The 57,671-nt window shown below is 49.0% G+C and carries 48 protein-coding genes, 1 tRNA gene and 3 pseudogenes; 21 read left to right on the top strand and 31 right to left on the bottom strand.

Going from position 1 to position 57,671, the window contains the following annotated elements; genetic code table 11:
• Positions 1 to 38: 38 nt before the first annotated feature.
• The 16 genes and pseudogenes from carB to purL all read right to left on the bottom strand — a co-directional run bounded on the left by carB (position 39) and on the right by purL (position 18,775).
• Positions 39 to 3,284: a carbamoyl-phosphate synthase large subunit gene (gene carB / locus IPL17_RS13975; RefSeq protein ID WP_345307693.1), complete on the bottom strand. Its 3,246-nt coding sequence runs from the start codon at positions 3,282 to 3,284 to the stop codon at positions 39 to 41.
• A 202-nt stretch (positions 3,285 to 3,486) separates the two neighbouring features.
• Positions 3,487 to 4,569 carry a glutamine-hydrolyzing carbamoyl-phosphate synthase small subunit gene (carA, locus tag IPL17_RS13970; RefSeq protein WP_345307692.1) on the bottom strand — a complete coding sequence of 361 codons (1,083 nt, stop codon included), beginning with the start codon at positions 4,567 to 4,569 and terminating at the stop codon, positions 3,487 to 3,489.
• On the bottom strand, positions 4,566 to 5,921 hold the full coding sequence (purB, locus tag IPL17_RS13965; RefSeq protein ID WP_345307691.1) for an adenylosuccinate lyase: 1,356 nt from the start codon (positions 5,919 to 5,921) through the stop codon (positions 4,566 to 4,568). Before purB ends, carA begins: the two co-directional genes overlap by 4 nt.
• Positions 5,922 to 5,924: 3 nt before the next feature.
• Positions 5,925 to 7,409, bottom strand: coding sequence for an IMP dehydrogenase (gene guaB, locus IPL17_RS13960; protein ID WP_345307690.1), 1,485 nt, complete (start codon positions 7,407 to 7,409; stop codon positions 5,925 to 5,927).
• 133 nt (positions 7,410 to 7,542) lie between these two features.
• Positions 7,543 to 8,112, bottom strand: coding sequence for a hypothetical protein (locus IPL17_RS13955; RefSeq protein ID WP_345307689.1), 570 nt, complete (start codon positions 8,110 to 8,112; stop codon positions 7,543 to 7,545).
• On the bottom strand, positions 8,113 to 8,715 hold the full coding sequence (purN, locus tag IPL17_RS13950; protein WP_345307688.1) for a phosphoribosylglycinamide formyltransferase: 603 nt from the start codon (positions 8,713 to 8,715) through the stop codon (positions 8,113 to 8,115).
• Positions 8,716 to 8,753: 38 nt separating this feature from the next.
• Positions 8,754 to 9,917 (bottom strand): phosphoribosylaminoimidazolecarboxamide formyltransferase, encoded by a 1,164-nt coding sequence (locus IPL17_RS13945; protein ID WP_345307687.1) that lies wholly within the window; start codon positions 9,915 to 9,917, stop codon positions 8,754 to 8,756.
• Positions 9,918 to 9,928: 11 nt separating this feature from the next.
• Positions 9,929 to 10,936, bottom strand: a complete 1,008-nt coding sequence (gene purM / locus IPL17_RS13940; protein ID WP_345307686.1) for a phosphoribosylformylglycinamidine cyclo-ligase — start codon at positions 10,934 to 10,936, stop codon at positions 9,929 to 9,931.
• Positions 10,933 to 11,805, bottom strand: coding sequence for a phosphoribosylamine--glycine ligase (gene purD, locus IPL17_RS13935; protein WP_345307685.1), 873 nt, complete (start codon positions 11,803 to 11,805; stop codon positions 10,933 to 10,935). Before purD ends, purM begins: the two co-directional genes overlap by 4 nt.
• 13 nt (positions 11,806 to 11,818) lie before the next feature.
• Positions 11,819 to 12,158: pseudogene (locus IPL17_RS13930) on the bottom strand (hypothetical protein).
• A gap of 71 nt (positions 12,159 to 12,229) precedes the next feature.
• Positions 12,230 to 13,246: an amidophosphoribosyltransferase gene (locus tag IPL17_RS13925; RefSeq protein ID WP_345307684.1), complete on the bottom strand. Its 1,017-nt coding sequence runs from the start codon at positions 13,244 to 13,246 to the stop codon at positions 12,230 to 12,232.
• On the bottom strand, positions 13,236 to 13,697 hold the full coding sequence (locus IPL17_RS13920) for a class II glutamine amidotransferase (protein WP_345307683.1): 462 nt from the start codon (positions 13,695 to 13,697) through the stop codon (positions 13,236 to 13,238). Before IPL17_RS13920 ends, IPL17_RS13925 begins: the two co-directional genes overlap by 11 nt.
• Complete coding sequence (locus IPL17_RS13915) at positions 13,687 to 14,139, bottom strand: AIR carboxylase family protein (RefSeq protein WP_345307705.1); 453 nt, start codon at positions 14,137 to 14,139, stop codon at positions 13,687 to 13,689. Before IPL17_RS13915 ends, IPL17_RS13920 begins: the two co-directional genes overlap by 11 nt.
• Before the next feature lie 25 nt (positions 14,140 to 14,164).
• Positions 14,165 to 15,139: a phosphoribosylaminoimidazolesuccinocarboxamide synthase gene (locus tag IPL17_RS13910; protein WP_345307682.1), complete on the bottom strand. Its 975-nt coding sequence runs from the start codon at positions 15,137 to 15,139 to the stop codon at positions 14,165 to 14,167.
• Positions 15,140 to 15,160: 21 nt separating this feature from the next.
• Complete coding sequence (purQ, locus tag IPL17_RS13905; RefSeq protein WP_345307681.1) at positions 15,161 to 15,952, bottom strand: phosphoribosylformylglycinamidine synthase I; 792 nt, start codon at positions 15,950 to 15,952, stop codon at positions 15,161 to 15,163.
• Positions 15,953 to 15,982: 30 nt separating this feature from the next.
• Complete coding sequence (gene purL / locus IPL17_RS13900; protein ID WP_345307680.1) at positions 15,983 to 18,775, bottom strand: phosphoribosylformylglycinamidine synthase subunit PurL; 2,793 nt, start codon at positions 18,773 to 18,775, stop codon at positions 15,983 to 15,985.
• Positions 18,776 to 18,935: 160 nt separating this feature from the next.
• Between purL and IPL17_RS13895 the strand changes: the two genes are divergently transcribed.
• The 5 genes from IPL17_RS13895 (at position 18,936) to IPL17_RS13875 (ending at position 24,766) form a co-directional block, all read left to right on the top strand.
• Positions 18,936 to 19,130 carry a hypothetical protein gene (locus IPL17_RS13895; RefSeq protein WP_345307679.1) on the top strand — a complete coding sequence of 65 codons (195 nt, stop codon included), beginning with the start codon at positions 18,936 to 18,938 and terminating at the stop codon, positions 19,128 to 19,130.
• Positions 19,131 to 19,320: 190 nt separating this feature from the next.
• A complete protein-coding gene (gene glnA / locus IPL17_RS13890) occupies positions 19,321 to 20,727 on the top strand; it encodes a type I glutamate--ammonia ligase (protein ID WP_345307678.1) in 1,407 nt (468 codons plus the stop codon).
• Positions 20,728 to 20,859: 132 nt separating this feature from the next.
• Positions 20,860 to 21,489: a LysE family transporter gene (locus IPL17_RS13885; RefSeq protein ID WP_345307677.1), complete on the top strand. Its 630-nt coding sequence runs from the start codon at positions 20,860 to 20,862 to the stop codon at positions 21,487 to 21,489.
• Positions 21,490 to 21,539: 50 nt separating this feature from the next.
• Positions 21,540 to 23,714, top strand: a complete 2,175-nt coding sequence (locus IPL17_RS13880; RefSeq protein WP_345307676.1) for a GAF domain-containing protein — start codon at positions 21,540 to 21,542, stop codon at positions 23,712 to 23,714.
• Positions 23,711 to 24,766 carry a DNA-binding response regulator gene (locus IPL17_RS13875; protein ID WP_345307675.1) on the top strand — a complete coding sequence of 352 codons (1,056 nt, stop codon included), beginning with the start codon at positions 23,711 to 23,713 and terminating at the stop codon, positions 24,764 to 24,766. Before IPL17_RS13880 ends, IPL17_RS13875 begins: the two co-directional genes overlap by 4 nt.
• Positions 24,767 to 24,805: 39 nt before the next feature.
• Here IPL17_RS13875 and IPL17_RS13870 read toward each other — a convergent pair whose 3' ends face one another.
• The 6 genes from IPL17_RS13870 to IPL17_RS13845 all read right to left on the bottom strand — a co-directional run bounded on the left by IPL17_RS13870 (position 24,806) and on the right by IPL17_RS13845 (position 30,246).
• Positions 24,806 to 26,041: an MFS transporter gene (locus IPL17_RS13870; RefSeq protein ID WP_345307674.1), complete on the bottom strand. Its 1,236-nt coding sequence runs from the start codon at positions 26,039 to 26,041 to the stop codon at positions 24,806 to 24,808.
• A gap of 102 nt (positions 26,042 to 26,143) precedes the next feature.
• The gene (locus tag IPL17_RS13865) at positions 26,144 to 26,395 is read right to left on the bottom strand and encodes a DUF4342 domain-containing protein (protein WP_345307673.1); all 252 of its coding nucleotides are present in this window, start codon (positions 26,393 to 26,395) and stop codon (positions 26,144 to 26,146) included.
• Positions 26,396 to 26,407: 12 nt separating this feature from the next.
• The gene (locus IPL17_RS13860) at positions 26,408 to 26,980 is read right to left on the bottom strand and encodes a pyridoxamine 5'-phosphate oxidase family protein (protein WP_345307672.1); all 573 of its coding nucleotides are present in this window, start codon (positions 26,978 to 26,980) and stop codon (positions 26,408 to 26,410) included.
• A 14-nt stretch (positions 26,981 to 26,994) separates the two neighbouring features.
• Positions 26,995 to 27,576 carry a hypothetical protein gene (locus tag IPL17_RS13855; RefSeq protein ID WP_345307671.1) on the bottom strand — a complete coding sequence of 194 codons (582 nt, stop codon included), beginning with the start codon at positions 27,574 to 27,576 and terminating at the stop codon, positions 26,995 to 26,997.
• Between the two features lie 100 nt (positions 27,577 to 27,676).
• Positions 27,677 to 28,915 (bottom strand): aminopeptidase, encoded by a 1,239-nt coding sequence (locus IPL17_RS13850; RefSeq protein ID WP_345307670.1) that lies wholly within the window; start codon positions 28,913 to 28,915, stop codon positions 27,677 to 27,679.
• A 68-nt stretch (positions 28,916 to 28,983) separates the two neighbouring features.
• On the bottom strand, positions 28,984 to 30,246 hold the full coding sequence (locus IPL17_RS13845; RefSeq protein WP_345307669.1) for an aminopeptidase: 1,263 nt from the start codon (positions 30,244 to 30,246) through the stop codon (positions 28,984 to 28,986).
• Between the two features lie 205 nt (positions 30,247 to 30,451).
• Between IPL17_RS13845 and IPL17_RS13840 the strand changes: the two genes are divergently transcribed.
• Together IPL17_RS13840 and IPL17_RS13835 are read left to right on the top strand one after the other, a co-directional pair.
• Entirely contained in the window at positions 30,452 to 31,582 is a 1,131-nt protein-coding gene (locus tag IPL17_RS13840) for a hypothetical protein (protein WP_345307668.1), read from the top strand.
• A 12-nt stretch (positions 31,583 to 31,594) separates the two neighbouring features.
• On the top strand, positions 31,595 to 32,119 hold the full coding sequence (locus IPL17_RS13835) for a hypothetical protein (protein WP_345307667.1): 525 nt from the start codon (positions 31,595 to 31,597) through the stop codon (positions 32,117 to 32,119).
• 29 nt (positions 32,120 to 32,148) lie between these two features.
• Here the strand turns inward: IPL17_RS13835 and IPL17_RS13830 are convergent, their stop codons facing one another.
• Complete coding sequence (locus IPL17_RS13830) at positions 32,149 to 34,443, bottom strand: ATP-binding protein (RefSeq protein WP_345307666.1); 2,295 nt, start codon at positions 34,441 to 34,443, stop codon at positions 32,149 to 32,151.
• A 55-nt stretch (positions 34,444 to 34,498) separates the two neighbouring features.
• Between IPL17_RS13830 and IPL17_RS13825 the strand changes: the two genes are divergently transcribed.
• From IPL17_RS13825 to IPL17_RS13810, 4 genes are all read left to right on the top strand, one after another.
• The gene (locus tag IPL17_RS13825) at positions 34,499 to 37,507 is read left to right on the top strand and encodes an alpha-amylase family glycosyl hydrolase (RefSeq protein WP_345307665.1); all 3,009 of its coding nucleotides are present in this window, start codon (positions 34,499 to 34,501) and stop codon (positions 37,505 to 37,507) included.
• 231 nt (positions 37,508 to 37,738) lie between these two features.
• The gene (locus tag IPL17_RS13820; protein ID WP_345307664.1) at positions 37,739 to 37,981 is read left to right on the top strand and encodes a hypothetical protein; all 243 of its coding nucleotides are present in this window, start codon (positions 37,739 to 37,741) and stop codon (positions 37,979 to 37,981) included.
• A gap of 108 nt (positions 37,982 to 38,089) precedes the next feature.
• Positions 38,090 to 39,175 (top strand): L,D-transpeptidase, encoded by a 1,086-nt coding sequence (locus IPL17_RS13815; protein WP_345307663.1) that lies wholly within the window; start codon positions 38,090 to 38,092, stop codon positions 39,173 to 39,175.
• Between the two features lie 85 nt (positions 39,176 to 39,260).
• Positions 39,261 to 40,487, top strand: coding sequence for a site-specific DNA-methyltransferase (locus IPL17_RS13810; RefSeq protein ID WP_345307662.1), 1,227 nt, complete (start codon positions 39,261 to 39,263; stop codon positions 40,485 to 40,487).
• Here IPL17_RS13810 and IPL17_RS13805 read toward each other — a convergent pair.
• The gene (locus IPL17_RS13805) at positions 40,476 to 41,132 is read right to left on the bottom strand and encodes a response regulator transcription factor (RefSeq protein ID WP_345307661.1); all 657 of its coding nucleotides are present in this window, start codon (positions 41,130 to 41,132) and stop codon (positions 40,476 to 40,478) included. The two genes, IPL17_RS13810 and IPL17_RS13805, sit on opposite strands and share 12 nt — an antisense overlap.
• A gap of 231 nt (positions 41,133 to 41,363) precedes the next feature.
• Between IPL17_RS13805 and IPL17_RS13800 the strand changes: the two genes are divergently transcribed.
• From IPL17_RS13800 to IPL17_RS13755, 10 genes and pseudogenes are all read left to right on the top strand, one after another.
• A tRNA-Met gene (locus IPL17_RS13800) sits at positions 41,364 to 41,435 on the top strand.
• A gap of 441 nt (positions 41,436 to 41,876) precedes the next feature.
• Positions 41,877 to 42,221, top strand: a complete 345-nt coding sequence (locus IPL17_RS13795) for an STAS domain-containing protein (RefSeq protein ID WP_345307660.1) — start codon at positions 41,877 to 41,879, stop codon at positions 42,219 to 42,221.
• 455 nt (positions 42,222 to 42,676) lie between these two features.
• Positions 42,677 to 43,825, top strand: coding sequence for an extracellular solute-binding protein (locus tag IPL17_RS13790; protein WP_345307659.1), 1,149 nt, complete (start codon positions 42,677 to 42,679; stop codon positions 43,823 to 43,825).
• Positions 43,826 to 43,914: 89 nt separating this feature from the next.
• The gene (locus IPL17_RS13785) at positions 43,915 to 44,838 is read left to right on the top strand and encodes an ABC transporter permease subunit (RefSeq protein ID WP_345307658.1); all 924 of its coding nucleotides are present in this window, start codon (positions 43,915 to 43,917) and stop codon (positions 44,836 to 44,838) included.
• Entirely contained in the window at positions 44,835 to 45,629 is a 795-nt protein-coding gene (locus IPL17_RS13780; protein ID WP_345307657.1) for an ABC transporter permease subunit, read from the top strand. Before IPL17_RS13785 ends, IPL17_RS13780 begins: the two co-directional genes overlap by 4 nt.
• A gap of 19 nt (positions 45,630 to 45,648) precedes the next feature.
• Positions 45,649 to 46,702 (top strand): annotated as a pseudogene (locus IPL17_RS13775) (ABC transporter ATP-binding protein).
• 36 nt (positions 46,703 to 46,738) lie between these two features.
• Complete coding sequence (locus IPL17_RS13770; protein WP_345307656.1) at positions 46,739 to 46,957, top strand: hypothetical protein; 219 nt, start codon at positions 46,739 to 46,741, stop codon at positions 46,955 to 46,957.
• A gap of 71 nt (positions 46,958 to 47,028) precedes the next feature.
• Entirely contained in the window at positions 47,029 to 48,189 is a 1,161-nt protein-coding gene (locus IPL17_RS13765; protein WP_345307655.1) for a 2-aminoethylphosphonate--pyruvate transaminase, read from the top strand.
• A 4-nt stretch (positions 48,190 to 48,193) separates the two neighbouring features.
• On the top strand, positions 48,194 to 49,024 hold the full coding sequence (phnX, locus tag IPL17_RS13760) for a phosphonoacetaldehyde hydrolase (protein WP_345307654.1): 831 nt from the start codon (positions 48,194 to 48,196) through the stop codon (positions 49,022 to 49,024).
• Positions 49,024 to 50,244, top strand: a complete 1,221-nt coding sequence (locus tag IPL17_RS13755) for an FAD-binding oxidoreductase (protein ID WP_345307653.1) — start codon at positions 49,024 to 49,026, stop codon at positions 50,242 to 50,244. Before phnX ends, IPL17_RS13755 begins: the two co-directional genes overlap by 1 nt.
• Positions 50,245 to 50,383: 139 nt before the next feature.
• Here IPL17_RS13755 and phoU read toward each other — a convergent pair whose 3' ends face one another.
• From phoU to IPL17_RS13720, 7 genes and pseudogenes are all read right to left on the bottom strand, one after another.
• Complete coding sequence (phoU, locus tag IPL17_RS13750) at positions 50,384 to 51,079, bottom strand: phosphate signaling complex protein PhoU (protein ID WP_345307652.1); 696 nt, start codon at positions 51,077 to 51,079, stop codon at positions 50,384 to 50,386.
• Between the two features lie 14 nt (positions 51,080 to 51,093).
• Positions 51,094 to 51,546 (bottom strand): arsenate reductase ArsC, encoded by a 453-nt coding sequence (locus IPL17_RS13745; RefSeq protein WP_345307651.1) that lies wholly within the window; start codon positions 51,544 to 51,546, stop codon positions 51,094 to 51,096.
• Positions 51,547 to 51,652: 106 nt separating this feature from the next.
• Positions 51,653 to 52,441, bottom strand: a complete 789-nt coding sequence (gene pstB / locus IPL17_RS13740; protein WP_345307650.1) for a phosphate ABC transporter ATP-binding protein PstB — start codon at positions 52,439 to 52,441, stop codon at positions 51,653 to 51,655.
• 14 nt (positions 52,442 to 52,455) lie between these two features.
• Positions 52,456 to 53,688 carry a phosphate ABC transporter permease PstA gene (gene pstA, locus IPL17_RS13735; protein ID WP_345307649.1) on the bottom strand — a complete coding sequence of 411 codons (1,233 nt, stop codon included), beginning with the start codon at positions 53,686 to 53,688 and terminating at the stop codon, positions 52,456 to 52,458.
• Positions 53,685 to 54,626, bottom strand: coding sequence for a phosphate ABC transporter permease subunit PstC (gene pstC, locus IPL17_RS13730; protein WP_345307648.1), 942 nt, complete (start codon positions 54,624 to 54,626; stop codon positions 53,685 to 53,687). Before pstC ends, pstA begins: the two co-directional genes overlap by 4 nt.
• 239 nt (positions 54,627 to 54,865) lie before the next feature.
• Positions 54,866 to 55,690, bottom strand: a complete 825-nt coding sequence (locus tag IPL17_RS13725; protein ID WP_345307647.1) for a phosphate ABC transporter substrate-binding protein PstS family protein — start codon at positions 55,688 to 55,690, stop codon at positions 54,866 to 54,868.
• Positions 55,691 to 57,134: 1,444 nt separating this feature from the next.
• Positions 57,135 to 57,671, bottom strand: a pseudogene (locus IPL17_RS13720) (hypothetical protein); the annotation flags it as partial.

Genomic DNA, 57,671 nt, shown 5'->3' with positions numbered 1-57,671 from the left:
CATAAAAAAAACCTTCCTTTGCTAGGCAAGCTTATTTTTTACACCCGTTTATTTGACAAATAGTGTTGCTGCAAGCTGCGATATTTCAATTCATTTTTCCGCAAGGCCTGTATGGCGGAAACAGCGGCCATTGCTGCTGAGAGTGTGGTTAATAAAGGTACATTCATTGCAAGCGCGGCAGAACGAATTTCCGCACCGTCACTGTGGGCATGCGGACCAAGCGGGGTATTTAATACTAATTGGATCTTTCCTGACCGGATCAGATCTGTGATCTGTGTTGATCCGTCCATTGCTTTTTCTACAATGTCAACCGGCAGATTCGCTTTCTGGCACATATCCGCAGTCCCAGGCGTGGCGTAGAGGCGAAATCCCATTCGGTATAGATCACGCGCGAACTTCAAGCCTGCGCTTTTATCATAATCATTAACTGTAATAAGCACCGCTCCGTTTTGAGGCAGTCCCAATCCTGCGGCGATTTGTGATTTTGCAAATGCGTGACCAAAGCGGGAGGCATGCCCCATCACCTCTCCTGTAGAATGCATCTCTGGCCCAAGCAATGAGCTTGAGCCGGACAATTTCTTGAATGGAAGGACTGCCTCTTTCACAAAGAATCCATCCACGCGCGGCTCTTCCAAAATTCCGAGGCTTTCCAAGCTGCTGCCTGCCATGATTTGCGCAGCGGCGTAGGCGAGATTTAATCCAGTGGCTTTGCTGGCGTAAGGGACAGTTCGCGAGGCGCGCGGGTTCACTTCGAGAACACAGACAACTTCATCTTTTAACGCAAACTGCACGTTCATCAATCCGCGTACACCTAGGGCGAGTCCAAGCTGCTCCGTATATTCGCGCATAATCCCAAGGTGATAAGCGCTGACTTTATACGGAGGCAGGACACAAGCCGCGTCTCCCGAATGGACGCCCGCTTCTTCGATATGCTGCATAATCGCCCCGACAACGACTCGCTCACCGTCTGCGAGTGCGTCTACGTCAATTTCGAAAGCATCTTCCATGAATTTGTCGATCAGAATCGGTTGACCAGGAGCCGCCTCGATCGCCTTTTGAATGAATCCTGCCAAATGGGGTTCGGACTCCACTAGAGCCATTGCCCGCCCACCTAAAACAAAAGATGGACGCACCAAGACGGGATACCCGATTCTTTCAGCAATGACACGCGCCTCTTCAATGGAGCGTGCAATTCCGTTTTCTGGCTGGGGAATGTCCAACTCTTTGAGCAGTTTTGCAAACTCTTCGCGGTCTTCGGAAAGTTGAATGGCATGGGGTGACGTGCCTAAAATTTTCACGCCTGCCGCTTCAAGCCCCGCCGCGAGGTTGAGCGGAGTCTGTCCGCCGAATTGGACGATGACTCCGACAGGTTGTTCAATGTCAATCACGTTGAGGACATGCTCAAGCGTGAGCGGTTCAAAATACAAGCGGTCTGCGGTGTCGTAATCCGTTGAGACGGTTTCAGGGTTGCAGTTGTACATGATGGTTTCGTATCCCATCTTGGACAAGGCAAACGCAGCCTGACAACAGCAATAATCGAATTCAATTCCCTGCCCGATGCGGTTTGGTCCGCCGCCGAGGATGAGGATTTTCTGCTTATCCGTCGGGCGGGATTCGTCTTCCATTTCGTAGGCGCTGTAGAGATAGGGTGTCTGTGATTCGAATTCTGCGGCGCAGGTGTCGACTCTTTGAAATGTTGGTAATATGCCGAGCGATTTACGTAATTCACGAAATGAAGAATGATGAATGAAGAATGATGAATGTAAGAGCCGTGAAATATGCGAGTCCGCAAATCCCATTTGCTTTGCTTCACGCAGAAGCATTTTCAATTCTGCTTTCTCCATTCCGTATTCCGCATTCTGCATTCTGCCTTCTAACTTCTGCATTTCCTTCATTTGAGCAAGGAACCACAAATCATATCCACTTGCTTTGGAAATTTCTTCGAGCGAGATTCCCTGTTGAATGGCACGATAGACACGGAAGAGTCTGTCGGCGGTGGGGTGTTGCAGGGTGGCGAATGTTTCAGGTTCAGCGACCAACTCTCGGTTAGGACCAGAGGCGTCGAGTGCGTCCACGCCGATTTCGAGGGATTGAATCGCTTTGTTCAGGGCTTCGGGGAAGGTGCGTCCCAATGCCATCGACTCGCCGACGGATTTCATTTGCGGGCCGAGAGTCGAATCCACGCCAGGGAATTTTTCAAATGCCCAGCGCGGAATTTTGACGACGACATAATCGAGCGAGGGTTCGAAGGCGGCTTTGGTTTGACCAGTGATGTCGTTGGTGATTTCGTCGAGGGTGTAGCCGACGGCGACGAGCGCGGCGAGTTTGGCGATGGGAAAGCCCGTGGCTTTGGACGCGAGCGCGGACGAACGGCTGACGCGCGGATTCATTTCGATGACGACGACGCGGCCCGTTTTCGGGTCGACGCCGAATTGCACATTCGAGCCGCCTGTTTCAACGCCGACGGCAGATAGCACGCGATGAGCGAGGTCGCGCAGAATTTGATACTCACGGTCGGTGAGCGTTTGCGCGGGCGCGACGGTGATGCTGTCGCCGGTGTGGACGCCCATCGGGTCGAGATTTTCGATGGAGCACACAACGACAAAGTTATCGGCTTTGTCGCGCATCACTTCAAGTTCGTATTCCTTCCAACCGAGAACGGACTCTTCAAGCCACGCCTGACCAATTGGCGATTCAGAAATTGCGCTGCGGACAGCTTCGGGAAGTTGAGAAGGTTCGTAAACCCACGATGCGCCCGTACCGCCCATCGCAAACGAAGCGCGGACTAAAACTGGATAGCCAGTCTGCTTGATGATTTCTTCGGCTTCTTCAAACGAATATGCTGCTCCGCCATGCGGAATGGGAATACCAACTTTCTGCATGGTCTCGCGGAAAAGCAGACGGTCTTCCGCGGCTTTGATGGCATTGAGATTCGCGCCGATGAGTTGTACGCCATATTTTTCAAGTATGCCATTTTCGCTGAGTGCCAGTGCGAGGTTCAGTCCCGTTTGCCCGCCGACAGTGGGAAGCATGGCGTCGGGCTTTTCCTGCTCAATGATGGCCTCAAGAGATTCGACAGTGAGCGGCTCAATGTAAGTTGCATCCGCGATTTCGGGGTCGGTCATGATGGTGGCGGGATTCGAGTTGACCAATACTACGCGATAGCCTTCGGCTTTCAATGCTTTGACTGCCTGTGTGCCAGAATAATCAAATTCTGCGGCTTGGCCGATGACAATGGCTCCAGAGCCAGGGACGAGGATGGTGTGGATGTCAGTTCGTTTCATAAAACGCCCCGTTGGTCGAGTAGCCCCGAGCCTTGAGGGGCGCCGGCAACCACATCTTCAAAAATTTTTCTTCCCCTAAAACCCCGGGGGGCCCCCGCGGGCCCCCCTCCCCGACGACCAGAATTTTATTCATTATTTACCCCCAATCATTTTGAAGAATTCACCAAAGATATCATGCGCATCATGCGGGCCTGGCGCAGACTCAGGATGGAAATTGCACGCTAAACACAGGTTTGTTTTTCATTCGTAAGCCTTCAAGCGAGTCATCGTTCAAGCTCTTGTAAGTGATTTCCACTTCGTCTTTGTTCAAGTCGCCTTCGGTGACGCAGTAGTTATGATTCTGTGCGGTGATGAGTACTTTGCCGTTCGGCAAATATTGAACGGGATGATTCCCGCCGTGATGTCCAAACTTGAGGCGGTGCGTGTCAGCGCCCAATGCGCGCCCTATGAGTTGATGGCCGAGACAAATACCGAAGATTGGCACGCCGCTTTTGATGAGTCCGCTCACGGCTTCAACAGCATAGGGCAAGCCCGCAGGGTCGCCTGGGCCGTTGGATAAAAAGACTCCGTCGGGTTTCAAAGCCAGCACTTCATCGGCAGTTGTATCCGCAGGGACAACGGTCACATTCGCGCCGAAAGAAGAAAGATGGCGAAGGATATTTTCCTTAATTCCAAAATCATAAGCGACGATAGACCACGGACGATTGACCACTGCTGACTGATCACTGTCCACTGTCCACTGTCCACTGTTCTTCACCCATTTGCTTCCCTCATCATCCACCCAACGATAACTCTCCTTGCACGTCACTTCCTTAACCATGTCAAGGCCATCGAGTCCATCCCACTCATGAGCCATTTTCAATAAAGCTTCGGCAGCTGTTCCTTTTGTAGAGAGCGCGGCTTTTTGTGTGCCGCCGTCGCGCAGTTTGCGAGTCAGCCAGCGTGTGTCCACGCCGCTGATTCCAGGAACGTTGTGCTGAGTCAGCCAGTCAGATAAAGAAAGTGCCGAACGCCAGTTCGATACTACGGGACTCAAGGAACGGATAACAGTGGCAGAAACCTGAGGTTTTGCTGATTCATCATCTTCCAAATTGATGCCTACATTTCCAATGTGCGAAACAGTAAACAACACACCTTGTCCACGATATGAGGGGTCGGTGAGAATTTCCTGATAGCCTGTCATGCTGGTGTTGAAGACCAACTCAAACACGGCATCAGTCTCTGCGCCGAAGGCTTGACCTTCGATCACGGTTCCATCTTGTAAAACCAATGTTGCCAATTTCATTTTTTCACCACACGTTCCGTCAATTCAACAGCAAGCCCGAGATACATTTCAGGTGATAGTGTTTTTAGTTTTTCCCGCGTGGCATTATCTATATCAATCGCATCGCACCAGGCTTTGTAATCGGCTTCAGTCAAGACTCTTCCGCGGGTCTGTTCCTTCAACGATTCATATGCGTCTGATTTACCCGCGGCGCGCAGGATGGTTTGTGCGCCTTCGGAGATGACTTCCCAATGGGCATTTAACTCGGCTGTGAGTTTTTCTTCATCTGGAGCAATTCGCTTCAAACCACGCTGGAAGTTGGTCCATGCTAATAGGCTGTGACCCAACGCCGTGCCAAACGTGCGGCGGACGGTGGAGTCGGAGAGGTCGCGTTGCAGGCGTGAGACTGTCAACTTTTGGGCGTAGTGGGCGAAGAGCGAATTCGCCACGCCGAGATTGCCTTCGGCGTTTTCAAAGTCAATCGGGTTGACCTTCTGCGGCATGGTGGACGAACCGACTTCACCCGCCACGACGGCTTGTTTGAGATATCCATCGCTGATGTAACGCCAGATGTCTTGAGCAAAGTCATTCAGAATGGAATTCGTTAAACGGATGAGGTCAAAGTAACGGATCCAGTTGTCGTATGGGAGAATTTGGGTTGTGAGCAGGTTAGGTTCAAGATCGAAACTGGAAACAAATTTTTCGCTGAAAGAAATCCAGTCTATTTGAGGCGCGGCGGATTGCAGGGCGTTGAAGTTGCCGACAGCACCTGTCAGTTTGGCTTCGAATTTATGTGAAGCAATCTCCTCGTGTATCTTTTTGAAGCGAGCGATGTAAACAGCGAATTCCTTTCCTAATGTTGTGGGAACGGCGAATTGTCCATGTGTGCGGGCGAGCATGGGGGTGGATTTGTAGCACAGGGCAAGTTCAGAGAGATTCGATATTAGAGATTTGATATTCGGAAGAATGACCTCGTCTCTCGATTCTTTCAACGCAATGGCTTGACCAAGGCTATTTGTGTCTTCGGAGGTCAAGCCAAAGTGAATCCACGGGATCAAATCCTCGAGTGAGGTTTCCTGCAATTTGCTTTGGATGAAGTATTCAATAGCTTTGACATCGTGGCGAGTCTTGCGTTCGTATTCGAGGATCAATTCTGCGTCGGTGTCTGAGAAGTTTGCGAGAACTGATTCGAGGTACGCGGACTCAGAGTCGCTCAAGGGGCGCACCAAGCCTGTTTTGGAAAGAGCAGGCAAAAAGTTAAGTTCGACGCGTACTCTGTCGCGTAGAAAAGCAAACTCGGAGAAGTGGTCCCGCAGAGGCGATGTGGTCTCGGCGTAGCGTCCATCCAGAGGAGAGAGAAGGTGAAGGGTCATGTGTTATCGCTGGCTCAACTGATAGTTTGGGGCTTCCTTGGTAATAATAACATCATGCGGGTGGCTTTCGATGAGACCCGCGTTGGTGATGCGCGTGAGACGGGTCTTGGTGCGCAGGTCTTCGAGCGAGGCGGCGCCCGCATAGCCCATGCCCGAGCGCAGACCACCGACGAGTTGATAGACATACTCGCCGAGCGCGCCCTTATATGGCACGCGACCTTCGATGCCCTCAGGCACGAGTTTACCGCTGCCGCTCTGACCTGTTGCATAGCGATCCACGCCGTAGCCTTTCATCGCGCCGAGGCTGCCCATGCCGCGATATTCCTTGAAGCGGCGCCCTTCATACATCATTACTTCACCTGGCGCTTCTTCAAGACCCGCGAGCAGACTTCCAAGCATGACGGCATTGCCGCCCGCAACGATGGCTTTGACAATGTCGCCGCTGAACTTGATGCCGCCATCGGCGATGATGGCGACGCCATGTTTTTGCGCGGCGCGAGAACATTCAAAGATGGCGGAGACTTGCGGCATGCCCGCGCCTGAAACGATGCGCGTGGTGCAGATGGAACCCGCACCGACTCCAACTTTGATTGCGTCTGCTCCTGCTTCGACGAGTGCATCCACGCCTTCGGCTGTTACTACGTTACCTGCGAAGATAGGCAGGTCTTTCCATGCGCCTTTGATGCGGCGAATGGTTTCGAGCACGCCTTTGGAATGTCCGTGCGCGGTGTCGATGGTAACCACATCTACACCTGCTTTGAGCATGAGGTCAACACGAGTTTCGACATCCTTGCCCACACCGACGGCTGCACCAACAATGAGACGACTTTTGGAGTCGGTGGAGGCGTTGGGATAATCACGCGCTTTTTGAATATCCTTGACGGTGAGCAGTCCTTTGAGGATGCCGTGCTCATCCACCAACGGAAGTTTTTCGATGCGATATTTTTGCAGGATGTCCCTTGCGTCTTTCGCAGAGATGCCGACTTTAGCAGTGACGAGTTTTTCTCCGCTGGTCATGAACTGACTGACGGGCAGATTGTAATCAGACGGCTCGACAAAGCGGATGTCACGATTGGTGAGGATGCCAACGAGCTTACCATGTTCATCCGTGATCGGCACGCCGCTGATGTGATACGTGGACATGATCTCTTCGGCTTTGCTAAGCGGCGCATCGGGCTGTAAACTGATCGGCTCGACGATCATGCCTGATTGTGAACGCTTGACCTTTTCCACTTCGGCGGCTTGGGCTTCGGGCGGCATGTTGCGGTGGATGATGCCCATGCCGCCTTCACGTGCCAAGGCAATTGCCAGCCGCGCTTCGGTGACCGTGTCCATGGCGGCGGAGAGGATCGGGACGTTGAGTTGAATGCTCGGCGTGAGTTGGACGCGTACGTCCGTTTCGTTCGGCAAGACTTCAGTGTAGCCAGGGACGATAAGGACATCGTCGAAGGTGAGGGAGTCAAAGCGGTCAAAAAGTTCTTCGTTCATTATTTATCTCCTTGTATTAAGGTGACAGTCACTTTGGAAGTGGCTGTCACCTGTCGCCTATCAAGGGTTTCTGACTTTGATAAACGGACTTTATCACGGTCGCCTCTACGCTTGCAGAACAATAGCGGTTTATTCATTTGTTCAAGTAGGCGTGAATGGCGGTATCGTAATGCGCAGTGGAAGCAAAACCCTTAATAGCAAGTTTGGTACGGGTTTGAGCGGAGATGCCGCCAGTGCGGATTTCATCTAGAACAGAATTGTAATCGGCTGGATCGCAGACGAGTGTCACACGTTCGTGATTCTTCGCTGCGGCGCGGATGAGGGTCACGCCGCCGATGTCGATGTTTTCGATGGCGTCAGCATAAGTGACATTGGGTTTGGCGATGGTCTCTTCAAAGGGATAGAGATTGACGGCGACAAGGTCAATGTAATCCCAGCCGAGGTTGAGGAGTTGTTGGTGGTCTTCGTCTGTGGGGCGGGCGAGGAGTCCACCGTGGATGGCGGGGTGGAGAGTCTTGACGCGTCCGCCAAGGATTTCGGGCGACTTGGTGTAATCCGCGACTTCGTTGACGGGGATGTGATTGTCGCGCAGCAGTTTGGCTGTCCCACCAGAGGCAAGCAGAGTCCAGCCGAGGGAGGCGAGTCCTTGGGCGAATTCGACGAGTCCAGTTTTGTTGTGGACGGAGAGAATGGCTGTAGGCATTTAATAACTCCTTGTAGCTTTTTCTTCAAGAATTTTCTTGAGTGTGTTGACTAATAAAACGTGTTCTGTTTGATGAACTCGTGCTTCCAGTGTTTCGAGCGTATCTTCTTTATTGATCGAGACAATCTCCGTTGCCAACACGGGACCATTGTCCACGCCTCCATCGGGGACGAGGTGAACCATGACACCCGTATGATCGATCTCGCCGCGTTGATAGGTTTCGAAGGCGCGTTCGATGGCGTGTGTGCCAGGGAAAGTATCGGGCAGGGCGGGGTGAAGGTTGATGACTTTGTTCGGAAAAGAAGAAAGAAAGGAAGATGAAAGAATCCGCATCCAGCCAGCGAGGATGATGTAGTCAGGTTGTTTAGCGGTCACGTAGTCGGCTAATCGCTGGTCATATTCCTGTCGTGTTTCGTTAGGAAGTTTTGCAAAGTGGATGCATTCAATTTTTGCATTCTTCGCACGGACAAGTCCGTAGGCATCCGCTTTGCTGGAGATGACGCAAACCACAGAAGCGGGAAGTTCACCTGATATACAGGCGTCGAGGATGGCTTGCAAATTGGAGCCATTGCCAGATATGAGGACAATAAGACGTTTGGTCATAAGTAGATTTAGTAGGGGCGAATCGCGATTCGCCCCTACTAGTGATGCAGACCTGAGAAGACCATGGTCATGCCGTATTCGTCGCAGGCAGCAATGACATCTTCATCACGGTTGGAGCCACCAGGTTGCAGGACGTATTTCACTCCACTCTTGGCGGCGCGGTCAATTGAGTCTCGGAAGGGGAAGAACGCATCGGAGCCGAGCATGACATTGCTGAGACCGTCGAGCCATGCACGGCGTTCTTCGGCAGTCAGTTGCCTCGGGATTTCAGTGAAGACATTCACCCAATTCTTTTTCTCTTCGTAAGTGACATCGGGTTGCAGGAACTGGTCAATGGCGTTGTCGCGGTCGGGGCGTTTGACGCCTTCCTTGAACGGAAGCGCTAGCACGGATGGATGCTGGCGAAGACGCCACAAGTCCCCTTTGGAACCAGCGAGACGCGCACAATGCACCCGCGATTGCTGTCCCGCGCCGACACCGATGGTCTGTCCATCGGTCACGTAACACACAGAATTGGATTGCGTGAACTTGAGCGTGATCCATCCGATGAACATATCGCGGATGGCAGACTCGGATAGGTCTTTTTTCTTCGTCACGATGTTGGCAAAATCTTCACGGGTCACAATGCGGTCGTTTCGGCGCTGCTCCATGCTCACGCCGAAGACTTGGCGCGTCTCGGTCAACTGCGGTTCGTAGGCAGGGTCAATTTGCACCACCGCATATTTGCCTTGTTTCTTTTTCTTCAAAATCTCCAGCGCCTCAGGCTCGTACGCGGGCGCGATCACACCATCGGATACCTCACGTGAGATCAGTTTTGCTGTGGGAACGTCCACCGTATCAGATAATGCAATGAAATCGCCGAACGATGACATCCTGTCCACGCCGCGGGCGCGGGCGTAGGCGGTGGCGAGAGGCGAGAGTTCCATGTCATCTACAAAATAAATTTTCTTGAGGATATCGGTCAAGGGGACGGCGACGGCGGCTCCCGACGGGCTGACATGTTTGAACGAAGCCGCCGCAGGCTGACCGACGACCTGCTTCAGCTCCCGAACCAGTTGCCACGCGTTGAGCGCGTCTAGCAAATTGATGTAGCCTGGCGAACCGCCAAGGACGGTGATGGGCAAGTCACTGCTATCTTGCATGTACACGCGGGCAGGAGATTGATTGGGGTTGGTTCCGTAGCGGAGGGTGAGGTCTTTCATAAATAATTCCTTTAGTTCAAAATGACTTTGTGTTCACCAGCGATCAATTCACCGATGATGAAAGTAGGTTCTGGGATGGATGATTGCAGACCGCTGGCAATGGATTTGTCCACGATGGCGACCATGCCGATGCCCATGTTGAAGACGCGGTACATTTCTTCGGTGGAGATATTACCCTTTTCTTGAATCAATTTCCAAAACGGTGGGACTTGCCATGCATTCAAATGAATCACTGCACTTAGATTTTCTGGCAATACGCGCGGAATGTTCTCGATGAAACCACCGCCTGTGAGATGTGCCAAGGCTTTGACCTTGTCGAGATGCGGATAGAGCGCATTGAAATACGAACGATGCGGAGCGAGTAATGCGTCTGCGAGTGAGCAGCCGAGTTCGGGGTGAACAGATTCTAAATCCGCGCCTTCGAAGACTTTGCGGATGAGCGAGTAGCCGTTGGTGTGCGGTCCGCTGGAGGAGAGACCAAGGATCAGGTCACCAGCGAGCAGGTTCGGGCGGGGGAGGAGGCGGGAGCGTTCCAATACTCCGACGATCGTGCCAGCCACGTCAAATTCTCCATCGCGATACACGCCAGGCATTTCCGCTGTTTCGCCACCGAGCAATACGATGCCCGACTCTTTGCAGGCTTCGGCGATGCCTGTCACCACATCCGCGGTTTGTTCGGGATTCAATTTTGAGGCGGCGAAGTAATCCATGAAAAAAAGCGGACGCGCGCCTTGCACGAGAATGTCGTTGATGCAGTGGTTGACGATGTCGTGACCGATGCCGCGATAACGACCGACCGACGCGGCGAGTTTGACCTTGGTGCCAACGCCATCGGTGGACGCGACGAGCACGGGGCTGTCCATTTGCTTGAGCGCGGAGGCATCGAAGAGACCGCCGAACGAACCGATGCCCGCGAGCACGGATTCGTTGTAGGTGGCTTTGACCGAATCTTTCATCAACTCAACGGCGCGATTGCCTGCGTCGATATCCACACCCGAAGAAGCATAAGAGTTTGTCATTTGGCACCTTCTAATGCGCGGAATGCAATGTCTTTGCGATATTGCATTCCGTTAAATGTGACTTTGTCAATATTTGCATAAACTTTCTTGACCGCGCTGGCAATGTCATCTGCCCATACAGTCAGACCAAACACACGCCCGCCTGACGTGATGAGATTTCCGTTTTCCGTTTTCGTGCCTGCGTGAAAACAAACCATATCATTGGGGAGTTTTTCGATGGTTACGACTTTGCCACTCTCCACTTTTTCAGGGTAGCCCTTGCTTGCCAGCACCACACAGACCGCCGCATTGTCTTTCCATTGAATGTTGATGTTGGCTAAATTTCCATCTGCACAAGATGTGGCGATTTCAAGCAAGTCCGTTTCTAGAAGCGGAAGCACCACCTGCGTTTCAGGGTCACCGAAGCGACAATTGAATTCCAATGTGCGGATGCCGTTTGGCGTGAGCATCAAACCTGCATACAGCACACCGATGAATGGATTACCTTCGCTTTTCATCCCATTTACGGCGGGCTTCAAAACATTTTCAATCGCTTCATTCATCATCTCGGATGTAAAGATCGGCGCAGGAGCATACGCACCCATGCCGCCTGTATTCAATCCTTTATCGCCATCCAGCAAACGTTTGTGGTCTTGCGCGGGCAACATCGGCACAACGGATGTTCCATCCGTGAACGCCATGAGCGAGACTTCCTGCCCTGTCATTCGTTCTTCAATGATCACTTCCGCGCCCGCTTCGCCAAATACTTTCTTCACCAAAATCTCTTCGAGTGTAGACTTTGCCTCTTCATCCGTTTCAGGCAGGATCACGCATTTGCCTGCTGCCAGTCCCGACGCCTTGATGACAATCGGATAATCAATGGATTCCAAATATCGAACGGCTTCATCGTAATTGGAAAAAGGTCGCGTACTTCGCGGTTGGGATGTTGTGCCTTGCCATGAAATCCTTTGCAAATGACTTCGACGCTTCGATCTGAGCCGCGGCTTGACTCGGTCCGAAGCAGCGGATTCCCTTCGCCGAAAGCGAATCCACCAACCCTGCTGCCAATGGCGCTTCGGGACCGACGATCACCAGGTCAATCTGTTTATCTTTGCAAAACAGCAACAGCCGTATGGTCATCCATGGATATCCCGTTGATATTCTCTGACAATTCCGTTGTCCCAGGGTTGCCAGGCAAGGCATATAACTTTGTCAACTTCGGCGATTGACTGACCTTCCACATGATCGCATGTTCCCGCCCGCCCGAACCAATGACCAGCACATTCATATCTTCAACCTCATTTACTCATCCGTTTATTTAGTGCCTCTTTCAAACCCTGTTTTCACAGACAACAAATCCACAGGGATGGGATACTTCCCCGTAAAACACGCCTGACAAAATCCATCCGTGCGCTGAACCGCTTTCATCATGCCGTCCACAGAGAGATAGTACAAACTGTCCGCGCCAACATGCTTACGGATTTGCTCAACTGTCCGATTATGGGCGATCAGATCTTCCTGTCTGCCCATGTCCACGCCCATAAAACACGGATGAACAATCGGCGGACAAGTGATCGCTACATGTACTTCCTTCGCGCCCGCATTCTTCAACAGCTTGATCAGCGGACCTGTTGTATTTCCACGAACAATGCTGTCGTCAATCATCACCACACGTTTATCGCGGACATTTCCATTGATGACATTGAACTTCAACGCCACGCCACGCTTACGCAAAGAATCCGTTGGTTCAATAAACGTTCTTCCAACATATCTATTCTTGATAAAACCATCGTTGTAAGGGATACCGCTCACATGCGAAAACCCAATTGCCGCAGGAATAGATGAATCGGGCACAGGGATAACCACATCCGCAAATCGTCCGTTTTCATCCGTGATTTCGTGACCAAGTCCGTTTACGACTTCGCGGGCTAATTCTTCCCCCAACCTTTGGCGTACATGATGGACATTGATCCCATCCCACGTCTGGTCGGGACGCGCAAAATAAATATGCTCAAAGATACACATCGCCGAAGGCTTAATTGATGGAAGCGCCTGCATTACCTTCAAAGCATTATTCGATAATGAAATTACTTCCCCGGGCTTCACATCGCGGATGGCTTCACATCCCAAAGTTTGCAATGCGCCTGTCTCCGAAGCCACTGCATGCCCGCCGCTTGGCAGCATCCCAATACAAAGCGGACGAACCCCCCACGGGTCACGCACGGCATATACACAGTCGCGAGTCAATATCACCAGCGAATACGCACCGGCCCATTTCTTCATCGCGGTCTTGATCCGCTCTTCCCACGTCGTACCGCCGTTACGCGCCAAGCATCATCGTCATTACTTCCGTATCTGAAGACGATGAAAAGCCTACCCCTTGTTGCATCAATTCATTTCGCAGTTCGGATGAGTTAACCAAATTTCCATTATGTGCCAAAGCCAGCGGACCATGCATCGTTTCGATCATGAATGGCTGAGCATTTCGTTCTGAAGACGAGCCTGTGGTCGAGTACCGTGTATGGCCAATCGCATAATGCCCGCTCAATTTTTCCATGACCCCTGGTGTGAAGACCTGTGCCACCAACCCCACACCCTTGTGCATCGAAATCGCCTGTCCATCCGCCACAGCGATTCCCGCCGCCTCCTGTCCGCGGTGCTGCAACGCGTATAGGCCAAAGAATGTCATACGCGCCACATCTTCGTTTGGCGCAAAAATGCCGATCACACCACACTCCTCTTTTGGATGATCGCTGAAGGCCAGGTACTGACTATTGGACACTTGCATCGTCCCTAGTGATTGTTTCTGCTGCCCGTTTCTGACTCGCTTTTACCTGTTCCCGCACTTCGGCATTCGTTACACCGAATATTTTTGCCGCTAACAGCGCCGCGTTGGCGGGTTCCAACACCACCGCAGGCGCGATCCCGGAAGGCATCCGCAGCGACGAGAACACATCCGCACCGCCAAAGGAATCAGATGGGGGAGGGCATGCGATCACAGGCGCGCTGACGGAGCCATCTGTGAATCCGCTCAATGCATTGCTTCGCCCCGCCACTGTGACGTACACTTTTGGGCGGCCATCTGCTTCATACTCGGTCAAAATGGAAATCGCATGATGAGGTGTCTTGTGTGCAGATGCAATCCGCAATACCGTTTCCAATCCGTATTGTTTGCAGGCATCGGATATTTTTGTACAATGCTCCATATCTGCCTTCGAACCCATCAAAATCACAACCAATGGTTTGACATTATTTAATTACTCCTGCCTTTTTCAAGTTCTTGTTTATCCTTTGTTCAACGGGATAATCACCCGCATTAAACATTTTGCTTGTCAATAATTCATAGATCGTGATGTAACGCTCGCTGGCGGATACCCATAAATCTTCAGGCATGGATGGAACCTCTCCATCGCCACGATAGCCCTTGTTTGCATACGCAATGCGGACAAATTCCTTATCAAAATTTTCAGGGTCTTTACCTGTTGCAAAGCGCGCTTCATACGAATCCGATTTCCAAAAGCGCGAGGAATCAGGTGTGTGGACTTCATCGATTAAGACTAAACTGCCGTCGGATGCAATTCCAAATTCATATTTCGTATCGACAAGGATCAGGCCTGCCTTGAGAGCCAACTCTTGACCGCGTTTGAAGACGGCAAGTGCAGCATTTTGCACTTGATCCCATGTATGTTTATCTAGCAAGCCTTTTTCAACGACCTCGGCACAAGTCAGACGCTCGTCATGTCCTGTTTGGCCTCCTTTGGTTGTCGGTGTGATGATCGGTTCTGGCAGTGCGGAATTTTTCTGTAATCCATCTGGGAATGTGTAACCGTAGATTTCTCGTTCACCCAATGAATATCGATACCACAAGGCTGTAGAGGTTACCCCTGTGATATATCCTCGCACGATGACTTCAACCAAAATCGGTGTTGCTGTTTTTACAATGGACACATTCGGGTCGGGCAATGAAACGATATGATTGGGGATGATGTCTTGAGTTTGCTCAAACCACCAGGCAGATAGCTGGTTTAGCACCTGTCCCTTGTAGGGTACTCTTGCCAGAACGCGGTCAAATGCAGAGAGGCGGTCTGTGGTGACCATGACCCTTTGTCCGCCGGGCAGATCGTACCAATCGCGCACCTTGCCCGACTGCCTTCCTGGTAATGGCAGATTCGTTTCATCCAATGCGTTTGGAATTAATTTCAATAGTTCATTTTGTGAGATCATTTTTATCCTCTAAGTAAAACATCAAATTTGAGCTGCATATTTCACGCCGTTTTCAAACAACTTCAAGCCGCTTCCACCTGTTTCTCCGCGCGTGTGGCGTGGATTTTGCCAGTAATGGATATGGTTTTCAGGATGCGGCATTAAGCCAAGCACATTACCTTCAGGATTGCAAATTCCGGCAATGTCGAGAACGGAACCATTGGGGTTAATGGGATATTCGCCATCTGCTGGTGAACCGTCTGGGCGAATGTATGTAAGCGCGATTTGGTCTTGTTCAAGAAAAGAAGAAAGCGGAAAGAGGTTGTTGGTTTGAAAGTTGCCTTCGCCGTGAGCAACGGGACAAATAATATTCTCACCCAAATCTTTTGTCCAAATAGAGTTTTGGGAAATCGGTTTTATTTTTACCCAGCGGCATTCAAAGTGACCCTGCTCATTAAATGTCAAGGTTGCAGTAGAGTTTTTATTTTGTCTTTCACCTTTCTTTTCTCCCGGCAAAATTCCTGACTTCACTAAAGCTTGAAATCCATTACAAATGCCAATGACAGGTTTGCCAGATTCGACAAATGCAGATATTTCCTCTTCAAAATAAGATGCCAGATCAAGTGCAAGCAGTTTGCCTGCGCCCAAGGCGTCTGCGTAGGAAAAACCGCCAGGAACGACAAGCAGTTGAAAGTCAGAGAGAAGCGTTTTGTTCATTCGTAATTCGTTGAGTGGAATCCCGGTCGCGTCTGCGCCTGCGAGAGTCAATGCTTCCATGACGTCAAGATCGCGGTTGGAGCCGTGGGCTTGGAGGATGAGGGCTTTTGGTTTCATAGGCAGCAATGAGTGAACGTTTCGCGTGAATTATGAAAGGTGAATATTGAACGCATGCACAAGTTCCTCTACGAGAATTTCTTCAAAAGCGATTTTAAGGATAGGAGCTGCAATGACTGTGCCGATTTTTTTGCAGGGTAAGTCGGCGAATTGTTTTTCAAAGGCGGATACGTTTAATGGTGAGACTTCAAGGAGAAGGCATCCATTGACTTCGCTGAATAGGCCTGAGGTTTCAATATTTAGTTCCATGCCGAGACGTCCGCCGATGCACATCTCTGCAGCAGCAACAGTGAGACCGCCCTCGCTAAGATCGTGGGCGGAACGGACATAGCCGTTCCGTATGACTTGGTGCAAAGCACGATAGGTTTGCAGGGTGGAAGTTGGGACATCTGGAACAGGTTTTTGCTCGGCGGGAAATTCGCCTATAAGATAAATGAAGTTGCCCGCATCTTTTAAATCCATCGTGATCGTTTGAGTAATATCTTCTATGACGCCAATTGCGGAGATAAGCAAAGTGGGTGGAATTGAATGACGCAAGTTATCCGCGCCGATATATTCGTTGTTGAGCGAGTCTTTACCACTGATGAAAGGTGTGCCATAGAACAGGGCTGCGTCGTGACAGCCGCGACAGGCTTCAACGAGCGAACCAAGCGTTTCTGGACGAAGCGGATCCCCCCAGCAAAAATTATCGAGGATGGCGATATGATCTGGATCTGCACCAACTGCGACAGCGTTGCGAACGGCCTCATCCACCACACACCAGGCCATTTTATAGGCATTGTGTTTGCCGTATCCGGGATTGATGCCGTTGGAGAGCACAATCCCTTTTTTGCCGCGTGTTCCAATTGGTTTGATGGCCGCCGCGTCGGAGGGAGCATCCGCCTCGATCCCAGTCAGCGGCTTTATCACTGTGCCGCCCTGTACTTCGTGATCGTAGATTCGGATGATGGAGGCTTTGCTGGCGATGTTGGGCGAGGATAGGAGGGAAAGTAGACTCTCTTTAATATTTCCGGTTTGCGTGGGACGAATGGCGTTTTTTGTTTCAGACGGTTGATTGGTAATGACCGCTTTTAGTTGTCTCTGTGGAAGACCTTCATGTAAAAAATCATTATCCATATTCACAATGATCTTTTCATCATAGCGGACAACGAGACGATCGTCACCAGTGAATGCGCCTATGTCAGTCAGTTCGGTATCGAAGGTGTCGCACAGTTTTTGTAAATCTGAAATTTTTTCTGGCGACACTGCCAGCACCATGCGCTCCTGCGCTTCGGAGAGCCATATCTCCCATGGGGCAAGACCGGGATACTTCAAGCGGACTTTGGTCAACTCTACATCACAACCAAGCTTAGATGCCATCTCGCCAACTGCGGAAGAGAGGCCGCCCGCGCCACAGTCCGTGATGTCATTGTATAAGCCCAAATCTCTTGCGCGAACAATGACATCGATCAGGCCTTTTTCGGTGATCGGGTCGCCAATCTGTACCGATGCGCCTGAGACTTCACCCGTTTGCGCGTCCATCATCATGGAGGAGAATGTCGCGCCGCGCAATCCGTCGCGTCCCGTCCGACCGCCAATCACGATGACTCGATCGCCGGTTTGAGGATTCTTTTTGTGTTTACCTTTGGGGGCGATACCTACACAACCGCAAAAGACGAGTGGATTGGCTGTGTAGCCTTCGTCATAAAGAATCGCGCCATTAACGGTGGGTATGCCAATTTTATTCCCGTAATCCTGCACACCTGCAACGACCCCTGATTGCATGCGGCGTGGGTGCAAAACACCTTCGGGTAATGAATTTTGATTCGTGTCCAGCGGACCAAAACATAGGATATCTGTATTTGCGATAGGTTTTGCAGAAACGCCGAGAATATCGCGTATGACTCCGCCGACACCTGTGTTCGCGCCGCCAAAGGGTTCCACCGCTGACGGATGGTTGTGAGTTTCTGCTTTGAAGGAGATCTCGAATTCATCGTCAAAGTCAATGATCCCGGCGTTATCGACAAATGCTGAAATAACCCAAGGAGCATTGATCTTTTCCGTTGCGGATTTGAGATATGTTTTTATCAACGAATCGATGACTTTTCCGTCGTCAAGAGTTATTTTCGCTTTGAATGTTTTGTGTACGCAGTGTTCGCTCCATGTTTGAGCGATGGTCTCAAACTCAACATCGGTCGGGTCGCGCTCTTCTCTTACGAAATAATCCTGAATCGCTTGCATCTCTGCCAGATCTAACGCGGCGCGCCGCTCTTTGGAGAGATCGAGTAGTTCATTAAATGTCAGGGAACGAATGGGAATTGTTTCCACGGCTCCGCTTGATTCAATTTCCTGTGGAAAGGATGGCGCAATTTCATCAATGCTCCAATGTTGAATGATATTGTTGGCGAGTAAGCTTTTGGCAATCGATTGCGTTGTTGAAATCTGGTCTGAAGTTTTATCAAATCTTAAAAGAAAACGCTGCCCGGTCGCCGCGCGTTGGATTCCTGGAATTCCGATCTCATGTGAAGCGCGGACAATTTGCTCAGCGACAGGGTCGGTCACGCCGGGCCGAAGGGCAACTTCCAGAATAACAGCATCAGTTTCGGAAGGGGGGAGGCGCGCAGGTAATTCTGTCCATGTACCTGATTGAGTCACCGGGTCAGTTAAAAGTTTGAGAGCCAACTGCTGCAACTCTTCATGCGACAGTCGGCCCTCGATAAAGTAGAGTTCCTGAACGGTGATGCTTTGCAAATGCCGGAACCCAAGCGCGTAAGCATTGTTTAAATACCCAGCCGTTCTCGGATCATTATTTTTGGTGTGGATGAGAAATTTATATATGGGCATAATGTATTCCTGTTTGAAACAGCCGTCATTTTACCTCTGGTAATTTGTCTAGTCAACACCTGGGGTTTGCGTTTCTGATTTTGGTTTCTGATAAATCCAAAGCCAACTATTTTTCGCTGAATGCCTTGGAGTATGTCAGGGCGGCTTTGAAATTACCTGCGTGGCGCAGGCGGTTTTTGTCGTTGATCAGAAAGGCTTTGTTGCTGCGTTAGCCTTGGTGATGACACCAGCTCGGGTGGTGTATATTTTTAAATTCACCCAAATGGGGAATGGTTATATTGCTTCAAAAACATACAATAAGAAATATAAAGAATTTCTGTTTTGTGACCACGCTCGAGATGTGGCAAATGATTAAGAAGTTTCAGCCTTGTCCTGGGCTGTTGCTCTCTCCTTAGCAAGTCCCTGAAAGGGAAAAATAAAGTGGATGGGTGCTTCCATCCACTTTATTTTTTAAGTACCCGTTTGGGTAATAGACTTACCCATTACCCTGCCTCTATAATGCCGTCAACAAAATAAATTAATTCATTGTAAGGAGAAAGACAATCATGGCAAAGACAATTAAAGAAGTTTTGGAATTGGCAAAAGGCGTTCAGGTTGTGGACCTGCGCTTCATTGACTTACCTGGTACCTGGCAGCATTTCACCATGCCAGTTCAGCGTCTGACAGAGGATTTCTTCAATGAAGGTATTCCCTTTGACGGCTCGTCCATTCGCGGCTTTCAGGAAATTCACGAATCAGACATGCTCCTCAAGGCTGATCCTGATACCGCCTTTATTGACCCCACAGCCATCACTCCCACCTTGGTGATTTCCTGCAACGTCTTCGACCCATTCACTGAAGAACCTTATTCACGCGATGCGCGTTACGTGGCACAAAAAGCCGAAGCGTACTTAAAAAGCACGGGTCTCGCGGAAACAGCTTATTTCGCACCTGAGGCGGAGTTCTTCGTCTTCGACGGCATTCGCTACACATCAACTCCGCATGAATCATCCTTCTCCATCGCATCGGAAGAAGCCTGGTGGAGCAGCAACCGCGAAGGCGGTTTTGGGGGACAGATCCAGCCGAAACGCGGTTATTTCCCAACCTCCCCGACCGACACCCTTCAGGAACTCCGCAACAAATTTATGCTTGCCATGCAAGCCGCCGGCGTCGCAATGGACTTGCATCACCACGAAGTCGCCACCGCTGGTCAGAGCGAAATGTCCATGCACTTCACCACGCTCACGCGCATGGCTGATGATCTTCTGCTTTACAAATACGTTATCAAGAACGTTGCCCGCCAGAACGGCAAAACCGTTACCTTTATGCCCAAACCCATCTTTGGTGATAACGGCTCCGGTATGCATGTTCACTCCTCGCTTTGGAAGGACGGCAAAAACGTCTTCTTTGATGAAAAGGGTTATGCGGGTCTTTCCCAAACTGCCATTTATTACATCGGCGGTTTGCTTAAGCATGCTCCTGCGTTGCTCGCCCTGACTTCGCCGACCACCAACTCATATCGCCGCCTCGTGCCTGGTTACGAAGCACCTGTCAACATCGCTTACTCCCAGCGCAATCGCTCGGCCATCTGCCGCATTCCTGCGAACAAAAGCTCCAAGGCAAAGCGTGTCGAGTTCCGCGCGCCAGATGCTACAAGCAATCCCTATCTCGCGTTCTCTGCTATCCTCATGGCTGGTCTTGATGGTATCTTGAATAAGATTGATCCCGGTCAACCTCAGGACCGCGATCTGTACGAATTGCCCGCTGAAGAGAAGAAGCTCATCAAACAGGTTCCTTCCAGCCTCAGCGAAGTGCTCGATGCTCTCGAAGCCGATCATGAATTCCTGCTCAAGGGCGGCGTCTTCACTCCTGACCTGCTCGAAGAGTACATCAAGTACAAGCGCACCTATGAAGTGGATGCTATTCGTCTGCGCCCAACCCCGCACGAATACGTCATGTACTTTGACGCCTAACAGACTGTAAGCCGCTTCACGCTTCGCAGACACTGACAGCTGGTTGCAGACCAATAGGCCTGTAACCAGCTGTCGCCTTATTCTCACACGATAGGGGTTGGGGTAACCCGCTCCTTTTAACCCAAAATAGCCATGCACACTACACTCTTTATCTCCTCATTCGTTCTCGCAATCTCCTTCTGCGCTCCGCCTGGCATTATCACCGCTGAGACGGTTCGCCGCGGTTCTGCCCGTGGTTTTACCCCGGCCTTGTATGTTCAATTCGGCTCCCTCGTAGGTGACACAACCTGGGCGATCATCGCGCTGACCGGGCTGGCGTTTCTCATTCAAAACCCGATTGCCAAAACCATTCTTAGCTTGATCGGCATCTTACTGATGTCCAAACTTGCATGGGATGCTTTCAAAGATGCCCGTCACGGTAATGGACTGAGCACTTCCGAGTCCACATCTGTGCATGGAGATTTTGCCAGCGGCGCATTTCTCTCCCTTGGAAATCCGCTCAACATTGTTTTCTGGACAGGTCTCGGCACGACCGTCTTTGCTTCCATTACAGGCGGGCCGCAACCGATTCATTTTTTTGTATTCTTCGCTGGTTTTCTGGCTGGCGCGATCCTATGGTGTTTTGTAATGGCGAGTCTCGTCGCTTGGGGCAAACAATGGATGACAAACAATTTCTTCCGTTGGATTAATATCACCTGCGGAGCCGCCATGGTCTATTTTGCCATTCAACTTGGTCTGCAAACCGCGCAAAGTTTGATTTAACGAGTGGGGCAGAATCTTTTTTCCCTTGTATATAAGTTAGAATCAATTTAATGGAAACCAATCCGATCTCTCCCGAAATAAACGAAACGAAATTGCTTGAAGTGCTTGCGAGCCTTAACCAGATCAGTGATGCGATCAACCACATTGGTCCGGGTGATATGAACAATAGTGGCATTAGCTTGCAATTAATTGTGGAGAGCGCTATTCGGGTTGTGCCCGGTTCGTCGGCTGTGATCTATATCTATGACCAATCCACGGGCAGGTTTGAGGCGGAGTCGCGTGTGTCCGCTCACGCGGAGGGACATGCCCTACCTGCAAACCCAGTCTATACGGACGATGCGCCGCGTCCCAACGGGATCGGGGTACGAACGATACAGCGTAGGCGCAGGACATTATCCTACGAAGAGCATGATATCGAGGCTCATCCGTATTATGCAGCTTCAGGTGTGAATGCGGTTGGCTGTTTTCCATTGATCGTCGCCGAACAGACTGTGGGGATTTTGTATATATATTTATACGAGAAACGCGAATTCACAAAGATCGAACAATTGATGTTGGATAACTTTGTCAATCAGGCGGCCATGGCTATTTATCACGCACGGCGTCTGATGGGTGTCCACCGTGACCTTGCCCGCAAAGAGGATGAGCTAAGCCGCCTGCACCGTGCGGGACTTATTATCTCCTCGCGTTTGCGTTTGAAGGAAACGCTTGAATCCATTTTGCAATTGGCTCTCGAAGTGACCAATGCCCGTTATGGGATATTTCGTTTGCTGGATAAGAGCGGAGAGTTCTTGATCACCAGCGCCGTGGGCGGCAGTCACATGGATAAGCCGCTAATTGATAAAATGCCATTGAATGGTAATAGCGTGATGGCTCATGTAGCGCGCACAAGACAACCTGTGCTGATCCCGGATTTACGCGTGGAGCCGTGGCTGCAAATTTATTATCCATTGGATTCTGGCCTGAAAATGCTGTCCGAATTGGCTGTGCCCCTCGTTAATTCAAGTGGACGATTGGAAGGTGTCCTGAATTTGGAAAGTCCGCATGTTGGCGCGTTTTCAGAGGATGACAGCCACATGTTGCAATCGCTGTCCGCCTACGCCATCACGGCGATTCAAGAAGTGCGCCTGCTGGATGCCTTGCAGGGAGCAGCACAATTATTGATTTCACAGCCGAGTTCGAAGGTGCTGGATCAACTTTGCGTGATGGCGAGCGATCTGCTTAACTCATCGGCAAGCGCGATCTGGCTGGATGACGAGCAGGGGCAATTACAGCTGGTCTCGTCAAATGGCGAAATCCAAAATAAGGTTTTAAAAATGAATTTGCCGAATATGTTGACCCTGCCGTTGATGACGGGCGATAATGCAAAGGCATTGGGAATGTTTGGGGTGGTCTACCCAGACATGGGCGGGCGCGAAGCGAGAAGTGCCAATTCCGAGTGGGATAAAAAAGTGCTGGCGTGTCTTGCAAATTACGCAGTGCTCGCCGTCCAGAACGAGTCACATCAACAGGCCTTGCGCACATCACAGGAGCAGCATTGGACTGCAGAGACATTCGCTGCAGTTGGGGATATTTCCGCAAATTTATTGCACAATATGAACAATAAAGTTGGCATCATCCCTGTGCGCGTTCAGGGTATTCAGGATAAATATCGCCAGGTACTTGAGAATGATTCTTATCTGACAAAAAGCCTGAACGAGATCGAACGCAGCGCAATGGAAGCCATGCAGATCGTGCAGGAGAATCTTTCGCATTTACGCCCTATTCGCATGGAAAAAATTCGCATCGCTGTCTGCGTCTCCGATGCAATTCGAAGTTTGCAAATATCGCCGACTCTTTTTGTTGACGTGGATGGCTTGGATGCTTTGCCGATGGTCGTTGCTGGCGGGCCAAGCCTTGCCTTTGTCTTCAAAAATTTAATTGAGAATGCCGATGCTGTCATGAATGGGAACGGTGTGATAAATATTCGCGGACAGGCTGGAGATAAGTGGGTGGAGATCTCGGTCATTGATAATGGACCGGGTATTCCACCAGGGTTACACAACCAAATTTTCGAATTGAATTTTTCTGCGCGTACTGGCGCCCAACCCGGTAAATTGGGCTTTGGTCTTTGGTGGGTAAAAACTTTAATGACGCGTCTCGGCGGCTCTGTGATGGTCGAGAGCGATGGTCAACATGGCGCAACTTTTATTTTGCGTTTGCCGCGCGCGGAGAATTCATCATGATAACGCAAGCCCTTCGCGCGCTCGTAGTCGATGACGATAATTCATGGCAGCAAATTCTTGGCGAAATACTTTCGGATTGCGGTCTTGAAGTGGATGTTGCCAGTAATGTGGATGAAGCTGCGCTTATTCTTAAATCCCAACCGCATCGCCTCGCTGTTGTTGATCTTTCACTTTCGCCAAACGATCACAATAATGTTGACGGCCTGCGCGTATTGGATTCCATCCGCCGCCTCGATCCTAACTGCCGCGCTATCCTATTAACTGGTTTTGCCACGGTTGAACTGGCAGTCACAGCGCTCACGGACTATGGCGCTTTTACATTTCTTCGCAAGGAGAGTTTTCACCGTAGTCAGTTCCGCGACATTGTGTACAGGATCCTCGTCAGTCCGCCGTATCTTTCCGCGCCCGCGCCTGCTTCTGGAATTGTTGGATCATCTCCCGCCGCTGTGAAAGATGCCTCTGACCTGCAGAAATCTCCCCTTGAAAAAGCATTGATCGTCGAAGATGATGCAGGCTGGAGAAGCATCCTGGAAGAGTTGTTGACAGAGGCAGGCTTCCAAGTCCGCTCATGCGCTGGGTTTGGCGATGCCTTTGGTTATCTTCACAAAGAAAGATTTACACTGGCGGTCATCGACCTGTCACTGGGAAATTCTGTCGATAATTCGAATCAAGACGGCTATCAATTGCTCGGTACCACGCGATCTGAAAATATTCCCACCATTGTTGTCAGTGGTATCACAGAGACGGAAGAAATTCAGCGGATATATTCGGAATATGCCATCTCTGCCTACATCCAAAAGCAGGCCTTTGATCGTGCTGTATTTCGCCGTGTGGTTGATGAAACAAGATTAAAATCGTCCAGTGAATTGAACGCTTTGACAGCTCGAGAACGCGAAGTGCTGGATCTGCTGGCTCAAGGACTGACCAACAAGGAGATCGCAGAGAAATTATTCATCACTACCAATACGGTCAAACGGCATTTGAAAGCGGTCTTTGAAAAATTGGATGTGCATACCCGCTCTGCCGCAACCGCCAAGGTAGCCGGGGGATAATATTTCTTGCGATTATTTTTGCAGTCTGCGGGGAGCAGGTTAGTGATGATCGGATAGTGGCTCAGAAGGGCGGCGACGAGGTAGTGAAAGCATGGTCAAGCCAGTGACACTGATCAGCCCAATGATGAGTCCTCCGATCCAGATCGCACGCGGTGCGATGGCATCGTTTAGGAATCCGCCAATTAATGGGGCTAACATGCGCGCAAGACCCCATCCAAGCCAGTAAACACTCATATATCTTCCGCGTAAGTTGGCCGGCGCAATGTCCGCAACATATTTACTGGCGGTAGGAACAACAACCAGTTCGCCAAATGTCAGGATGACCATACTCAACCAAAATCCATTAAATCCGCTCATCAAAGCCACAGAGCCAACTCCCAGGGCGTAGATCAACATTCCAAGTGCTGTGACAGGCAGGGTTTTGTAATGACGCGTGAGTTGTGTGACCGGGTATTGAATCACAACACACATCAGCGCATTCGTGGTGGGGATCCAGCCGTATAAATTTTCAGGGATGCCGAAGTTGGTATTGGTGTAGACCGGCATAAGGATCCACAGGATGCTTGGAGCGATCAAGCCGATACTGGTGAGTGATACAAAAAAGACATATCCCTTGTCGCGAAAAACTTGCGCGTATCCATCTTGGCCTTTAGCCTCTTGGCCGATCATTTGAGTTGCAGATGCCTTTTGTTTTTCCAAGGTCTCACGCGCCAGAAAAAAAAGAAGCAGACTATAGATCAGGTAGCCGATTGCAGCACCATAGAAGGCAAGGTTGTAGGAGCTTGCTGCGAGGAATCCGCCAACTGCCGGGCCAAGCGCGAAGGCCGCGTTGTTTGCAATGCGGCTGACCGCGTACGCATCCGTCCGTTTTTCTGATGGGATCATATCTGCGAGCATGGCATCTGCGCCGACCTGATAAAGCGGATTGGAAAGCCCAACCAGGATCATCAAGATCACAAATTGCGGGTATGTCTCTGCCCGCATCAAGAAAAAGTATACGATGCCGCTAAGGGTAAGGCTGAAATTCATCACCACTTTACGGCCGACCTTGTCTGCCAGTGTGCCGGCCAGAAATGATGAAAGCAGCCCGGTGCCGGCGTTGATCGAAATAAGCGTCGCCACAGTGCTTAATGGCATGTTCAACTTTGCGCTTGCATAGATCAACAGGAAGGGCCAGATCATGCTTCCGCCGGCGGTGCTGATGACCACTCCTGCGATCATCACCCAATATTGTTGTGGATATTCGTTGTATAGATTTTTGACTTTTTGCAACATGGAATGATTGTATCAAAGAGCATTCTGTGAAACTTGAGTTTCAGCCAGAATGCTCTTGGGGAATCTTTTGCTTGTGAAGGATTAGTTCTTTCAGAAAACCTGCTATTCGGTTTTTTCCACGACTACGGTCGCTTCTGTGAGCAGGGCGGCAATGGCGCCGACAGCCGCAAGGGTAGGCGCGAGCAAAACACCTACTACGCCAATTGACAAGGGGATCTCCATCACTGTTTTCCCGTCCTTGTCTTTGATAATGATGCGGCGAATATTGCCTTCATGGAAAAGCTGTTTGATTTTTGCGATCAATTCCTCGCCGCTGATACGAAACTCCTCTGAGTGGACTTTTTCATCGGACATGTGAAGCTCCTCTTATATAAACCATTTTTCATCAAGCGCAGGCCATTCATCAGATTGCTCTGCACGTTTATCCCAATTTTCCTTGCCGCTCCATTCCTCGATCTTGATTGCGTATACTGAGGTGGCGCGTAATTCCTTGTCTGTGATCTCGCGGTATTCCTTGCCGGCAGTCATGCCTGGAAAATATTTGGAGATCAAACCATATAATAGTTTTTTCGCTTCTTCAGGATCGGTCACCACTCTGGCGGTCCCAAAGAGGATGACGCTTCGATATTGCAGCGAGAATTCAATCGCTACATTGGATGGAAGCATTCTGCCCAATTCGCTCGCTTCCAAGCTGACTTTTGGGTTGCTCTCGATATTCGAGCGGACTCTTCCCGTAATATTGGAGTGAAAAACGACTTGATGGTTTTCTTCGTCATACCAAAAAGTTGTCGGGTTGAGGAAGGGTTGGTCATTCACGCTTGTGGCAAGATGACCTGTCTGAGCATTAATAAGAAAGGCGCGTATCCAGGAGTCATCCTTCTGTAGATGTTGTCTGCGTTGAAATGCGGTGGGAGATTGATTTTTGTAATCGCGGGACACGTTGTTTTATCCTGTTATTGATTGTCGACTAATAAATGCTTGTACCAGGCCCATTGGGCGATGTAACCAATGATCAGAGCGGCGCTCAAGATCAACCAACTCCACCACATAATATCACCAAGTATTGTCAGAAGAAAATAAAGCGAAGTGGTGCTGGTGATGGCGCTCATTAATGCCACTTCAATAGCCATCAAGTTGGCAATGCTATAGGGTTTGTCTGTGGGAGGAAGAGTTTTCAATCTCCACTTAAAGGCTGGCTCGATTTCCTCATGCTGCTTGATGTAAAAATCCTTGATTTCATTCATGGCTTCGACAGATTCATGCCATGCGGCTCGAAGACGCGCAAGTTGTGCCAGGGTCAAGGAGCCAAGGATCGTGAGTACAAAAAATAAACCTGAAAAAGCAGCAGATATGTTTCTTAGATTATCAGCTGAAAATAGCGCGCTAAGAATAGCCGCAACAAGAGAGCCGACTGTGACAAAATAGAACGAAGCGACCCGTGATCGGTCTTCGTTTGCTTGAAAAACAGTATTCGCTATATAGTTGTATTCTGCTTTTAAGATTTCGTCCGTATTGAGCTTCGGCTTTACTGGCATTTTGTATCTCCTGAGTTGAAAATTCCAGATGATTATCGCACAAAATGACAAAAAAGCCCCGCGTCAACGGGACTTTTTTTGACCTTCGGCAAATTATGGACTACACCTCGAACGCCCATTCACCTTTGCGCATGATCGGTTCACGTGTGCCGTCTCTTTGAATTCCGTCAATATCCATGTGCTCCGATCCGATCATGAAATCGGTATGGATAAGGCTCTTATTGCCGCCTTGAGATTGAAATTCCTCGTCTGTCATGTCTATACCGTTCTCCAGCGTATCGCGATATGCATTTCCAACCGCGAGGTGACATGAAGCGTTCTCATCAAACAAGGTGTTATAGAAGAGATGCCCGCGCTGACTGATCGGGGAACTGTTTGGCACAAGCGCAGCCTCACCCAAACGACAGGCATTTTCATCAGTGTCGATCAGTTTGCGGAAATCTTCCCCGCCCTTTTTCGCGGTCACTTTAACTGCGCGCCCGTTTTCAAAAGTCAAACTAAAGTCTTCGATCATCGTCCCGGATAGATTGAGCGGGCGGGTGGCAGTAACGATCCCGTCCACGCGATCCTTGTGCGGCAGGGTGAATACTTCTTCGGTTGGGATGTTCACTGTGCAGGTGATCCCATTTTTGAATGAGGCTTCCGCGCCTTGCCATAGGTGCTTATCGGGCAGTCCAACAGTCAAGTCTGTGCCTGGAGCCAGATAATGCAGTGCGTCGTAATGTTTGACTGAAAGATAATCTTTGTATTTGGCTAATTTACTGGCGTGATTCTTCCACTCTTGGACTGGGTCTAGCAGGTCGATGCGGCAGGCGTTGAAGATGGCATCCCATAGTTTGGATTGTGCTTCATCTGTGGAAATCCCCGGGAATACTTTTCTTGCCCAGGCCGGCGAGGCTGTGGCGACCACGCACCAATTGGACACATTCGCATATTTTCTAAGCGGTTCAAATTTTTGCGCTCGCGCTTTTCGTTCCCTCGCGATCAGTTCTGGAGTGATCCCAAAAAGTAGGTCTGGATCAGATGAAGCGACAGCCAGCTCTGCCTCCCCATTTTGGTAATGCTCTTCAAAGCGTGAGTATATCCAATTTGGGGTTTCGGTGAGTGATTCCGGGTCTGCATGTTCAAAGCGGATACGTGTCAGGCGTTCGTCCACCCATAAAACATCCACATATTTTGCGCCTGCCTTGTACGCGCTTTCTGTTACTTTTCTAATAAAAGGTGCATCCTCAATGATCGCGCGAATTGATAACTTCTGCCCTTTTCTTAAATTCAACCCGACTTTCACTACAACATCGGCATATTTTTCAAGCATTTTTTCAAATTCTTGGTTTTCCATAATTCCTCCTATTGCTGATGATCGATAAAAATACTTTTCATTCAAAGAGGCGAAAAGTGTTAGATTGGTTAGAGTTTAAAGGCCCATTCCCCTTTGCGCATCACGGGTTCACTGGCGCCGTCTTGTTTGATGCCGTCAATATCCATTGTAGGGGAACCGATCATAAAGTCAACATGATTTAAGCTGACGTTGCCGCCAGCGGCCGTAAATTCTTCGTCTGTCAACTCCGTTCCACCCGTTAGAGTGAAGCGGTACGCCCGTCCGATCGCGATATGACAGGATGCGTTCTCGTCGTATAGCGTATTGTAGAAAAGATGTCCGCGCTGTGCTATCGGGGAACTGGCCGTGACGAGCGCAACTTCACCAAGACGATGCGAACCTTCATCCGTATCCACCAGTTTCTGCAAAACACTTTCGCCTTTCTGCGCGCTGACTTTTGTTATACGTCCTTTTTCAAAAGTGACCTGGAAATCGTCTATCAATGTGCCGCCATAGCTCAATGGATATGTGGATTTTATGACGCCGTCGGCGCGGTTTCGATCTGGGAGAGTGAAGACTTCTTCGGTGGGCATGTTGGCTGTGAAAGCTATGCCGTTTTGCGCAAGGGACTGCGCACTGACCCAAATATGTCCGTTTGGCAAGCCAAGCGTAAAGTCAGTGCCAGGTGCTGAGTAATGCAGGGCGGTATATTGTTTGGCCTGTAAATATTTTGCGCGTCCGCGTAGGTTAAGGATATGTTCCTGCCAGGCTGCGATCGGGTCAGGCCGGTTAATGCGAGTGGTCTCAAAGATCGCCTCCCACAATTTTTCCTGCGCTTTTTCAGGTGCAAGTTCTGGGAAAACTTTCTTCGCCCACCCTTCGCCTGCTGCTGCTACAACACACCAGTTGATTGCATTCGCGCTCACTTTTTCACTGACCCTGCTGAATTGCTGCAGATGGGTCTTTTGCATCATGCCCAGTATTTCGGGGTCCAATCCACCCAGCAGGTCAGGGTCGGATCCTGTAATGGAGAGCAGTGCGTCGCCTTTCTCTACCATTCTCATGACCGCGTCTATTTGCCAGGTGGAATACTCATCGAACGAATCGCGTGGCGCATATTGGGCGCGCAACCGCAGCATTTCTTCATCACCCCAGATCACATCCACATATCTTGCGCCGACTCTATAAGCAGCTTTGGCAACTTCACGTACCAACGGAGCGAACTGATGCGGCACGCCGCGGGTGGCGGCTAAATTAATGATCAGCCGTTGTCCGGTGCGAATATTCAGACCGACTTTGACTATGGCTTCGGCGTATTTCTCCAGCGATTCTTGATGCGATTTATTAGACATAAGACCTCGAAGGTATGGGATTTTGCAAGTATAGCATGGACAAGAATTATACGCCTTTAGCAGGATGAATAGCTGTCTTTCAAACCGTACTTTTGGTTTGCCGGCACACTCCAAACAATGTTCAAGGCTGATGGGTTTTCTTCTTGCCGCGTGACTTTCTTATAATGTTTGGGTATATACTGGTGAATAAATCATGGAGGCGTTCATGCTTAGTATCGAAAAAGTGAATACCGATAACAAGAAGCAAGTGAAACGTTTTGTGGAACTACCATATCGAATTTACGCCGGCTGCGTGCAATGGGTTCCGCCTTTGAATATTGATGCATATAATCAATTAAACAGAAAGAAGCACCCTTTTCACGAACATTCGGATGTGGAATTTTTCCTGGCTGTGCGTGATAGCTCTGACATTGGGCGGATCGCGGTTATTGAAAATAAGCCATTCAATAATTATCACCACACCCGAAAAGCCGATTTTTATCTGTTTGAATGCGAGAATGATAAGGAAGCTGCCGCCGCTTTATTTAACGTAGCGGCCGATTGGGCAAAGAAGCGCGGCCTGGATACGATCGTCGGCCCAAAAGGGATGGGTCCGCTCGATGGCTATGGAATTTTGACACTTGGCCATGTGCATCGTCAAACCATGACCATGCTCAACTACAACCACGCCTATTATCAGCAGCTTGTGGAAGCGCAGGGATTTGAGAAGGAGGTTGATTTTGTTTCGTGTTATCTACCAGTGGATAAATTCAAAATTCCTGAGCGTGTGGAGAAGATCGCGGAGCGCGTTATCCAGCGCGGACATCTGGAAGTAAAAAAATTCAAGAATAAAAAAGAATTACTCTCCTGGGCAGATCGGATTGGGATAGCCTACAACAACGCCTTCGTCAATAACTGGGAATATTATCCACTGACGCAGCGCGAGATCGATTTTGTGGTCCAAAATATTATGACCATCGCAGATTATCGCTTGATCAAGATTATTACACATGGTGAGGATGTGGTTGGTTTTCTTTTTGCGTTTCATGATGTGTCTGCCGCGCTTCAACGTGCCAAAGGAGGATTATTTCCGCTGGGTCTGTTCGACATCCTGTCGGAAATGCGCCGGGCTAATACTGTTGCGGTTAATGGGATGGGGATATTGCCTCATTATCAAGGTCATGGTGGCAATGCTTTGCTTTATTATGCGATGGGAAAAACCTTGCTTGAATTCCAGCAATTTGTCCATGTTGAAATGACGCAGGTTGCAGAAACCACTGAGCAAATGCGCGCGGACCTAAAGAATTTGAATGGCATTGAGTATAAAAATCATCGCGTTTATCGAAGGAAGATCTAACAAGGAGTTTTGATGCGGCATCCTCTCAGCTTTATTCCCCGCCATCTTAGGAAATCGCTATTTTATTTTTTCTTTGCCATGACGATCGCGATCTTTGGAGTTTTTAGTCTCTTAGATCAGCCTTTACGAACAGAAGCTGCGCCGCATGGCATCGTTTCTTTTGAACTGGCTGGACAGGTGAAATTTGCGCAAACCATTATCAATTCCTGGGATGAAAATGCACGCCTCTTCACTGCCTTTGGGTTGGGATTGGATTACCTTTTCATGCCGATGTATGCTATGTCCCTTTCTTTTGGTTTATTACTTGCGATCGGCCCTCAAAAAAACCGTTATAACGTTTTTGCTGTATGGATGGGGTGGGGTGCTCTGGTTACCCCATTCTTTGACGCGCTTGAGAATTACATGCTTTGGCGTGAATTGATTGGACCTGTTGTTTCGCCATATCCTCAAATTGCTGCGATCTGCGCTACGATAAAATTTATGCTATTAGTCGCGGGACTTGTTACTGCTTTATCAGGGCGATTGTTCTTAAAATAAATCACCATCAATACAAAAAGAAGTGGAGATTAACCCGCCTCCACTTCTTTTTGTATCATGTCAAATCTCAACGGTTCGCTCCTTCTTTCTTCCTCGCCTTCTGTCTTGCTAAGCGGCAGGATCACATGAAAATGACTACCCGGGAAGTTGATCTCATCATAACCGGGGCTTTCCACGAAAATACGTCCGCCATGCGCTTCGACGATTCCTTTTGACAGTGCCAAACCCAAGCCTGCGCCGTTGCCCTTGAATCGGGATTTGCTTGACGAGTGATTCTTCAATTCACCGGGCTGATAGAACTTGGTAAAGATGATCTCGCGGAAATTAGGGTCAACTCCAACACCCGTATCTGAAACAATTATCTCTAATGCGCCGTTGGGTAAGTTGGCGATCCCTGTGATATGGCGGCCAGTGACTGCGATTCTGCCATTATTTGGAGTGAACTTCCCCGCATTGCGGACAAGGTGGTGGAACAACTTTTTTAGCAAATTTGGATCTGCTTTTACATGCGGAAGGAGCGGCAGGTTAATTCTTACAGATTGCTTTCGATCCTTAAGCATGCCCGCCTGTTCAATACAAACTTCCTTTACTAACTGACTCACATCCACAGACTGGATGTGTAACTTTAAGGAACGCGCGTCAATTTCCGCGATGTCGAACATGGAATCCATGACTTCATGCAAGCGGAGCGTGCCTTCATGGATACCGTTCATGGACTTTTTAAAATTTGGGTCAAGATTGGGGTCTTCCAACAGCATTTCAGTGTACCCTTTGATGATGGTCAGTGGGGTCCGTAATTCATGCGATGCAATGCTGATGAAATCAGATTTAGCCTGATCGATCCGCTGCAGGTCATTATTGTTCTTTTCAAGCGCGTGACGTGTTTGGCGCAGGTCGTAATTTAATCGCACCAAATTATCGACCAGTCGTGCGTTTTCCAGCGCGATCGCTGTCTGGCTGGCATGTGAGCCCAGGATCGTCAGATCTTCTTTTGAGTAACGGTTGCCGCTTAGTTTTGATCCGAATGCCAGGAGACCGATCCATTGTTTTTTGGCGAAAATCGGAAGGTACACCTCGGCTCGTAACTGGGAGAACCAATTCTTCTCTAGGGGTGAGGCTGCTTGCATAGCCGGGAGCAGGTCAAGGTCGTATTGAAGAAGTGCTTTTTGTTCGCGGGTGAAGTAAGAGGCAATGACCCCGTTCTCATCCAACTCCACCGAAACGACCAATCTTTCTTCCGGGGTTCTTGCGGAGCGCAGGCGATAGACCCTGTGGCCATTGGCGTCATCACTTGCATCGACCAGGAAAAGGAACCCGCGGTCAATTTGCATCGCTTCCAAAATGATCCCGACTGCAACGCTCGCGAGTCGATCCATTTCAAGAATATTGCTGATACTTTCACTATACTCATGAATGGTGTGGCTGGTATCATACTGATCGCCCTTTACCCATTTATTTACATTGCGTGAGATCAAGGCCATGATCGGGGAGAAGAATAAGGCTACAAGCAGTGCAATGGAGGCACCTGCCAGCAGGGGGCTGAAATTGGGTTCGTTCCCGAAAATTGCCTGTAATAATAAAAACCCGCCAACATAAAAACTCACGATTGTGAACGCGATCAGAATATAAACCATCACGCGCCGTACGATTTGTTTCAGATCGGGGACATTATGTGTTCCGATGACATACGCCATCAATGCCGCTATGAGCAATCGTATGGGTTGACCTGTGATTTGAATGCCTGAGAAAAGAAGAATATCGTTCGTGAACATCAGAAAGATAATTGGCCACCAATAATTTAAACGATTACGAAATAATTGTTGACTCGCCTCCCTGTTCGCGTTTGCGATTGCTAGAATCAAGCTGACAGAAAAGATCAGCCAGCCTAAAATTGACCAGGAGGTCCCAAGTCGTGAACGGTGAAAAATCAATTCTCCGTTTGTCCAAAGGACATCAGGTAATTGCAGGGCGTTGGTCAGTATCAGCGACAGGCCGAGCATTCCCAGCGCCCAAACGGCAACCCAGATCCACCACGCTTCACGTTTCAGGAAAGTTTGAAGCGCAAGGATAAGCACTGCCGCCAGTGTTAAGGCCAGGTAAGTTTGCACTTCCAAAAAGGCTGCTGTGCCGTCTTTTGCCGATTCCCCATTGCGCCATATCGCTTCGGCAATGTTCATGACCATTGCCAGCAGGGCGTAAAACGCCACAAGCCAGGTTGCGGCTCCGTATCCTTCATCCCTGCGTTGTATCGCAAAAAATATGACAGGCAGGTAGAGTGCCGCTAGCAAAAGTAAAAAGATGAATTGCGCTAATGAATTATTCATGGAGTACGGGAAAGATTTTACCCGAAAAAATTCGATAATAGGTTATCATTGATGCATGTTAATTTCCCGCTCTTCCCGTCTTAAATATAATTTCTCTGCGGAGTTTTTCCGCCCGGACGGACATGTGATCTTTTCTGATCTGGCCTCCGCCCGTGCTTTTGCATCCCAAATGTCAACGCAACATACGGACCCCGTTTCTGCGACTGACCTATATGCATTATCTCTGCTGGACGAGGCGTATCACATCCTCCTCAAATATTTTTACAGCAGATATACAGGTGTAATGGGACGTGCCATGAGCGTTCTGCAATCAAATCTTGGCTCCAAATATGACCTTACGCTCAGTAAGTTCACCGAGGAATTTCCCCCCATGCCGGTCTTTCGCGGTGAAGTGACGGCAGGAGCATACCTATCAACTAATATTCCGCATTTTGGCGATTTTGGACACGGCGTGCGGGCTGCTGCGATTGAGGAAATGTTGTTGATCAAAAATTCGAACAGCAACCCTGCTTTGAAAAAGTACAAAATCCTTGTTGACGAAATCGTCATGGACGGTACTGCTTATCAAGAGGTTATGCAATTATTATTGAATTTTTTTGCTCGTCAGCCGGGCTTTGGAAACGGTGCGCATGGACTGGGTGAAACCCTCATGGATGTGCTTGCCGCTCCGATCAAGGCGTCTCCAGATTCTTTGGAAGGACAATTAAAATTTGTAGTTGAAAAATGGGGATATTTACTTGGCGAGGCATTTTCGGTCCGCATGTGGCGCGGGTTGGATTTCTTACGCGAGGAGATTATTCGCAAAGGGCAGGGGCCGATTGATTCCACAAAAGGCGAAAAATATATTCCAAATTTTGCAGGGTACGAATACGCGGAATATGAACGCTACAGTCCGGACAAGGACTGGATGCCACGCCTGGTCCTCCTTGCCAAGAATACCTATGTCTGGCTGGGGCAGCTTTCCAAAAAATATCAGCGCGACATCACGACCCTCGATCAGATTCCTGATGAAGAACTTGACCTGTTAGCCTCTCGTGGTTTCACCGGTTTATGGTTGATCGGTCTATGGGAGCGCAGCCGTGCATCACAACGCATCAAACAACGCATGGGACAGGATGACGCGGTTGCCTCGGCATATTCTCTTGATTCGTATGATATCGCCGACGACCTTGGTGACTGGGATGCGTTGAACAACCTTCGCTCCCGGGCCTGGTCGCGGGGTATTCGCCTCTCTGCGGACATGGTTCCAAATCATATGGGGATTGATTCCACCTGGGTCAAAGATCATCCGGATTGGTTTTTGTCTTCCCCATATTCACCCTATCCTGCTTATACCTTCGGCTCTGAAAATCTTTCGGATGATTCACGTGTCGGAATTTACCTTGAAGACCATTATTATGACAAGACTGATGCCGCAGTTGTATTCCAACGACGCGATCATCATACCGGGGATGTCCGATATATCTACCATGGCAATGACGGCACTTCCTTCCCGTGGAATGATACAGCTCAACTTGATTACACTAACCCGGTAGTGCGCGAAGCGGTCATCCAGGTAATTCTGCATGTCGCCCGAAATTTTCCAGTCATCCGTTTTGACGCGGCGATGACTCTCGCGAAGAAGCACGTTCAACGACTTTGGTTCCCGGAGCCTGGTGCAGGTGGAGCGATTCCTTCTCGCTCCCAATATGGCATGACCAAGTTTGAGTTTGACGAAAAGGTCCCCGAGGAATTTTGGCGCGAGGTGGTTGACCGCGTAGCCAGGGAAGTTCCTGATACACTTTTACTAGCCGAAGCTTTCTGGTTGATGGAAGGATATTTTGTTCGCACCTTGGGCATGCATCGAGTATACAATTCTGCTTTCATGCACATGCTGCGAGATGAAGACAATGCCAAGTATCGTCAGGCCATCAAGAATACCCTTGAGTTCGATCCACAAATTCTTAAGCGTTATGTAAACTTCATGAACAATCCCGATGAAAAGACCGCTGTCGAGCAATTCGGCAATGGCGATAAATATTTTGGGATTTGTACGGTCTTGTCTACCTTGCCAGGCCTGCCTATGTTTGGTCACGGACAGGTGGAAGGCTATTCTGAAAAATATGGCATGGAGTTCCGCCGCGCCAAATGGGATGAAACTCCTGACGAAAGACTGATTCGCGGGCACGAGTGGCGTATTTTCCCGATTCTTCACCGCCGTTATCTGTTCGCTGATGTCGAGCAATTCCTGCTCTATGATTTTTACTCCCCCAATGGCGACGTAGATGAAGAAGTATTTGCCTACTCTAACCGCTTCAACGATGAGCGCGGATTGGTCGTGTACCATAATAAATTCTCCGACACCCGTGGTTGGATCAAATCCTCTGCCGCGTATATTGATAAGGCATCCGGAAAGACATTGCGCAGGAACCTGGCCGACGGACTTGGTCTGCCGCGCGTTGGATATGTCATTTTCAAAGATTTCGTCACCCAGCTTGAATATATCCGCTCATGCGCTGAGATCTGGGACAATGGCATGTATATTGAATTGGGAGCATACCAATGCCACGCGTTCATGGATTGGCGTTTCGTTGGAGACAGCGAATGGAAGAGCATTTGCGATCAACTCAACGGGGCTGGCGTTTCCTCCATGCAGGCAAAATGGTCTGAAATTTTCACTGTCGTCGAGGAAGTCACGATCGAAGCAAAAATCCCTGCGAAGAAGCGCGCTCCCCGCAAAACAGCTGGCAAGGTAAAAACTGTAAAAAATAAAAAGGAAAAAGTGGTTGCTAAAAAGACAAAGGTGGCAAAGGTGAAAAGCGAAAAGAAAGAAGCCGCAGCCAGCAAACTCGTTACGAAAAAGGCCGTTGTAAAGCCTTCTGTTAAGAAGAAGGAATCTGTTGCCAAGAAAAAGCAGCCAGCTTCTAAGAAGCAGACAGTTGAAAAAATTGTGTCCTTAACACGGACATCTGACAAGAAAATTTCATCCACCGAAAAGCCAATTGTAAAGAAGACGGCAAGAAAAAAAGTCGAAGTAAATAAAAAAACTCCTGGGAGCATCAAATTCTCAGGAGTTTTTCGTTAATAAATTTCGTGTAGTATTTTCAACCCTACAACTCCCATACGAATCCATTAAATTATAGAATCGGTGTTGACTATCACTTTGAAAAGTACTATACTCATCACATCGAGGTAACGCCCATATGCGATTATTTCAGGAAGTACCCAGGTTTGTTGAATGAACACGCGGTTATCTCCGCGTGTTTTTTTATGTAAAAAATATCCAATAAAAAATTAATAAAAGGAGACCTACATCATGGATTACGGAATGATTGGCAAGGTAGAAAAAGCAAAGCGTTATGCCGAGGATAGGCATCGATTCCACTTCAATCAATTTGATCTTAATTTTCACGGCGACAATAGTGAACATCATGTTTCTTATAATAACGGCGTTTTTAATTGCGATTGCGAGTTCTTCCTTACCCATAAGCGCTGCGGTCATTCCATGGCGTTGGAGATCCTGCTTAAAGATATGATCGTTGAAACGGTAGAAGCCTAATACCCATTGAAAATATGAACTGCCCTGCACAAAGTACAGGGCAGTTTTTCTTTTAAGACAAACCGTATTCTCATTAAATCTTAAACATTATGGGGTACAATTTTCTTCATGAAATCACATATTACAAGACGAGATTTCCTAAAACTTGGAAGTCTTACCCTTGGCGGATTGGCGTTTTCGCCATTTATCCCCGGCTTTAAAAGTTTTGACGATAGCTTTGTTGTCCGAATTGCGACTGCTGAAATGCCTGTACGCAAGCAGCCAACTGATGATAGCCGTATTGAACTGACCTGGTATCGTGATGAACTTGTCCATGTTTACGAGGAAGTAAAGGCTGAAGAGCCAAAACATAATCCCATTTGGTATCGCACATGGGGTGGCTATATTCATCGTGGACGGTTGCAACGCGTAAAAACTCTTTATCAAATCCCGCTGCGTACCGTTCCAGAAGGAAAGAGAGTCCTCACTGAGGTTGCAGTTCCTTTTACAACGCCATATCGTTTTTCCAAAGCCTATGGTTGGACGCCCCTTGCCCCGCCATTTTATTATGGCTCTGTCCATTGGGTTGAGGCGATCGAAGAAGGTCCCAAAATGGCTGATTACAGCGGGCCGTGGTATCGGGTATTTGATGAACTCGATTCAAATGTTGGTTTTTTTGTGCCCGCCATTCATCTTCGTGTTTTGCCGCCCTCGACGATGGAACCGATCACGCCGGAAATTCCTTATGAACAAAAACTTATTGAGGTTAACCTGACCACTCAGACCTTGGTTGCGTATGAATACGGCAAATCAGTTTTTGAAACAAATATTTCATCCGGTGTGCCTGGTGGTTCTGTGCGGCCAGGTGAAATTCCCACAAAAACACCGGCTGGAAAATTTACGATCATGGATAAAGTGCCTGCAAAACACATGGGTAATAGTTACTTTAGCAGCGCTACAACGGGCAATTTGCTCGCAGATATGGATAATTATGTGCTTCCAGGCATTCCTTTTTCATCGTTTTTTACAACCCAGGGTCATGCCTTTCATGGTACCTATTGGCATGAAAACTTTGGGCTTCCCATGAGCCATGGTTGTATCAATATGCGCAGCAACGAGGCCAATTGGATCTTCCGCTGGGCAAAGCCGGAGCATTCAGATCAATCAACCTCAAACCATGGCGGAGTTGGTACCATGGTGGAAATCCATTATTAAACTATTTTTTGGATTTCTTTTTTACAGCCAGATTCCCAATCTGAACAGTGTGAAAAAAATATTATCCTAAAGGATACGCTTCGCTATGCCGATACTTAACTGGAAGGGTAAGCACCTTGCCGATCCCGAACCTGCTGCACTTATTCAAGATGCAATTCTCTACCCGAAAGGACGGGGCTATCCCAAAACACTTCCAAATGGCAGAGTAATTCTTGGCGAAAATCTTTCAGTTATGGCTGCCCTTCTTCCAGAATATGAAGGTCGCATTGATTTGATCTATGCCGACCCGCCATTCTTCACGAATCGAAAATTTTCTGCTCGAGTAGGTCGTGGTGAGGACTCTCGTAAGCCTTCAAAATGGAAATTAGCTGAAGGTTATCATGATGATTGGTCTGATCTGGATTCGTATTTACAATTTTTGTTCGACCGCCTTGCATTAATGGTACGTTTACTTTCACCAAACGGTACTTTGTATCTTCATCTTGATTGGCATGCAGATGCCTATGCCCGATTAATATTGGATGAATTGTTCGGCAGGGAGGGGGTTTTCATAAACGAGATAATCTGGACGTATCATGGCCCCTCTCCGATCAGAACTGCCTTTAATCGTAAACATGACACGATATTGGTTTACGCAAAGGGCAGGGACTATACTTTTAATGCGGATGCGATTCGTGAACCATACAACCCAAACACGATCGCTACATTTAAATCTTCAAACAAGGCTGGGTTTGGCAAGGTCCCTGACCTTGAACGCGGCAAAGTCCCGGAAGATTGGTGGTATTTTCCAGTTGTCGCGCGTTTACATAATGAAAGAACTGGGTATCCAACGCAAAAACCCGAAGCTATGCTCGAACGTATCATTCGCGCTTCTTCAAATAAAGGGGATCTGGTTGCCGACTTTTTTTGTGGTTCCGGGACAACTTCTGTCGTGGCTGCGAAGAACGACCGTAAGTTTATTACGAGTGACGAATCTGTCCGTGCCGCGTATACCGCGCGTAATAGGCTGGTTGAAACACAGGCTGTTTTTTCACTTGAGCGTGATTCCTTAATTAAGAATAATACGTCATATTCCGCAAAAAAAATCAACTTGTTTGTTAGTGCGGATTCTGTCCGCTTAAAAACCATTCTTGATGTGGACTTTTGGGAGGTTGACCCTGACTGGGATGGGGAAGTATTCAAGAGCGCGGCGCAGGCTCAACGGCCCGTGCGAAGCGGTGAAATTCCCCTTGAATTAAAAATAAAAATCGGGCGCAGAGTTTGCGTCCGATTGGTAACGGTTCAAGGAAAAGAAATTCAATTAGATGTCTAGGCGGTAGCCCACGCCGCGAATAGTTTTTAATAATTTCGGATTATCGGGATCAAGCTCGATGGCGCGCCGCAACCAGGAAATATGCACATCAAGAGTGCGTGTATCGCCGGTGTAATTTGTTTCCCATGCTTTTTTAAATAGCGGTTCACGTTCCACCACTTCGCCATGTTTTTCCATTAATAGGTTTAGTAATGTGACAAGACGCGGAGTGAGTTTTGTGCTCTTCCCAAGACAGCGTACGCGCCGTTTCTCAAGATCAAGTCTAATAGGCCCAACGTGTAAAACATTTTTCCCGTCACCGGGCAAAAGAGGTTTGATACGGTTGACTAGTTTTTGAACGGTGAATGGTAATGCAAGTACAGCATCTGCTGCATCTTTACTAACTTCATTGTCGTTTTCAAGGATGAGGATGATCGGAAGTTTCGGGTCCTTCTCGCGAATGGACTGGCAGATACGCAGACCTGTGCTTCTCAATGATGCAGCGTTTACAACAACAAGGCTCGGGCTGACTTCTTTAAGACGCGCTACTGCTTTGCTGCCGTTTTGGGCGATTTGTACATCAAATCCCTTCTTCTGCAAATCTGAAGCAAAGGAAGGGATTTCTGCATGTCGGGCTTCAATGACCAAGAGTGTGGTGGTCTTCATAATATTTTTTGATAATGCCTGTTTTCAATGGATTAAGATTTCATGTAACAAATTTATTTTACGTTTCGTATTTGTTAAGGTTTTTTATTATACACTAAATCTTAACAAATTGCTTTAATCGATAGTACTATTGCATTATGGTTCATACTTAATTTGTTATTCCTGTGATTTATTTTTTTAATATGGCTTGACTATTCTATATTCGTTATGGTATCATCTTGTTTCATTCGATGCGGGGTGGAGCAGTGGCAGCTCGTCGGGCTCATAACCCGAAGGTCACAGGTTCAAGTCCTGTCCCCGCTACTCAAAGATAACCAGAGACCACCGGTCTCTGGTTTTTCGTTAACCCGGGGGATTGCGATAATAAATTTCATCCAAAAAGCAGAAAATCGCATGAACCGAAAACCGTCAAACTCGTCAGTACTATTAAGCCAGGCCATAGAGGGGTTTATGGCCTTCAAGTCGGCCGAGGGGCTGACCGAGCGATCGCTCGACTCTTACAAGCTCAATATGCCAAAATGTTAAACGCCTCGGATCGCCTGCCTCGGGACGTCCAAAGTTAATCCTTATACAATTATTGAAAAAAACCGACTTGGAAAGTCGGTTTTTTTAATTCAACTACTGGGCAATATGCCTATTAAGACCATGGGTGAAATTAAACGTATTTTGAAACCATAACATATTGTTAATATTATCCCCCTCGAATCTTATATAATATTTAAAAAATTAAAACAGGTGACTACAGTGGAAATTTTATACAGTGAAATTCAGGATAGTATCCGTGAGATAAAATTAATTGGCAGGTTGGATATTTTCGGATCAGAAAAGATTGAGATCAAATTTGCGGGCTATTGTGCGGGTGAAAAGCCACTTGTGGTGGTTGATTTAACCAAAGTCGAGTTTATTGCCTCAATTGGTATTCGTCTCCTGGTTCTAACGGCGAAATCAATTGCAAGTCGTGGGGGGAAAATGGTCTTACTTAACCCGATCCCAGAGGTATTTCATATCCTCGAATTGACAGGCATCCCAGCCATCATTCCGATTTATTCCCAACTTGAGTCTGCAAAAGCAGTATTGATGGCATCCTAGTGGAATGTTCGATAAGTAATTCAACATAGTCATGATAATTTTTTCTCTGCCCATTTGTGCAAGTCACGCCGTGTCCATGACCAGTTAATAGGATAAGCCCACATATATATTCTGATTGTCAAGAGGATCAGTTCTTATTCATGCCTCGTGAACTTTTCTGGCTGATCTATATATCACATATCACTTTTTTAGGAATTAATCAGGGCAAGGAGGAATTAATCTAAGATCAATCCCTCCTTGCTGAGAGAGATACGCGACCATAATAGGTCGCTTTTTTATATTACACATTAATTCCTAAAATATATTAACAAATAGTAATGGGTGGATTAATAATGGGTTTAAGATGCAACTCTTAATGAAACATTTACAAAATTGGAATAATTTATTAACCCATATTGCTCCTGATACGCATACACTGTCATCGAGATAAAAAATATCATAGGAGAATAGAAAAAATGCTAACCAGAAAGATGTACGTTTCATTATTGATGGGTTTGATCATCACTTCCTTGCTTGCCGCGTGCGGTGCGCCTGCCGCCCCTGCAGCCAGTGATTGGTCAGTAGTCAAATCTGCCGCAGATGGCGGCGGTATGGACGCGTTGGTTGCGGCAGCCAAAGCCGAAGGTGAGCTCAACGTGATCACCCTCCCGCGCGATTGGTGCAATTACGGCGAAATGATCGATACCTTTGGCACGAAATACGGCATCAAGGTAAATTCACTTAACCCAGACGGCGGTTCGGCTGATGAAATTCAGGCCATTATCGACAACAAAGAGAATAAGGGACCTCAGGCTCCTGACGTGATTGATGTCGGTCCTGCTTACGGCCCTCTTGCCAAGGAACAAGGCTTGATCACCCCCTATAAAGTCGCCACCTGGGACACAATCGAAGGCACCAATGATCCCGATGGCTACTATTATGTCGATTATAGCGGCATCATGGTTCTCGAGGTCAACACCGATGTGGTTAGTGAACTTCCAACCAGCTACGCTGATCTGAACAATGAGAAATATGCGGGTCAGGTTGCTCTTGCAGGTGATCCCCGTGCCTCAAATCAGGCGGCCCAGTCTGTTTACGCGGCTTCCCTTGCCAATGGCGGAAGCCTCGATGATATCAAGCCCGGTTTGGAATTCTTCAAGCAATTGAACGAAAAAGGCATCTTGCTTCCCTTGATCGCTGACTCTGGCGTGATCGGCAAAGGCGAAACCCCCATTACTTTCCAATGGAGCTGGAACGCATATGCCAACAAGGATAGCTTTGCTGGTAACCCGAATATCGAGATCGTGTATCCCACCGATGTTAACTGGGGTGGTTATTACTATCAGGCAATTAGCGCGTACGCTCCTCATCCTGCCGCTGCCCGCTTGTGGGAAGAATATCTATACTCAGACGATGGTCAGGCTACATGGGTTAAGGGGTATTGTGCTCCCGCCCGCCTCGCCGACCTGAATGCCCGCAACGTCCTTTCTGACGAACTGAAAGCCAAACTTCCCGATCCGGCTCTCCTGGCTGCTTCGATCGTACCAAGCGGCGACCAACTCAGCGCTGCGCGTGCTGCGATCAAAGAACAGTGGGACTCTGTCGTTGGTGTTGATATCAAGTAAGCGTATTGAGTCCATTCAATAATAGTGTTTGATTTGTGGCGTGGCTCGGATAAAACTGAGCCACGCCATTCTCAATAGAAAAGGCCGCCATGGAAAATTCTCAGATCCAACAAGCTTCAAAAAAAGCCAAGTTATTAGATATCCTTGGAACCTGGATCGGGGTTGTCCCGTTCTTTATTTTTATTTTTGTTTTTTTGATCATGCCTTCCACGAATTTATTTATTGGCGCATTTCAAGATTACCAGGGGAATTTCACTTTTGAAAATATTATTGGATTAAAAGACCCTGCCATTCTCAAAGCATACTCTGTCAGTTTGCAGGTAAGCATTATCACCTCGCTGGTTGGCTGCGTTTTTGGATTCTTTGTAGCCTACGCAATCACGATCGGCAAAGCTCCCAAATGGATGCGGAATATCTTGATGACCTTTTCCGGGTTGGCTGCCAATTTTGGCGGCGTACCGTTGGCTTTTGCCTTCATTGCAACCATTGGCCGCACCGGATTTATTACGGCAATCCTGAAGAACATTTGTTTTCCAGACGCTGCCGGTGTCCTGTCCTGTCCGATGGATATTTATAAAAACGGATTTACTCTGTATGGTGTTCTCGGTCTCACACTTGCCTACACCTATTTCGAGTTCCCTTTAATGGTTTTAATTATTACGCCCGCGTTGGAAGGATTGAAGCGCGAGTGGCGCGAAGCGTCCGACAACCTAGGCGCCAATTCGGTGCAGTATTGGCGGCACGTTGCATTTCCAGTATTATGGCCGTCGATTCTGGGAGCGGGTCTTCTTTTGTTTGGAAGTGCTTTTGGCGCATACGCAACCGCCCAGGCATTAACCGGCGGCAGTATTTATCTGGTGACCATATTAATCGGTCAACAGATCCGCGGGGATGTGCTGGGTAATCCCAACCTGGGATATGCGCTGGCGTTTGGGATGGTTGTCATTATGAGTATCACGATCGCGGGTTATACGATCTTACAGCGCCGCACGGCGCGGTGGTTGAAATCATGAAACTTCCTCGCTTTAATTTCTGGGGCTTGTTTTGGGGCACCCTCGCACTGCTATATTTCTTTGTGCCCATGTACGGCACCCTCGACTTCTCGCTTCGAATGCAAAAAGGGTTGATCAGCCTACGCGCGTATCAAATCGTGTTGGGCGACCCACAATTCGTGGATAGCTTTCTTTATTCCGTAACAATGGGTGTAATTACGGTGATCGTTAGCATCTTGATCTTCATGCCTACAACATATTGGATCTATTTGAAGCTTCCAAAACTACGCCCGCTGGTCGAGATCATCACCATCCTGCCATTTATTATCCCGGTCATTGTGTATGTCTTTGGCTTAATTCGCACCTATAGCAAGCCGCCTTTTCTGTTGACACTATCTCCATTGGGAACTGATTTTTTGATAGCCGGCGGATATGTGATCCTTTCCATGCCTTATATGTTCCGCGCCATTGATGTTGGCATGCGGTCCATTGATGTGCGCACCCTTACCGAAGCATCGCAAAGCCTGGGGAGTAACTGGCTGCAAACTCTGGTCAATGTCATACTGCCAAATTTAAGGGTTGCCCTTTTAAGCGGATCTTTGATCACTTTCGCAACCGTAATAGGCGAATTGATCCTGGCTGACTTTTTATTCCGTCCAGCCTTCGGCCCGTACATGACATCCATTGGAACCACCAAAGCATACGAGCCCGCTGCGCTGACCATTATGAGTTTTGCGTTGACCTGGGTGTGTCTTGGCGTGATCCAGTTGATCAGCCGCGGCGATACCAGTCAACAACTGACCGGCCGCTAGAAAAAAATTGAGGTCAAAAATGTCCTTCCTTACACTTACCCACATCAACAAGATATTTGCAGATATGCCCGCTGTTGAAGATTTCAACTTAAGCGCTGAACAAGGTGAATTTGTATCCTTTCTGGGACCCAGCGGCTGCGGAAAAACCACCACCCTGCGTATGATCGCCGGGTTTGAATTGCCCACTTCTGGTCATATCACGATCGCTGGCCAGGATCTAACATACGTACCCCCGAACAAACGCAATGTTGGAATGGTATTCCAATCCTATGCCTTGTTTCCCAACATGACCATCGCAGATAACATCGGCTACGGATTAAAGGTGGCTGGGAAGACAAAGGCTGAGATCAATGAGCGTGTTGATGAAATGCTGGATCTTATCCACCTTGAGAATTTTAAGGGACGTTATCCTTATCAGCTTTCCGGCGGGCAACAGCAACGTGTGGCATTGGTGCGCGCATTGGCGATACGCCCGCAAATATTATTGCTTGATGAGCCTCTCTCCGCCCTGGATGCCAAAATCCGCGTGGAATTGAGGCAGGAAATTCGCCGAATTCAACAACAATTAGGCATTACAACAATTTATGTTACCCACGATCAGGAGGAAGCGTTATCGCTTTCAGATCGTGTGGTGGTCATGAGCCAGGGACGGATGGAACAGGTTGGAAAACCCTCCGAGATCTATTCATATCCGGCCACAGAATTTGTTGCCAAATTTGTCGGGCAGATCAATTTGCTGCCTGGTGGACGTCGTTGATCCGCCTGAAGGCCTGGTAAAGATCGGCGGACAGTCTTTGCGAACCAGTAGAGCCATGAATCAAGCGGATGGCGGTCATCCCATTCGGCTGGCGATCCGCCCCGAGGAATTAAACCTAGGATTTTCCGAAGGCGCGAATAATCTTCATGGAAAGGTCGAAGCGATTACCTATCTTGGCTCCATCATCCGTATTCGTATTGATGTGGAAGGTCATTTAATTTCCATGGATATGTTCAATGAAAGAAAGATGGAAATCCCCAAGGTGGGAGACCCGTTCAATGTGAACTTCGATGCTGAAGCATGTTGGCTGTTGTAGGAATTGATCAGCATACTCTTGTGAGGAGAATCAATCTTGAAACCGTATTACATAATTTTCACGATCATTCATTTGCTGTTGGCAGTTTTAACCAACAATAAAAACAAAAAAGCTTATACCTTATATCTTTTGGGAGAAACCCTGGGATGTAGCAGCACAGGTGTCAAATATAAAGATAATTCTGACCCGGATTTCGATCATAATACAGAATCCGAAAGCGATTACAACTCCCGCGCCCTGCTCCTCGAGCAATAAAAAAATTCGTCCCATCAAAATCAAAAATACCCGCGTGTGATTGGATCATCATTACAATAAAGGAGCTAACAATGTTTTTAGGATTGGATGTACTATCTAGTCAACTCTCGTCATGGAAGGATAAAGCCCTGTTCACTCCAGGTCCGCTGACCACTAGCCGATCTGTCAAACAGGCGATGCTTCGCGATCTTGGATCACGGGACGCTGAATTCATTGGCATTGTGAAGGATATCCGGCGGAAATTGGTTTCACTGGGCGCTGGTGCTGAAGAATATACTTCGATTTTAATGCAGGGCAGCGGTACGTTTGGTATAGAGGCAACGCTTTCGTCCGTAATTCCTCAAGACGGCAAATTGTTGATCTTGATCAATGGCGCGTATGGAAAAAGAATCCTAAAGATCGCAAACATTCATCGCATTTCCACGGTTGAATTAACCTTCGCGGAGAATGTTCAGCCCGATGCAGAGACCCTTGAACGAACTTTGCAATCCGATCCTGGTATTACTCACGTTGCGGTGATCCATTGCGAGACCACGACTGGCATCATTAATCCGATCGAAGCCTATGGACGGATCGTCAAGCAGCATAACTGCACCTACATCGTGGATGCGATGAGCAGTTTTGGCGCATATCCCATTGACCTGAAAGCCTGCGGGATAGATTTTTTGATCTCTTCCTCCAATAAAAATATCGAAGGGGTGCCCGGTTTTTCCTTTGTGCTCGCCAGAAGAGAATCTCTGGCGAGCACAAAAGGGCTTGCCAGAACGTTGAGCCTTGATCTCTTCGCGCAATGGGAAGGACTCGAAGGGGACGGACAATTTCGATTTACCCCGCCAACTCACGCCTTGCTCGCATTCCATCAAGCCTTGCTCGAATTGGAACAGGAAGGAGGAGTTTCAGCCCGCGGCGCCCGTTACAGGAAGAACCATGAGATGACTCTTTCGGCGATGCAAAAGATGGGATTTAAACCCTACCTCAAGCCGCAGGACCAGGGTCATATCATTACATCATTCCATTATCCCGATCATCCAAATTTCAATTTCCAGCAATTCTATGAACGGCTGAGCGACAAGGGCCATGTGATCTATCCTGGCAAGTTGTCATATGCTGATTGTTTTCGCATCGGACATATCGGGCGGCTTGGGGTTGCGGATGTAAAATCGCTTCTATCGGCAATCGCCAAAACACTGGTTGAGATGGATATAAAAATTTCTGAAAAAGTTGAGGAATAAGAAAATGGATTTCATTTATCGTCGTTCGTACCGTGGGCCGCTTCAGGCCGTCATTTTAGATTGGGCAGGCACGGCGGTTGACTTCGGTTCATTCGCCCCAACCGCTGTTTTTCTGCGCCTGTTTGAGAGCCGGGGCGTGAAGATCACAGCGGATGACGCTCGTTCAGGCATGGGATTAATGAAGAAGGATCACCTTCGGACCATCCTTGCGCGCCCTGCTGTTGCAGAGATATGGAAAGTAGAACACGGTTATCCGGCGTCCGAAGCTGATATTGATCACCTGTTCAATGACTTTGTGCCGATGCAGACTTCCGTTCTGAAAGAGTTCGCAACCCCGATTCCCGGTTTATTAAGTGTTGTAAAGGAATTACGCGAACAGGGATTAAAAATTGGAACCACCACAGGGTACCTCCGCGCCATGATGGAAGTGCTTGCACCGCAGGCCAGGAAAAATGGCTATGAACCGGATTGCATCTTCTGCCCCGATGAAGTCATTGCCGGTCGGCCTTTCCCGTGGATGTGTTACGAAAATGCCATTCGACTGGGTGTCTATCCCATGCAGGCGATGGTCAAAGTTGGTGATACGCTCGTTGACATTGAAGAAGGGTTGAATGCGGGTATGTGGACAGTGGGCTTGTCAATGACTGGAAACCTTCTGGGTTTGACTCATTCAGAATACAAAGCCCTTTCAAAAAAGGAAAAAACGGATGCGCGCAAAAAAACCGAACCACAACTTTATCAAAGTGGGGCTCATTTCGTGATTGACGGTATTTGGGATTTGCCAAAGGTCTTGGAGGATATTAATTTTCTTCAAGCTCAAGGCGAACGTCCGTAATGGAATCGACGGACATTGTTATTATCGGTGGCGGTGTACTTGGGGGAGCGGTCGCTTTTTATTTGGCAAAGCAAAACGCAGGTCGCGTTATAGTTCTTGAACGCGATCTATGCGCTCAGGGGAATTCGAGCCTGGCGGCGGGACTTTTGACGAGCGGTCGCTTTAAGAGGCATTTGATCCCCATGGTTCTTGAAACCTATCAGGCGATTGATGAGATTGAGCAGATCACTGGTAGCTCATTGGGCATGCGCCAAACGGGCTGTTTGTATGCCACGGTCTCTCCGGAAAATCAAAAGGAAATTCAAGAACTGGCTCTCATCTCTTCCCAGGCGGGTCTAAAAGTGGAACGGCTGGACAGTTCTGATGCGGCTCATCTTATTCCCTGGCTGCAATTACCCGGGGATAGTAGTATCTTATTTATGCCCGATGATGGATACATTGACGGGTATACTCTTGCGAGTGGGTATCTAAAATCAGGCATGCAAATGGGTGTCGATGTCCGTGAACAAACGTCCGTTCTGTCCATTTGCCGCAAGGGTGACCGCATCACAGGAGTGAGGACCTCAAAGGGGGATATCTCGTCGGCTATCGTAATTGATGCCGCGGGTATCTGGGCAGGCTTATTGGCCAGTGAGATCGGTGTCGCCCTGCCAATGGCGCCCGTGCGCAGCCATTATTGGATCACTGCAATGCACCGATCGATCTCGGATAATCAACCTTTCCTGATTCTGCCTGATGCGCATGCGTACGCCCGCCCTGAGTCGAATCGGCTATTATTTGGATTTCGCGAATCACGATCGGTCAGCGTCAATCCCCGCCAATTACCTGAAAATATGACCGGCTATACCTTCAATCAGGACCCAAATGGATGGGAATCTCTGCTTGAGGGGATGCCTGATTTTGGCAAATTCATTCCGCTTGCCGAAGAACTCGAAATTTCAAATTACATCCGCGGGCTTTCTAATTACACTCCCGATGGGAACTTTGCCTTGGGCGGGTTTCCAGCACTGGAAGGATTCCTGGCTGCAACAGGCTGCGCCGGGGCTGGGATCGCCATGTCTGGTGGGATCGGGCGTCTCATGGCTGACTTGGTATCGGGTTCCGTTCCATTTGTCGACCCTTCACCGCATCGTATTGACCGCTTCGGGGAGATTGATCCTTTTGATTCGGATTTTATCCAACGCTGTGCGGACGCAAGATCAGGCAAGCTCACCGGTTAGAAAATTGTTTACAGCCGGAAAATAGGATTTGAGGTAAGAATTTTGCCGCTGTACATTTTGCGGTAGAGAATAATATAAACAGCCTCCCTCAGAAGAGAGGGAGGCTGTAAAGTTCAATTATTATCGGTCACAAAAGGGGTTATTTTGTAGTTTTATAATTTTTCCAAAACTCATCATCCGTGGACTTGATCTCGCCCATCTCGCCTGTGACAATGAAGACCGTGCGTTCACAGATATTGGTCACGCGGTCCGCGACACGCTCCAGGTTGTGCGCCACCCATAATAACCAATTGGCTCGTTCAATGGATCTCGGGTCTTGAATGACATACATCATCAACTCGTGATAGACCTGGTTGTAGAGCGCGTCCACCTGATCATCCTCCACCGGAATGGACTTGGCTGTTTCCACATCTTCGTTAATAAAGGCGGTCAGGGCGCGGTGGAGCATACTAACACCGATTTCTGCCATGCGTGGGACATCGATCAGCGGCTTGAGCAAAGTCTCCTCACCCATGCGAACGTTGATGTTGGCGATACCCTTGGCATAATCACCCATGCGTTCGAGTTCGGATATGATCTCCATGGTGGAAGCCAGCAGACGCAGATCGTGCGCCATGGGCTGCTGTGTGGCGATCAGGACCATCAATTGATTCTCGATGTCGAATCGTTTTTTGTTGATCAGCGCATCTCCGGCAATGACCTTTTCCGCGCCTTTGATGTCACGCTTCTTCAGCACGTCCACAGAAGTGAGAATGGCTTGTTCCACCATGCTGCCCAGAAGAAGTACCTCATCTTTAACTTGCTGTATCTCGTGTTCAAATGTTTTTCGGATCATGATATTCCTCTTTTTTAATTCGTCTTACGAAAGTCACTCGGTATGATGTTTTGTTGAGTCAGCCAAATGCACATGCGTTCTTCAATTTGATCGCGCACGCGGCGGGTGGATGCGAGGCGCTGTTCTTCATCAAATTTGGCGGGGTCATCGAACGGCCAGTGTTCATGAGTCCCCATGTTGAGGAATATAGCGGGACAATTTTCCTCGGCATCCGCGCACACAGTGATGACGTATCCGAAGTTGACCCTGCCCATGTATTCCATTACGGATTTTGACCATTGGCTTGAGATGTCGATCCCGACTTCGCGCATCACTTCCTGGACCTCGGGCAGGATGCTGCCCTTGGGCTCAGTGCCAGCGCTGAAAACTTCGAAATGCTCCCCCGCTAATGCGCGCAAGAGTCCCTCCGCCAGTTGACTGCGCGCTGAGTTGCCTGTGCAAAGAAAAAGTACTTTGGTTTTGTTCATATTATTTTCCTATCCTTCATTGCGAGGAGGATGCGCGAAGCTTCCCGACGATGCAATCTCCTGAGATGTTGGAGTTTGCTTCGCGAAGTGCGCTCGCAATGGCATGTTACCCAAATCTTCCCGTGACATAATCTTCAGTGCGTTTGTCTTCGGGGTTGGTGAAGATGCGTTTGGTCTCGGAAAACTCGATCACCGTGCCGGAGCGGGAACCTTCCTTATCCAGCATCATCATGGCGGTGTAATCGGATACGCGCGCCGCTTGCTGCATGTTGTGCGTGACGATGATGATGGTGTAGTTTTTCTTAAGCTCCTGCATCAATTCTTCAATACGCAGTGTGGAGATCGGGTCAAGCGCGGAAGCGGGTTCGTCCATGAGAATGATCTCGGGTTGAATGGCGATCGTGCGCGCAATGCATAGGCGCTGCTGCTGTCCGCCTGAAAGCTCGTAAGCGCTCTTCTTGAGCACATCCTTCACTTCATCCCACAGCGCCGCTCCGCGCAGGGATTGCTCCACAAGTTCATCCATGTTTCCTTTGAAACCATTGATCTTCGCGCCCCAGGTGATGTTCTCATAGATGGATTTCGGAAATGGGTTTGGCTTTTGAAACACCATGCCGATCTTGCGGCGCACTTCCACTGGGTCAATATCCTTGCCATACAGGTTTTGTCCCTGCAAAAGGATTTCACCCGTCACATGGCTGCTGGGTACGAAATCGTTCATGCGGTTGAAAGCGCGTAACAAGGTTGACTTGCCGCAGCCTGACGGACCGATGATGGCAGTCACCTTTTGTTTTTCGATCTTCATATTCACTTCACTCACTGCGGCGAAACTTCCGTAGAAGATAAAGAGGTTTTTTGTTTCAATTGCGATTTCTGGTGTTTGAATATTTTCCATGGGTCACTTCCGGGTTAGTACTTTCTTTGGACGCGGTTGCGCAATAGGATCGCACTTGCGTTCAAGGTGAGGAGCAGGATGAGCAAAACGATGATGGCAGCTGCTGCGATGGAATGGAATTCTGATTGTGCGCGCGTTGTCCATTGATAGATCTGGATCGGCAGGGCCGTGAACTTCGAGAATGGACCGTCGGGGTCGATACTGATAAAGGTGGATGCGCCTACCACGATCAGCGGAGCGGTCTCGCCGATTGCGCGCGAGACTGCCAGAATGCTGCCGGTCAGAATCCCGGGCAGGGCGTTCGGCAAAACATGATGCCAGACCGTCTGCCACCTGGTCGCGCCAACACCAAAGGCGGCCTGACGTAAAGAATCAGGCACGGCCTTGATGGCTTCCTGGGCATTGATGATGATCAGCGGCAGGACCAGCGTGCCCATTGTCAGCCCGGCGGATAGGATGGTGCGCCCGTTCGAATCTGTGACGCCGAACAGGCTTCCGCTTGTAAAGGGTTCCAGTGCCCGCACAAAGATCGCAAGACCCAACATGCCGTATACAATACTTGGCACACCCGCGAGGTTGTTAATATTGGTTTGAATGATGTTGTTGATAAAGTTCTTGCTGGCATATTCCTGAAGATAGATCGCCGCGCCGGTGCCGATGGGCAGTGCGAATAGGATGGCGATCCCTACCATCCATAACGATCCAAGGATGGCGGTACGCACTCCCGCAAACTCAGCTTTTGAAGACATGGGCGTGCTGAGGAATACCGGTGTCAGCCACGAGCGGAATTCCAGTTTCGCGTCCGGATATTGCTTTGCCACTTCGGCTTTGATCTCATCAGCCCGGAAGATCGAATCAGTCATCGACCAGGTTTGTTGTGTGTCGATCTGGATCAGGCGTTCCAGCACCAGCGTGTACAGATCTGACTTGGAGCGTTTGGTCATCGGCTTTTCGTTATCCAACTTGGTAAACGCGCCCTGGGAAAGATTGGTCGTGAGAATTTCCAGCAATTCCTGTTGAGTCAGATCATCCAATGCTTTCGTGGTGAATGAGGCCGGGTCTTTTTTATATTCATAGGCGACATAACCGAACGCGCCGTCAACAACATTGTACAGCAGTGCGATCAGGCTCAAGATGGCGATCGCAAGCGCAGAGAAGAATATCCCCTGCCAGATGCTTGCTGTGCGATAACGCCCGCTCAGCGATTTGTGGAAGGCTTCATCCTTTGGGTAGTGGTTTTGATTCATTCGTACCTCTGGCGGAATCTGTTGATGATAGCCTGGCTGACGAGGTTCAAGACTAACGTCACAAGGAACAACATCAAAGCGATCGCGAAAAGACTGTTGTAATCGATCGAGTTGTAGCTCAGGTCTCCGCCGCTGATGCGGGCAATGTGGCCGGTCATGGTCTCAGCCGCTTTGTATGGATTGAAGGTGAAATTGGGGCCGGAGCCTGCGGCAACCGCCACGATCATGGTCTCGCCGACAGCGCGGGAGATCCCGATGATCAGCGCCGCGCCGATGCCGGATAATGCGGCAGGCAGGACGACCTGAATGCTGGTTTCGAACTTTGTCGCGCCCATGGCATACGCGCCTTCACGCAGGGAGCGGGGCACTGCGCTCAATGCGTCTTCGCTCATGGATGAGATCAGCGGCAGGATCATGATGCCCATGACAATCCCGGCGGAAAGCATGTTGTATACTTCCACATCTTCACCAAGAATTCTTTGCAGGAGCGGGGTCATGAAGAGCAGGGCAAAATATCCGTACACAACCGTTGGGATGCCTGCCAGGATCTCGAGGATGGGTTTTAACGTTGAGCGCGCTTTCGCGGAGGCGTATTCACTTAGAAATATCGCAGCCGCCAGTCCGAGTGGAAGCGAGACCAGTATGGCGATCAGGCTTGTGATCATGGTTGAGGTCACTAGCGGCCAGATCCCAAACTTCCCGATCCCCGGCGACCATTCTGTTGTGCCGAAGAATTTTGCAAAGGTCACTTCCGGGTCGCCGAAGAACAGCCAGGCTTCCTTGCCCAGTTCGTAGACAATGGCGAGTGTAATGAAAATGGATAAAAACCCTGCCAGAAACAGCAGGCTTTGAATCACACTTTCTGCAGGCCGCATTTTCTTTTTCAAGTCGAGCGGACGGAAAGATCGATTTTCCATGATTGTGTTTTCTTGTTTCATTTTCGCTCATCTTCCATGGCGTTTGAGAACGCCTTTATGAAGCAATCTTGTGCCCAACAGTGATCGGGATAAATACTCTTAAGAGGAGAAGATTTTGATATTGAGTTCTGTTGGGCCTTCTTTCAAGCAATCCATACTCAATATACCTGAAGGCTCCCGATCATTAGACTAGCTTTATACAGCAAGAATGGGCTGGCCCCATTTTTGGAGACCAGCCCAAATATACTATTTTTTATTTCTTACTTTACGGCAGATGTAAAAGCGTCCATGGAAGCCTGAAGGTCTGCGGCGGGAGCGGGGAAGTAACCGATATCGGTGATGTTATCGTTGACATTGCTCAGGTAGAAGTAAATGAAAGCAGCGACCTGGGGCTTCTCTTTGAGGATATTGGCATCCGAGTAGAGGAAGAGCGGGCGAGAGATGGGGTAGGAACCATCATCCACGGTGGTCTGGTTGGGCTCAACACCTTCGACAGCCACAGCCTTCAACGCGCCGGAATTCTCAGAGAAGTATGCAAAGCCAAAGTAGCCGATGGCGTACTTGGAGCCTTCCACGCCCTGGACGAGCACGTTGTCGTCTTCAGAGAACTGAGCGCCAGCAGCGCCGAGAAGAGCTTCTTCGCCAGCTTTGGTGTCGGCTTTGCCGTCAGCATTGAGGTACAAAGGAGCAACCACAACTTCATTGAAGTAATCGAAGGTGCCGCTGTCGGCGCCCGGTCCGTAGACCAAAATGGTTTCGGCCGGGAAGGAAGGATCAACTTCATTCCACTTGGTGTATTGAGCGGTGAAGATCTTGCCAAGCTGTTCTTTGGAGAGGGCGGTGACGAAATCATTGTCAGCGCTCACAACCACGGTCAGGGCATCGGTGCCGACACGGAATTCAATCGGGGTGCGAGCAGGGGAGAGGGCAGCACAAGCTTCCACTTCACTGTCTTTGATCTTGCGGGATGAATTGGCTACATCCGTTTCACCGGTCTTGCAGAAGCGCTCCAAGCCAGCGCCTGAACCGATACTGTCAACGGTGATGTTGCCGGTGTAACCTTCGTTCTGGAAGAGTTCAGCCATGCGCTCGGAAAGAGGGAACACGGTCGAGGAGCCGGCGGTGCGGTGATGTCGCCCTCAACAGCGTCAGGGGCGTACATTGCCATCGGGTCTTCAACAACGGCGACAGTTGCTTCTACAACGACAGGGGCTTCTGTGGCGGGGCGCCGACCGTGTTCTTAATAACAGCCGCCCTTGGGTGGGAGCGGGCGGCCTTCGGAGATCCCAACAAACATTACTACGTAACAATCTTGGACATTTCTATTTTGTCCAATAGTATTATCTTATAATTTTATGATAACTTACCCCTTTATTTTCGACCTCTTGGAGGACAAGGGAGAACAGGTTAACGTCTTGTTAAGAATAGGGCGATCCCTTCAGGATAAACAGGTATGTAAATCGGTTAAACCGGGCACGCTGTGATCGGAGTATGTCGCACAGTTGGCGGAGTGGAAAGCGCTGGTGTTGGGATTGCCAGAAGCTCAAGGTATTGAGGTCTGAAGTGGCGTGATAGGTGGTCAGGTCAATCTGCAGCGGCGTGAGATTGGGCAACAGTTTTACCTTCCATAATTTACGCCATGGCCGCCTCGCTCATGTTGAACAACCGCAGTCATTGGTGAATGTCAGCAAATATCTTGGATACTCTTCCAACGACTGTGGCTGCTGAAATCAACGCACATGTAATGTCGGGGCTTGGAAAAAAGCAGATAGCGTTTTTAATAAATTGATTCCAAACCGAGAGTAACAAAAAAGACGGGTCTTGAAGCACGTGCTTTCGATGTGCCTCATGCTCGTCCTGTGCCGATTCTTGATGCGCTGACAGTGTGCGAAACGGTCAAACTGCCCCCAATATAGAATTCATCCGATATGTAGTGCCCGGCAGGTAGTCGAACCCGGAACCTACTGATCCGAAGTTCCAACCCTTCTTGTGCAGACTGTTTTTTTGCGCTAAACAGTCTATTTTTCATAGAAAATTGCCTTAAAAACGAAATTATTTTACGAGTCTGTCCAAACAATTTTACGGTGGGTATACTTTTATTTTATGATAATCAGTAAATGAACTAGCCTCCTTATTGTATCCCGCTTACATCAGTAAGCCTCGCGCTCCGAATATCAGGGGTGAGCACGTCATCATCCTTGTCCTCTGGAACATACAATCGAAACGGCAGGGCCGCTGGTTAGCATCGTCAAATTTTGGCTGACTTCGTCTTCTTTGTGTCTGTAACAATAAAACATGACCATGCCCCCACCGTCATAGCTTGCTGTTTTGTACGGTTACGAAATATGATCAGTGCAGACTAAGGAATACCGTCCCAGTTGCCTGAGATGGGCGTCACCCGGGTTGTTGAGGTAGAAGCTTATGTCGGCGAAGCCGACGGTGTTTGAGTTGCGGAGTAGGAATTGGCCATTGCGATAGACGCCGATGGTGTCTATGCCATCGTTGTCCCAGTCACCAGTGATGGGCATGTCACCGGTGATGCCGTAGTTGATATTGATGTCTGCAAAGCCTGTGGTATTTAGGTTCTTCAGGAAGATGACGCCGTTGCTCGGGCGGAAGACACCGGTCGTATCCGAGCCGTCTCCATTCCAATCGCCTGCGATGCCTACATCTCCTGGGTTGCCGAGGTAGAAGCCTGTCTGCTGTTCCCGCAGTGTTGCTGTTGCGCAGGAGGAATTGTCCATTGCTGTACACGCCGATGGTGTCTACGCCATCGCCATCCCAGTCTCCGACAACCGGCTGATCGCCCGGTGTGCCGAAGGGGATGACCAGATCGGCATAGCCGTGAGTATTGGAGTTGCGCAGGTAGAAGGAGCCGTTGCGGTAGATGCCGATCGTGGCAGTGCCGTTGCCGTCCCAGTCACCCGCAATGGGATAATCTCCCGCAGTACCGTAGTTGATGGCGACATCTGCAAAACCTGAGGTGTTTTGATTCTTGAGGTAGAGGAGACCGTTGCTGGGGCGGAAGACGCCGGTGGTGTCGCCGCCATTAATTGGGGCAGTAAA

The organism is Candidatus Villigracilis saccharophilus, assembly GCF_016711665.1.
The sequence above is the reverse complement of the archived record's forward strand: the minus strand, read 5'-3'. Positions and strand labels throughout refer to the sequence as shown.

Bases quoted from the DNA above. Each gene is read 5' to 3' on its own strand.
- purB (WP_345307691.1), bottom strand. From the start codon at position 5,921: ATGACCCTTCACCTTCTCTCTCCTCTGGATGGACGCTACGCCGAGACC.
- IPL17_RS13745 (WP_345307651.1), bottom strand. From the start codon at position 51,546: ATGAACAAAACCAAAGTACTTTTTCTTTGCACAGGCAACTCAGCGCGC.
- carA (WP_345307692.1), bottom strand. From the start codon at position 4,569: ATGAAATTGGCAACATTGGTTTTACAAGATGGAACCGTGATCGAAGGT.
- IPL17_RS13880 (WP_345307676.1), top strand. From the start codon at position 21,540: ATGGAAACCAATCCGATCTCTCCCGAAATAAACGAAACGAAATTGCTT.
- IPL17_RS13840 (WP_345307668.1), top strand. From the start codon at position 30,452: ATGCTTAGTATCGAAAAAGTGAATACCGATAACAAGAAGCAAGTGAAA.
- IPL17_RS13865 (WP_345307673.1), bottom strand. From the start codon at position 26,395: ATGTCCGATGAAAAAGTCCACTCAGAGGAGTTTCGTATCAGCGGCGAG.
- pstC (WP_345307648.1), bottom strand. From the start codon at position 54,626: ATGAAACAAGAAAACACAATCATGGAAAATCGATCTTTCCGTCCGCTC.
- IPL17_RS13875 (WP_345307675.1), top strand. From the start codon at position 23,711: ATGATAACGCAAGCCCTTCGCGCGCTCGTAGTCGATGACGATAATTCA.
- IPL17_RS13850 (WP_345307670.1), bottom strand. From the start codon at position 28,915: ATGGAAAACCAAGAATTTGAAAAAATGCTTGAAAAATATGCCGATGTT.
- glnA (WP_345307678.1), top strand. From the start codon at position 19,321: ATGGCAAAGACAATTAAAGAAGTTTTGGAATTGGCAAAAGGCGTTCAG.
- purQ (WP_345307681.1), bottom strand. From the start codon at position 15,952: ATGAAACCAAAAGCCCTCATCCTCCAAGCCCACGGCTCCAACCGCGAT.
- IPL17_RS13825 (WP_345307665.1), top strand. From the start codon at position 34,499: ATGTTAATTTCCCGCTCTTCCCGTCTTAAATATAATTTCTCTGCGGAG.
- IPL17_RS13835 (WP_345307667.1), top strand. From the start codon at position 31,595: ATGCGGCATCCTCTCAGCTTTATTCCCCGCCATCTTAGGAAATCGCTA.
- guaB (WP_345307690.1), bottom strand. From the start codon at position 7,409: ATGAACGAAGAACTTTTTGACCGCTTTGACTCCCTCACCTTCGACGAT.
- purL (WP_345307680.1), bottom strand. From the start codon at position 18,775: ATGCCCATATATAAATTTCTCATCCACACCAAAAATAATGATCCGAGA.
- purM (WP_345307686.1), bottom strand. From the start codon at position 10,936: ATGACAAACTCTTATGCTTCTTCGGGTGTGGATATCGACGCAGGCAAT.
- purN (WP_345307688.1), bottom strand. From the start codon at position 8,715: ATGACCAAACGTCTTATTGTCCTCATATCTGGCAATGGCTCCAATTTG.
- phnX (WP_345307654.1), top strand. From the start codon at position 48,194: ATGGATTTCATTTATCGTCGTTCGTACCGTGGGCCGCTTCAGGCCGTC.
- IPL17_RS13870 (WP_345307674.1), bottom strand. From the start codon at position 26,041: ATGTTGCAAAAAGTCAAAAATCTATACAACGAATATCCACAACAATAT.
- IPL17_RS13845 (WP_345307669.1), bottom strand. From the start codon at position 30,246: ATGTCTAATAAATCGCATCAAGAATCGCTGGAGAAATACGCCGAAGCC.
- IPL17_RS13855 (WP_345307671.1), bottom strand. From the start codon at position 27,576: ATGCCAGTAAAGCCGAAGCTCAATACGGACGAAATCTTAAAAGCAGAA.
- IPL17_RS13915 (WP_345307705.1), bottom strand. From the start codon at position 14,139: ATGGGTTCGAAGGCAGATATGGAGCATTGTACAAAAATATCCGATGCC.
- pstA (WP_345307649.1), bottom strand. From the start codon at position 53,688: ATGAATCAAAACCACTACCCAAAGGATGAAGCCTTCCACAAATCGCTG.
- IPL17_RS13815 (WP_345307663.1), top strand. From the start codon at position 38,090: ATGAAATCACATATTACAAGACGAGATTTCCTAAAACTTGGAAGTCTT.
- carB (WP_345307693.1), bottom strand. From the start codon at position 3,284: ATGAAACGAACTGACATCCACACCATCCTCGTCCCTGGCTCTGGAGCC.
- IPL17_RS13945 (WP_345307687.1), bottom strand. From the start codon at position 9,917: ATGAAAGACCTCACCCTCCGCTACGGAACCAACCCCAATCAATCTCCT.
- IPL17_RS13785 (WP_345307658.1), top strand. From the start codon at position 43,915: ATGGAAAATTCTCAGATCCAACAAGCTTCAAAAAAAGCCAAGTTATTA.
- pstB (WP_345307650.1), bottom strand. From the start codon at position 52,441: ATGGAAAATATTCAAACACCAGAAATCGCAATTGAAACAAAAAACCTC.
- IPL17_RS13910 (WP_345307682.1), bottom strand. From the start codon at position 15,139: ATGATCTCACAAAATGAACTATTGAAATTAATTCCAAACGCATTGGAT.
- IPL17_RS13830 (WP_345307666.1), bottom strand. From the start codon at position 34,443: ATGAATAATTCATTAGCGCAATTCATCTTTTTACTTTTGCTAGCGGCA.
- IPL17_RS13790 (WP_345307659.1), top strand. From the start codon at position 42,677: ATGCTAACCAGAAAGATGTACGTTTCATTATTGATGGGTTTGATCATC.
- IPL17_RS13955 (WP_345307689.1), bottom strand. From the start codon at position 8,112: ATGCCTACAGCCATTCTCTCCGTCCACAACAAAACTGGACTCGTCGAA.
- IPL17_RS13885 (WP_345307677.1), top strand. From the start codon at position 20,860: ATGCACACTACACTCTTTATCTCCTCATTCGTTCTCGCAATCTCCTTC.
- IPL17_RS13780 (WP_345307657.1), top strand. From the start codon at position 44,835: ATGAAACTTCCTCGCTTTAATTTCTGGGGCTTGTTTTGGGGCACCCTC.
- IPL17_RS13820 (WP_345307664.1), top strand. From the start codon at position 37,739: ATGGATTACGGAATGATTGGCAAGGTAGAAAAAGCAAAGCGTTATGCC.
- IPL17_RS13810 (WP_345307662.1), top strand. From the start codon at position 39,261: ATGCCGATACTTAACTGGAAGGGTAAGCACCTTGCCGATCCCGAACCT.
- phoU (WP_345307652.1), bottom strand. From the start codon at position 51,079: ATGATCCGAAAAACATTTGAACACGAGATACAGCAAGTTAAAGATGAG.
- IPL17_RS13755 (WP_345307653.1), top strand. From the start codon at position 49,024: ATGGAATCGACGGACATTGTTATTATCGGTGGCGGTGTACTTGGGGGA.
- IPL17_RS13725 (WP_345307647.1), bottom strand. From the start codon at position 55,690: ATGGCTGAACTCTTCCAGAACGAAGGTTACACCGGCAACATCACCGTT.
- IPL17_RS13765 (WP_345307655.1), top strand. From the start codon at position 47,029: ATGTTTTTAGGATTGGATGTACTATCTAGTCAACTCTCGTCATGGAAG.
- IPL17_RS13805 (WP_345307661.1), bottom strand. From the start codon at position 41,132: ATGAAGACCACCACACTCTTGGTCATTGAAGCCCGACATGCAGAAATC.